The sequence below is a fragment of the Parapusillimonas granuli genome (assembly GCF_013416525.1).
In the GTDB taxonomy this organism is placed as follows: domain Bacteria; phylum Pseudomonadota; class Gammaproteobacteria; order Burkholderiales; family Burkholderiaceae_B; genus Parapusillimonas; species Parapusillimonas granuli.
The window spans coordinates 341897-398314 of record NZ_JACCEM010000001.1 but is presented as its reverse complement, the minus strand read 5'-3'; the positions used below and the strand labels follow the sequence as shown (position 1 = coordinate 398314).

At 62.1% G+C, this 56418-nt stretch carries 51 protein-coding genes and 4 tRNA genes (2 of these 55 only partly in view); 43 read left to right on the top strand and 12 right to left on the bottom strand.

The features are described 5' to 3' along the window. Window positions 1-1440 carry the 3' portion of a type I restriction endonuclease subunit R gene (locus H0A72_RS01875; RefSeq protein ID WP_180153281.1) on the top strand. Its footprint begins 1626 nt before the window's first position, so 1440 of the gene's 3066 nt are visible here — the last part of the coding sequence; the start codon falls outside the window, past its left edge; it ends in the stop codon at window positions 1438-1440. A gap of 85 nt (window positions 1441-1525) precedes the next feature. Next, window positions 1526-1711 carry a hypothetical protein gene (locus H0A72_RS22495; protein WP_425502533.1) on the top strand — a complete coding sequence of 62 codons (186 nt, stop codon included), beginning with the start codon at window positions 1526-1528 and terminating at the stop codon, window positions 1709-1711. Here H0A72_RS22495 and H0A72_RS01870 read toward each other — a convergent pair. The 3 genes from H0A72_RS01870 to H0A72_RS01860 form a co-directional block, all read right to left on the bottom strand. Next, the gene (locus H0A72_RS01870; RefSeq protein ID WP_180153279.1) at window positions 1696-2559 is read right to left on the bottom strand and encodes a phage integrase N-terminal domain-containing protein; all 864 of its coding nucleotides are present in this window, start codon (window positions 2557-2559) and stop codon (window positions 1696-1698) included. The two genes, H0A72_RS22495 and H0A72_RS01870, sit on opposite strands and share 16 nt — an antisense overlap. Before the next feature lie 584 nt (window positions 2560-3143). After that, entirely contained in the window at window positions 3144-4313 is a 1170-nt protein-coding gene (locus H0A72_RS01865) for an STY4528 family pathogenicity island replication protein (RefSeq protein WP_180153277.1), read from the bottom strand. A 666-nt stretch (window positions 4314-4979) separates the two neighbouring features. Continuing rightward, on the bottom strand, window positions 4980-5699 hold the full coding sequence (locus tag H0A72_RS01860; protein WP_180153275.1) for a glutamine amidotransferase: 720 nt from the start codon (window positions 5697-5699) through the stop codon (window positions 4980-4982). A gap of 419 nt (window positions 5700-6118) precedes the next feature. Here H0A72_RS01860 and H0A72_RS01855 point away from each other — a divergent pair, with 419 nt between their 5' ends. Continuing rightward, a complete protein-coding gene (locus H0A72_RS01855) occupies window positions 6119-6292 on the top strand; it encodes a hypothetical protein (RefSeq protein ID WP_180153273.1) in 174 nt (57 codons plus the stop codon). 30 nt (window positions 6293-6322) lie between these two features. Here H0A72_RS01855 and H0A72_RS01850 read toward each other — a convergent pair whose 3' ends face one another. Next, window positions 6323-6877 carry a Fic/DOC family protein gene (locus tag H0A72_RS01850; RefSeq protein ID WP_246436994.1) on the bottom strand — a complete coding sequence of 185 codons (555 nt, stop codon included), beginning with the start codon at window positions 6875-6877 and terminating at the stop codon, window positions 6323-6325. 477 nt (window positions 6878-7354) lie between these two features. Continuing rightward, window positions 7355-8524 (bottom strand): methionine aminotransferase, encoded by a 1170-nt coding sequence (locus H0A72_RS01845; RefSeq protein ID WP_180153271.1) that lies wholly within the window; start codon window positions 8522-8524, stop codon window positions 7355-7357. A 302-nt stretch (window positions 8525-8826) separates the two neighbouring features. Between H0A72_RS01845 and H0A72_RS01840 the strand changes: the two genes are divergently transcribed. From H0A72_RS01840 to H0A72_RS01750, 19 genes are all read left to right on the top strand, one after another. Next, window positions 8827-9033: a cold-shock protein gene (locus H0A72_RS01840; protein WP_180071569.1), complete on the top strand. Its 207-nt coding sequence runs from the start codon at window positions 8827-8829 to the stop codon at window positions 9031-9033. 2165 nt (window positions 9034-11198) lie between these two features. Next, window positions 11199-13115, top strand: coding sequence for a tRNA uridine-5-carboxymethylaminomethyl(34) synthesis enzyme MnmG (gene mnmG, locus H0A72_RS01835; RefSeq protein ID WP_180153269.1), 1917 nt, complete (start codon window positions 11199-11201; stop codon window positions 13113-13115). Continuing rightward, window positions 13115-13789 carry a 16S rRNA (guanine(527)-N(7))-methyltransferase RsmG gene (gene rsmG / locus H0A72_RS01830; RefSeq protein WP_180153267.1) on the top strand — a complete coding sequence of 225 codons (675 nt, stop codon included), beginning with the start codon at window positions 13115-13117 and terminating at the stop codon, window positions 13787-13789. Before mnmG ends, rsmG begins: the two co-directional genes overlap by 1 nt. Next, complete coding sequence (locus tag H0A72_RS01825; RefSeq protein ID WP_218953126.1) at window positions 13786-14619, top strand: ParA family protein; 834 nt, start codon at window positions 13786-13788, stop codon at window positions 14617-14619. The genes rsmG and H0A72_RS01825 overlap by 4 nt, the downstream gene beginning before the upstream one ends. 12 nt (window positions 14620-14631) lie before the next feature. Continuing rightward, window positions 14632-15552, top strand: a complete 921-nt coding sequence (locus tag H0A72_RS01820) for a ParB/RepB/Spo0J family partition protein (protein WP_180153266.1) — start codon at window positions 14632-14634, stop codon at window positions 15550-15552. Between the two features lie 135 nt (window positions 15553-15687). Beyond that, window positions 15688-15774, top strand: a tRNA-Tyr gene (locus H0A72_RS01815). Window positions 15775-15929: 155 nt separating this feature from the next. Next, window positions 15930-16003: transfer RNA gene (locus tag H0A72_RS01810), tRNA-Gly, on the top strand. Between the two features lie 51 nt (window positions 16004-16054). After that, window positions 16055-16129, top strand: a tRNA-Thr gene (locus H0A72_RS01805). 49 nt (window positions 16130-16178) lie between these two features. After that, on the top strand, window positions 16179-17372 hold the full coding sequence (gene tuf / locus H0A72_RS01800) for an elongation factor Tu (RefSeq protein WP_180153226.1): 1194 nt from the start codon (window positions 16179-16181) through the stop codon (window positions 17370-17372). A gap of 89 nt (window positions 17373-17461) precedes the next feature. Further along, window positions 17462-17537 (top strand) — tRNA-Trp (locus tag H0A72_RS01795). A 46-nt stretch (window positions 17538-17583) separates the two neighbouring features. Further along, a complete protein-coding gene (gene secE / locus H0A72_RS01790) occupies window positions 17584-17964 on the top strand; it encodes a preprotein translocase subunit SecE (RefSeq protein ID WP_180153264.1) in 381 nt (126 codons plus the stop codon). 9 nt (window positions 17965-17973) lie between these two features. After that, window positions 17974-18507, top strand: coding sequence for a transcription termination/antitermination protein NusG (gene nusG / locus H0A72_RS01785; protein ID WP_180153262.1), 534 nt, complete (start codon window positions 17974-17976; stop codon window positions 18505-18507). A gap of 67 nt (window positions 18508-18574) precedes the next feature. Next, window positions 18575-19006 carry a 50S ribosomal protein L11 gene (rplK, locus tag H0A72_RS01780; protein WP_180153260.1) on the top strand — a complete coding sequence of 144 codons (432 nt, stop codon included), beginning with the start codon at window positions 18575-18577 and terminating at the stop codon, window positions 19004-19006. Window positions 19007-19008: 2 nt separating this feature from the next. Next, a complete protein-coding gene (gene rplA / locus H0A72_RS01775; RefSeq protein ID WP_180153258.1) occupies window positions 19009-19704 on the top strand; it encodes a 50S ribosomal protein L1 in 696 nt (231 codons plus the stop codon). A 256-nt stretch (window positions 19705-19960) separates the two neighbouring features. Beyond that, window positions 19961-20485, top strand: coding sequence for a 50S ribosomal protein L10 (rplJ, locus tag H0A72_RS01770; protein WP_180153256.1), 525 nt, complete (start codon window positions 19961-19963; stop codon window positions 20483-20485). Between the two features lie 78 nt (window positions 20486-20563). Next, window positions 20564-20941 carry a 50S ribosomal protein L7/L12 gene (gene rplL, locus H0A72_RS01765; RefSeq protein WP_180153254.1) on the top strand — a complete coding sequence of 126 codons (378 nt, stop codon included), beginning with the start codon at window positions 20564-20566 and terminating at the stop codon, window positions 20939-20941. Between the two features lie 159 nt (window positions 20942-21100). Further along, entirely contained in the window at window positions 21101-25213 is a 4113-nt protein-coding gene (rpoB, locus tag H0A72_RS01760; RefSeq protein WP_180153252.1) for a DNA-directed RNA polymerase subunit beta, read from the top strand. Beyond that, window positions 25213-29463, top strand: a complete 4251-nt coding sequence (gene rpoC, locus H0A72_RS01755; protein ID WP_180153251.1) for a DNA-directed RNA polymerase subunit beta' — start codon at window positions 25213-25215, stop codon at window positions 29461-29463. The genes rpoB and rpoC overlap by 1 nt, the downstream gene beginning before the upstream one ends. Before the next feature lie 94 nt (window positions 29464-29557). Next, complete coding sequence (locus H0A72_RS01750) at window positions 29558-30931, top strand: GGDEF domain-containing protein (protein ID WP_180153249.1); 1374 nt, start codon at window positions 29558-29560, stop codon at window positions 30929-30931. A gap of 6 nt (window positions 30932-30937) precedes the next feature. Here the strand turns inward: H0A72_RS01750 and H0A72_RS01745 are convergent, their stop codons facing one another. Genes H0A72_RS01745 through H0A72_RS01735 form a run of 3 tightly spaced genes read right to left on the bottom strand, consistent with a single transcriptional unit; the run spans window position 30938 to window position 34752 of the window. After that, complete coding sequence (locus H0A72_RS01745) at window positions 30938-32923, bottom strand: CHASE2 domain-containing protein (RefSeq protein WP_180153247.1); 1986 nt, start codon at window positions 32921-32923, stop codon at window positions 30938-30940. A 6-nt stretch (window positions 32924-32929) separates the two neighbouring features. Further along, the gene (locus H0A72_RS01740; protein ID WP_246436993.1) at window positions 32930-34036 is read right to left on the bottom strand and encodes a FecR domain-containing protein; all 1107 of its coding nucleotides are present in this window, start codon (window positions 34034-34036) and stop codon (window positions 32930-32932) included. After that, on the bottom strand, window positions 34036-34752 hold the full coding sequence (locus tag H0A72_RS01735) for a response regulator transcription factor (RefSeq protein ID WP_180153245.1): 717 nt from the start codon (window positions 34750-34752) through the stop codon (window positions 34036-34038). Before H0A72_RS01735 ends, H0A72_RS01740 begins: the two co-directional genes overlap by 1 nt. 209 nt (window positions 34753-34961) lie before the next feature. Here H0A72_RS01735 and H0A72_RS01730 point away from each other — a divergent pair, with 209 nt between their 5' ends. The 5 genes from H0A72_RS01730 to H0A72_RS01710 are packed head-to-tail and all read left to right on the top strand — an operon-like array spanning window position 34962 to window position 40718. Further along, window positions 34962-35579 (top strand): glutathione S-transferase family protein, encoded by a 618-nt coding sequence (locus H0A72_RS01730; protein ID WP_180153243.1) that lies wholly within the window; start codon window positions 34962-34964, stop codon window positions 35577-35579. Between the two features lie 4 nt (window positions 35580-35583). Then, window positions 35584-36201, top strand: coding sequence for a carboxymuconolactone decarboxylase family protein (locus H0A72_RS01725; RefSeq protein WP_180153241.1), 618 nt, complete (start codon window positions 35584-35586; stop codon window positions 36199-36201). Continuing rightward, window positions 36198-37106, top strand: coding sequence for an amidohydrolase family protein (locus tag H0A72_RS01720; RefSeq protein WP_180153239.1), 909 nt, complete (start codon window positions 36198-36200; stop codon window positions 37104-37106). The genes H0A72_RS01725 and H0A72_RS01720 overlap by 4 nt, the downstream gene beginning before the upstream one ends. Before the next feature lie 2 nt (window positions 37107-37108). Beyond that, the gene (locus tag H0A72_RS01715) at window positions 37109-39463 is read left to right on the top strand and encodes an acyl-CoA dehydrogenase family protein (protein WP_180153238.1); all 2355 of its coding nucleotides are present in this window, start codon (window positions 37109-37111) and stop codon (window positions 39461-39463) included. A gap of 31 nt (window positions 39464-39494) precedes the next feature. Next, complete coding sequence (locus H0A72_RS01710; RefSeq protein WP_180153236.1) at window positions 39495-40718, top strand: CaiB/BaiF CoA transferase family protein; 1224 nt, start codon at window positions 39495-39497, stop codon at window positions 40716-40718. 9 nt (window positions 40719-40727) lie between these two features. Here H0A72_RS01710 and H0A72_RS01705 read toward each other — a convergent pair whose 3' ends face one another. Further along, on the bottom strand, window positions 40728-41480 hold the full coding sequence (locus H0A72_RS01705; RefSeq protein WP_180153234.1) for a GntR family transcriptional regulator: 753 nt from the start codon (window positions 41478-41480) through the stop codon (window positions 40728-40730). Window positions 41481-41716: 236 nt separating this feature from the next. Here H0A72_RS01705 and H0A72_RS01700 point away from each other — a divergent pair, with 236 nt between their 5' ends. The 6 genes from H0A72_RS01700 (at window position 41717) to rpsJ (ending at window position 47878) form a co-directional block, all read left to right on the top strand. Further along, window positions 41717-42757, top strand: a complete 1041-nt coding sequence (locus H0A72_RS01700; RefSeq protein WP_180153232.1) for a Bug family tripartite tricarboxylate transporter substrate binding protein — start codon at window positions 41717-41719, stop codon at window positions 42755-42757. Window positions 42758-43131: 374 nt separating this feature from the next. Next, complete coding sequence (gene rpsL / locus H0A72_RS01695; RefSeq protein ID WP_180071600.1) at window positions 43132-43509, top strand: 30S ribosomal protein S12; 378 nt, start codon at window positions 43132-43134, stop codon at window positions 43507-43509. Window positions 43510-43646: 137 nt separating this feature from the next. Next, the gene (rpsG, locus tag H0A72_RS01690; protein ID WP_180153230.1) at window positions 43647-44117 is read left to right on the top strand and encodes a 30S ribosomal protein S7; all 471 of its coding nucleotides are present in this window, start codon (window positions 43647-43649) and stop codon (window positions 44115-44117) included. A 15-nt stretch (window positions 44118-44132) separates the two neighbouring features. Then, on the top strand, window positions 44133-46235 hold the full coding sequence (gene fusA / locus H0A72_RS01685) for an elongation factor G (protein WP_180153228.1): 2103 nt from the start codon (window positions 44133-44135) through the stop codon (window positions 46233-46235). 74 nt (window positions 46236-46309) lie between these two features. Further along, window positions 46310-47503 (top strand): elongation factor Tu, encoded by a 1194-nt coding sequence (tuf, locus tag H0A72_RS01680; RefSeq protein ID WP_180153226.1) that lies wholly within the window; start codon window positions 46310-46312, stop codon window positions 47501-47503. A 63-nt stretch (window positions 47504-47566) separates the two neighbouring features. Beyond that, window positions 47567-47878, top strand: coding sequence for a 30S ribosomal protein S10 (rpsJ, locus tag H0A72_RS01675; protein ID WP_013743964.1), 312 nt, complete (start codon window positions 47567-47569; stop codon window positions 47876-47878). A 63-nt stretch (window positions 47879-47941) separates the two neighbouring features. On the opposite strand, the gene guaD is transcribed toward rpsJ, so the two are convergent. Continuing rightward, window positions 47942-49261 (bottom strand): guanine deaminase, encoded by a 1320-nt coding sequence (gene guaD, locus H0A72_RS01670; RefSeq protein ID WP_343060213.1) that lies wholly within the window; start codon window positions 49259-49261, stop codon window positions 47942-47944. A gap of 330 nt (window positions 49262-49591) precedes the next feature. On the opposite strand from guaD, the gene rplC reads away from it, so the two are divergent. The 10 genes from rplC to rpsQ are packed head-to-tail and all read left to right on the top strand — an operon-like array spanning window position 49592 to window position 54356. Further along, window positions 49592-50281, top strand: coding sequence for a 50S ribosomal protein L3 (rplC, locus tag H0A72_RS01665; RefSeq protein WP_180153222.1), 690 nt, complete (start codon window positions 49592-49594; stop codon window positions 50279-50281). Between the two features lie 2 nt (window positions 50282-50283). Then, on the top strand, window positions 50284-50904 hold the full coding sequence (gene rplD, locus H0A72_RS01660) for a 50S ribosomal protein L4 (protein ID WP_180153220.1): 621 nt from the start codon (window positions 50284-50286) through the stop codon (window positions 50902-50904). After that, complete coding sequence (rplW, locus tag H0A72_RS01655) at window positions 50901-51197, top strand: 50S ribosomal protein L23 (protein WP_180153218.1); 297 nt, start codon at window positions 50901-50903, stop codon at window positions 51195-51197. Before rplD ends, rplW begins: the two co-directional genes overlap by 4 nt. After that, window positions 51198-52025, top strand: a complete 828-nt coding sequence (gene rplB, locus H0A72_RS01650) for a 50S ribosomal protein L2 (protein WP_180153216.1) — start codon at window positions 51198-51200, stop codon at window positions 52023-52025. Window positions 52026-52037: 12 nt separating this feature from the next. Then, window positions 52038-52313 carry a 30S ribosomal protein S19 gene (gene rpsS, locus H0A72_RS01645; protein ID WP_180068444.1) on the top strand — a complete coding sequence of 92 codons (276 nt, stop codon included), beginning with the start codon at window positions 52038-52040 and terminating at the stop codon, window positions 52311-52313. A 3-nt stretch (window positions 52314-52316) separates the two neighbouring features. Further along, window positions 52317-52646 carry a 50S ribosomal protein L22 gene (gene rplV, locus H0A72_RS01640; protein ID WP_129969638.1) on the top strand — a complete coding sequence of 110 codons (330 nt, stop codon included), beginning with the start codon at window positions 52317-52319 and terminating at the stop codon, window positions 52644-52646. 9 nt (window positions 52647-52655) lie between these two features. Further along, window positions 52656-53453: a 30S ribosomal protein S3 gene (gene rpsC, locus H0A72_RS01635; RefSeq protein WP_180153214.1), complete on the top strand. Its 798-nt coding sequence runs from the start codon at window positions 52656-52658 to the stop codon at window positions 53451-53453. 2 nt (window positions 53454-53455) lie between these two features. Then, window positions 53456-53872 (top strand): 50S ribosomal protein L16, encoded by a 417-nt coding sequence (rplP, locus tag H0A72_RS01630; protein WP_180153212.1) that lies wholly within the window; start codon window positions 53456-53458, stop codon window positions 53870-53872. A gap of 9 nt (window positions 53873-53881) precedes the next feature. Next, a complete protein-coding gene (gene rpmC / locus H0A72_RS01625) occupies window positions 53882-54073 on the top strand; it encodes a 50S ribosomal protein L29 (protein ID WP_180153210.1) in 192 nt (63 codons plus the stop codon). Window position 54074: 1 nt separating this feature from the next. Next, complete coding sequence (gene rpsQ, locus H0A72_RS01620) at window positions 54075-54356, top strand: 30S ribosomal protein S17 (protein ID WP_180068454.1); 282 nt, start codon at window positions 54075-54077, stop codon at window positions 54354-54356. Window positions 54357-54479: 123 nt separating this feature from the next. On the opposite strand, the gene H0A72_RS01615 is transcribed toward rpsQ, so the two are convergent. Further along, entirely contained in the window at window positions 54480-56144 is a 1665-nt protein-coding gene (locus H0A72_RS01615; protein WP_180153208.1) for an AMP-binding protein, read from the bottom strand. A gap of 105 nt (window positions 56145-56249) precedes the next feature. After that, a protein-coding gene (locus H0A72_RS01610; protein ID WP_180153206.1) for an NAD-dependent succinate-semialdehyde dehydrogenase crosses the window boundary here: on the bottom strand, window positions 56250-56418 show its final stretch. It continues 1259 nt past the right edge of the window; only the last 169 of its 1428 coding nucleotides appear in the window; the start codon falls outside the window, past its right edge; the stop codon is at window positions 56250-56252.

The following is a 56418-nucleotide window of genomic DNA, read 5'->3' as shown; positions in this document are numbered from 1 at the left end:
GACAGCTTCTACCACGTCGCCAAGACCATCGAAGACGATCCGCAGGTGGACAAGCTGAAGGCGCTGAAGAAGATCCGGCGCTACGTCGAGTCGCACGACAAGGCCATTCGCCGCAAGGCGGAGATCATGGTCGATCACTTCACCGCGCAGGTGATCGGCGCGAAGAAGGTGGGCGGCAAGGCGCGGGCGATGATCGTTTGCAACGGTATTGCGCGCGCCATTGACTACTGGCGCGAGGTGTCGGACTACCTCGCCGAAATCAAAAGCCCTTACAAGGCCATCGTCGCATATTCGGGCGACTTCGAGATCGGCGGGTCGAAGAAGACCGAGGCCGACCTCAACGGCTTTCCGAGCAAGGACATTCCGGCCAAGCTCAAGCAAGACCCGTATCGCTTCCTGATCGTCGCCAACAAGTTCGTCACCGGCTTCGACGAACCGCTGCTGCACACCATGTATGTGGACAAACCACTGGCCGGCGTGCTGGCGGTGCAGACGCTGTCGCGCCTGAACCGAGCGCACCCGCAGAAGGCGGACACCTTCGTGCTCGACTTCGCTGACAACGCCGAAGCGGTGAAAGCGGCGTTTCAGGAGTATTACCGCGCCACGATTCAGGACGGCGAAACCGACCCGAACAAGCTGCACGACATCAAGGCCGAGTTGGACGCGCAGCAGGTTTACAGCGCCCAGCAGGTGGATGACTTGGTGGCGCTGTATCTGTCCGGTGCCGACCGCGACAAGCTCGATCCCATTCTTGATCTCTGCGTGGCCGAATACGCCAGCAAGCTCGGCGAGGACGATCAGGTCAAGTTCAAGGGCAAGGCCAAGGCGTTCGTGCGCAGCTATGGTTTCCTGTCGGCGATCCTGCCCTACGGCCATCCGGCGTGGGAGAAGCTGTCGATTTTCTTGAATTTCCTGATTCCGAAGCTCCCTGCTCCGAAAGAAGAAGACCTTTCCAAGGGCGTGCTGGAAGCCATCGACATGGACAGCTATCGCGCGCAGGCGCAGGCGGCGATGAAGATGGCGCTGGACGACACGGACGCCTTCGTCGAACCGCCGCCGCCCGGTGGCGGTGGCGGCGGTAGCGAGCCGGACCTGGACAGGCTCTCGAACGTCATCAAGCAGTTTAACGACCTGTTCGGCAACATCGAGTGGCACGACGCCGACAAGATCAAGCAGGTCATCATCGAAGAAATCCCCGCGCGCGTGGCGCAGGACAAGGCGTATCAGAACGCGCAGGCCAACTCCGGCAAGCAGAACGCGCGGCTGGAACACGACAAAGCGCTCAACCGCGTGGTGCTGGAACTGCTGGACGACCACACCGAACTGTTCAAGCAGTTCAGCGACAACGCTAACTTCAAACGCTGGCTGGCGGACATGGTGTTCGACTCCACCTATCACCCCGGCGCGACACCGCCCGCGCCGCCTCAGGCGGGCGCCTGAGAGACGGAAATGGGTGTCGGCGAAGACTTTTGCACTTTCTGCGGCAATCTGGCCGTGAAGAACCGCAGTTCGATACCGGATCGCTATGAGAGATGAGCTGCAATCACGACTCACCAATATCTACGCCACAGCGCCCAGAACCAATTCCAAGGCGTATGGCATTGCCAGTGACGGGTTGAAGGCGCAGGAGGAGATGACGTTCTCGGATGAGGAGATCGACAAGTTCCTTCCAGCCGCCCTGCATCGCCGGCATCCTCAGGCTCCTAGGTAGATTGATGTTACTTTCAGCCTTTCATGCCCTAGTTCGCGGCTGATCTGCTGCCGGGCGTGTTGGTCGCTCATTCGATAGTCTGCATTGAGTTGGGCTCTGCCAGGACCACCCGCCGCCGGTGCCTTCCACCCCGTCAGCGCCTCATACCGCATTTGCGCGTATCGATGCCGCAGACCGTGCATGTTGCTCAACCCCGCTGCCTTGCACTGGCCGTCGTAAACATGCCGCTGCTGGATGTAGGTCTTGTGCGCCGGGATCAGCGAACCTGGGCCGGCCAGCCGATGGGCCTCGTCCAGCACCGCACGCTGTTCCGGCGTCGTGACGGGTACCGTCCGCTCGCGTCCGCCTTTGGCCCACGATCCCTTGATGGCGATGTGGTCGCCGCGGTCGGCATAACGGGGCTGGAACTTGATGGATTCCTCTCGCCGCAGGCCGAAAGCCGCTTGCAGGCGCAGGCTCATGCGGACGTGGGGATCTGTGATCCTGTCCAGCCTATTATCCAGTTCCTTGGCCTTGTTTTCATGGGCCACGTGGTGCCGCTCAGGAATGCCTAGCTTGGTGTTGTCTGCCGGCAGAATGCCTGCCTTGCCAACCTTCTCGGCCCACCAGCGCAGGTGCGCCATGCGGTTCTTCAGCGTACCGGCCGACAGGCCTTCGGCTTGCCAGCGCTGCAACAGGGCTTCGACATGCTTGCCCTTGAGCGAGGTGGCCCGCATCTGGCGAAAGCCCGCCTCGCGCAGTTGGCGTGCGGCCAGACTCAGCGACCGTTGCCGGTCAGCCTGGGTGGCGTGGCTGCCGTCGCGGTTGCGCTGGCAAAGCTGGCGCAGGGTATAGGTCAGGTCGTCCATCGCGGTGTTGTTTCATCGGTTGTCGGGGCTGAGAAGCAAACGGTCAGTGTTTTTGCCAACTCGTCAAGGCGAGATCCCCGAGGGGCAAGGGCCAGGTGCTCAGTTCACCTGTGGCCTCTAATGAGGCGTCCGCCTTGCTTCCTGTGGGAAGGCCGGGCGGAAGAGTTGCAAGGGACAACAACGCGATGTGCTGGGATAGGTACCTCCTGTGGAGTGGTGGAAAACGAGGCAGCAGGCCGCGCGAGGACGGGCGACCAGCAACGAGTGCCCCGAGTGGTGGGCGTGTGTTGCGACGATGGCGAGACGAACCACGCCGAGGATGAGGATGGCTCTGCCCATGGGTAGGGCGGCACACCAAGCGAGCCTGGGTGTGCCTGGGATGGTTCCATCCGGCGAACCGGGTCGGCGCTTGCAGGAACCTGTGCCAGGGTTCCGGTGTTCATACCCACCGGTAGGTCGTTGTTGGGCCAGTGTGCCGGGGCATCGTCATGTGCGCAGCCATCAACGCGATACTGCGCCAACCCGCGTTGATGCTGCAGTTCGACGGGCCGTCACTGCGGTGGGCAGTGACGGCCCCATCTGTCTCATGCCGAGCCCAGTGGCCCCAACCTTGCAGCAGCGGGCGTGTTCCCCGGGGCTGTTGGCAGCATTCCGCTGTCAGCCATGCACCCGATGATCTGCCCGATGGGCAGCGATGGCGTCTTCAGCATGCGCCGGATCTGTTCCAGATGCCGTTGCGCCACCTCGCGCGACGCAGGCTTTGCGGCTTGGCTGCTGGACGATGGAGAAGGAACTGGCGGCGAGCCATGCAGGCTGTTGTTGATGGCCTGCATGGGTGTCTGCTGCGGAGTGGATTTGCGGGCGGCCCAGAGCTTGAAGACGCCTTCCACGGCCTTCTTGATCAAACCGTAGAGGTAGGCGATGGCGTTGTGCACACCACCTGATTCGCAGCGCACGTCCCACTCGGCCAGCACTGCAAGGCGCTTCTCCGGCGGCAAGCCCCTCAGACGCGCGGTGAGAACCCGTTGCTGATCCTGCGGCAGCTGCCGGAAGCGGGCTGGCACATCTGGCCCCAATGCTCGCACTTCGGGTTGTGAGCGGTGTGTACGTACTTCTTTTAATACTTCTTTTTCTACAGTACGTACTGCTGTCGCAGATGCCGGAACGGGTTTCGGAATGCCGCCGCTGGCTTCGGGCACGAGGGCATCGCGCGTAGTTGAGCCACCAGGACTGCCCGGGCCATGGTCGTCGCCACGGTGCTGTAGGCGCCTGATCCGCTCCTGCATCGTTGCGGGCAGCTTTTCCAACCTGTCCGGATGGCGCATGGCCTCATCGAGAATGGACTGCGCCAGTTGGCGGATCGTCACGCTGGAGTGGCCGAGCGCCCGTTCCAGCAGCGGCAGGTAGTCTTCGTCCTCCATGCAGGCGTCGTCGAACGCAAGGGGCTGAGTCCGCACCGCGTAGCGGCTGGCCATCGAGAAGCCAGTCATCGGGTTGCGGCGGTACTCGACCAAAGCGATCCAAGTGGACCGCCGCAAGCACAGCACGGCCCTGGATACGGTTTCAAGGGCAGCCCGCTTGCTGCCCGGTGCGCTGGGCAGGTACTTGCGCAGCGCGTCATAGCTGAGGACCACGGTGCCATCGCTGCTGGCCAGCGCACGGAAAGTTAGCCAGGCGTTGCGCTCCAGCGGCGCCAGCCGCTCATCGAGCAACAGGGCTTTCGGGGTGACGATGTCTGAAACTTGGTGTGACATGGTGAGGCTCCTATCGGTATTGGCCAACTGGCCAAAGGAGCCGTCATCTCACCCCGGCATCACCGCTGTCGCAGCCAACAATCCGAACTGCGCTCCTCCCGTTTTTTCGAGCTGAAGCAGGGCACAACATCCTTGGTCTTCCGGATCAGGAGGTGGGAAAATGAGCTCGTTGCAGCGTACTGGATCTTGGCGGACGTCGATGGCTGGGTTCACTGTCTCTGATCAGGTCGTCCGCTGACACATCACATCGGTAACGGGAGAGCGAGAAGCGTCCATGGAGGGCCATCAGCCGCTACCAAGGGATACGCTTGGTTTTTGGGTCCAAGAATAGGTCCAAATTCATTGAGTTGCCTCAAAAACTCCATTAAAAATCAATTGGATACAGAGGAAGCGCCGCTTCTGCATCGGGAAGTGAGGTGGGGCTCAAAGGAGGGTCCATGTCTCTCACAGATACCGCACTCAAGGCGCTCAAGCGCCGGGGAATGCTTTCGGACGCAGGGTGCTGCGCCTTCAACCATGCAGCGCAGTGCCGTTTTAATCCGGCCTCCCGTTTAACAACCTATTTACATCCATTTCATCCGGCCAGGCGACAAGGGATAGCCCACTACGCGCCCAGGAGGGCTAGCTCAAAGGATACGCCAATGTATTGGGAAGCCCAGGGGGACCTTACACCCGCATGCCCGCAAAACGCCGCAGCACGGCAAGCGCCTGCGGCGTCGGCCCCAATTGCGCCATCAAGCCTCTTACGTCGAAGCCTTCTTCCGCGTACCGGGCTGCCTGGGACTCGATGCAGGCGGCCATGATGGCCGGCGTGAATTCCGGATGGAACTGCACGGACCAGGCTTTCGGCCCATAGCGCAGGATCTGGTTTTCGTCGTGATCGGAGCGGGCCAGGACTTGTGCGCCCGTGGGCGGTACAAGAACCGCCTGCAGGTGGGAAAGATTGGCCTGGAAGTGCGCGGGCAGCCCTTTCAGCAATGGGTCGTGCACGGCATCCGGCAGCAATTCAATGGTTTTGATCCCGATTTCCCTGCCTTTCGGGTGGAAGCCCACCTCGCCGCCCAAAGCCCGGGCCATCAGCTGATGGCCATAGCACACTCCCAGTATCGGCGACTCTTGCTCGACGGCATCGGCCACCCATTCGGCGGTTCGCTCGCTCCATGGTTCTTGGTCGGTGACCATGGACCATGAACCGGTTATGACCGCCGCGCGAAATTGTGCCGGGGAGGGCAGGGGCTCGTCTTCGAATGGCCGGACGACCTGGATGGGGTGTTCCAGGCCTCGCAAAGCCGACAGGAACCAATCGTCTTGATTTCCCACACGGACGGATACATTGCGCGGGGGACGCCCCATGTGGACGATAAGAAATGGACGTGTATCACTCATATGCTACATCATACATCCGCGCTTCTTACAGTTTCCCCGCTGAGTCCCGGCGGGAAAGCCTGTGGACCGCCTGTGGACAATAAAGGCATAAGCCGGGTTGCGAAGGCGGCCGTGAAACTTATGCAGTTTCGGTCCACCGGTTCAGTGCATCTTATCCTTGGCGCAAAATGGTGAAAAAGCCCTGGGATTTCAATGCGAAGCACGAGTTTTGCCAGTTGTCCACAGACACCCATCATTACCAGTCTTTTTATATAAAGAAAAGAGTCTATAGAAAACCAGCATCGCACTCCCAGTGCCGCTGCGCCGAACTTTCTTTGTCGCTCTTTGTGATCACGCTTCCCGCTCGAGACGAGCCATTCCGCTTTTTGACGAAGACACAAAAGGTTATACTGGCGTAAGTTCTCATTTGCCGCGATTCAATGAAATCCACGCCCACACTTCTTGCTCCTCCAGCCCAAACGCGCATCATCCGTGCTGTAGCGAGCTCCACGGCAATCGAAACCGGCCAACCCATCAAAGAACTCGAGGCCTTGCTGAAAGCGCAAACCAGCAAGTACCAGCAGCTCAGCCTTGCCGCCGCCGCCGCGGCCTGACATCCTTGCCGGCCGGCATGGCGCCCGGCGTCAAGCCGTCTCAAGCACTTTTCCCACCCAGTATTTCATCGGCTCGTAGTCGTTTCCCAGCCCTTGCTGGATTGCCGTGATGTACTGCTGCTTGTTGCTTTCCCATAAGCTGTAGTCCAATGGCCCGTGCCCGGCCTGGACGGCCATGACGTCGGCGAGCAGCCGGGAGATCCGGCCGTTGCCCTCGCGAAATGGATGCATCAGAATGAATTCGACGTGAGTGACGGCGATGGCTTCGGTCAATTCCACCAGATCGAATCCCATGCAAGGGGTGTATCGGTGCAAATACAAGCGGTCGAAGTCCGCCATCAGCCGGGGGACCTGGGCGGCTGGCGCGAATGGAAACCCGCCCTTGCTCATGTTGACCGTTCTGGCCAGGCCCGCCCAGGGATAGACGTTTCCAAGCCAGCGTCGATGCCAAGTTTTTAGATGGTTGATTGAAATCCGGCCCGGCGGCAGATGGTCCCCGAGCACCGATTCGTAGAGCTTTTGCAGCAGCACCAGCTCGGCCTCGTCGATGTCCGCCTGTTTGGTGATGCCCAGCTTGTTCGCCAAGACCGCTCCATGAGAACCAGGTTCGGCCATTCCCTGGGCGCCCGTCACGTCGTATCGCGTCACCATGGTTCCTCTCACAGTTACCTTTCGTTTCAAAATAAACGGTCACGCCGGAGTTCGGCCGCCCCTGTGGATAACTACTAAGTCGAGATGGTGTGGATTGATTGTGGACCATGACGGAACAACATGCAATTTTTTTGCCCGATGAAAACTTGTCCAGTATTCGTCCTCTTTGAAAACAGCAGTTATGCCCATCGAGAATCCGTCATAACACCCTGATATTTAATAAAAATACCGACTTGTACAGCTTATCCACAGGGACCCATCATCAGTAATCGGTATATAAAAAGATAGGAACAAAAACCATGGAGCCAACGCCTTCTTGCCGCTTTTTTTCGTGGAGCTATACTTCTCCGTGTATTCAGTGCGCAAAAAAAAACCGCCTTGTACAAGGCGGCGGGTTCGGCAAAGCGAAGGCTAAACGGCGGCTAGTCTTTCCATCGCTGCATCCAGGGTTTCGTCCCTTTTTGCAAAGCAGAAGCGGGCAAGCCCATGGTTCGATTCCGCGGCGTGCGGGTTGCGGTAAAAGGCGGATACCGGGATCACGCCCACGCCGTGTTCCGTGGTCAGCCACCGTGCGAATTCCGCTTCGGGCAGGTCCGAGACCGCGCTGTAGTCGGCCAGCAAAAAGAAGGTACCTTGGCTGGGCATGGGCACCAAGCGGGTATTTTTAAGGCCCTCGAACAATCTGTCGCGCTTCTTCTGGTAAAAGGCCGACAAACCCAGATAAGGCGCCGGGTTTTGCATATAGGTCGCCAGGGCGACCTGCATGGGAGACGAAACGGTAAAAACGACGAATTGATGAACCTTACGGATTTCGCTGGACAGCGCCACGGGCGCGCAGCAATAGCCGATTTTCCATCCGGTGGCGCTATAGGTCTTGCCAAAAGACGAGATCACCACGGCATTGGCGGCTAGCGCGGGCCGGCGTGCCAGGCTTTGATGTTGATGCCCATCGAAAACGATGTGTTCATAGGCCTCGTCCGACAAAATCAGTATGCCGGTTTCATCGACGATGCGCTCCAGTTCGTCCAGGTCGCTTTCCCGCAAGTTGATGCCGGTCGGATTATGGGGAAAGTTGATGATGAGCATTCGGGTTTTGGAATTGATCGCGCCCCGTATGCGCTCCCAGTCGATCTGGTAGCAGGGCCGTTCCGCGGTAGGAGCTTGCAGCGGGACGGGCACAGGGATGCCTCCCGCCAGGTGAATGGCGGGAATGTATGAGTCATAGAACGGTTCGATCAGCACGACTTCATCGCCGCTGCGCACGAACGCCAGGATGCTGGCCATCAAGCCTTCTGTTGCGCCGCTGGTGACGGTGATTTCCGTATTGCTGTCGTAATGGTGGCCGTACAGGGCCTGGACCTTGCCGCTGATCGCTTCGCGCAGCGCGGGAACGCCGGCCATGGGCGGGTATTGGTTATGGCCTTGATGCATGGCGTTGGACACAAGGTCCAGAAGCTCGGTGTCCGGGTTGAAATCCGGGAAGCCTTGTCCAAGATTTATTGCTTTGTGGTCAGTTGCCAACTGACTCATTATCGTAAAGATCGTCGTGCCGACATCGGGCAGCTTGGACTGGAAATTCATTTCTCGGTATCCACGTAGGTCATGTGTAGTTGATGAAGCAGCTTAGCAATAAAGTATATGAATATGGCAGCAGCGCTTGCTGACGGAAAAATACCACATAGGGTTAACTATTATTTGATAAACGCTTGCGGCGTGGTTATGCTCACACCTGCGTTGTAATCAAGTAGTGCGCAAGTCTCGTGGTCGCGTAATCGGTAATGATCTGGGCATCAAGCTTTTGATCCTTTGCGTTGGTTAATCTGGGCTCGTGTCAACGTCCTTGGTTGCTTGCATTTTTGTTTATTTTAAGGACGCTACGCATCATGGCTCAAAAGGGCAAAGTCAAATGGTTTAACGCCGACAAGGGTTTCGGTTTCATTACCCCCGATGAAGGCGGTGCTGACGTTTTCGCGCATTTCTCCGCAATCGAAGGCCGCGGCTATCGCAGCCTGAACGAAGGCCAGGAAGTGGAATTTGAAGTCAAAGACGGCCCCAAAGGCCCGCAAGCAGCTGGAATTCGTCCTTTGTAATTCCCTCTGGAGCGTCTGCGCGATTCTTTCCGCAGCGATCAATTAAACGCCTGCATTCATTGATGTGGGCGTTTTTTTATGCCTGTCGTTTGCGGCTTATACACAGTTTGATTATGAGTTCATAAGCTGATGGTTGAATGAGCTGAGGCAACGGAATACTGCTGCGATGTTTTTATACTAGGCTGTGTGCATGCTTCGTACGTATAGAAAATTTTCGGGTCGTCGTGCCTAAAATTCCATTAAAACAAAGGCTTGCGGCGGAGGAGCGGAAGGGGTGTGCTGTTGTGGGATGCTGGGGGAGTTTTGTGGCGAGTGGTTGACAAGGAACAGCCGGCTTTGTCTGCATCTGGCTGACGAGCGTGTTTCAACAGCTTTTCAGTCCTGTTACCCACAAAGTTATCCACAAGTGCGTATGGGATTGTTGGGTATGGAAATATTATTTGAGAATTAGAGTGAGGTGGCATGGCGTGGTAGATTGTTCCACGTGAAACAGTGCGGCTTATGTTTTATGAAGACGGGTTGATAAGGTGGGTTTATTTGTTTGTTGCTGCGCTGTGTAGCTGTTGTGCTGGTGTCTGTCTTTGTTTCTTAATCGGTCTGTTTATTGTGATTGCTGCTCTGTTTTATGGCTTGTTAAGTGGCTTGGTTATGGTGTTGTCGCGCTGTTGTTTGAGTTCTTGACGCGGGCGGTTTATCGATTGTTGCGCCGTTATTGGTTTCTTGACGCGGCCTGCCAGGTGCTGCGCGGGTGCTCTTGCTCCCGTGACCCGGTCCTGCTGCGCAGGACTGCCCGGCCAAAGCACGCCTGTCGGGGCGGTCGCAGAACTCGCCCGCTCGGGCCAGTGGCCCGAAAGCGCGGGCTCAAACAGCTGCGCCCTTGCATCCCCGCCAGGCGTGCTTTGGCCGGCGGGCCCCGAAAGTCGCCCGAGCACCCGCGCAGCACCTGGCAGGCCTCATGCTAAGGAGAATTGGGGCGCTGCTTGCCTCAGTGGCGGGCTGGTTCTTGGCAAGAGGGTTTGGCCAGCAGCAGCGTGGCTCTGTGGCAGCCGTGGCATGGCGATGGAGGGGACATGATCACGGTGGCGGCAGTACGATGGCGGTACTGAGATGGCGGTACTGCGATGGCCGTGGTGTGGTGGCTATCGCGGCATGAAACGGGCCTCCAGCGTAATGGCACCGCCCCATCAGGCCCAACACCATCACGTCGAGACCAATACCATCACACCAGAACCAGCCCGCCCGGCATGCCGCTGCCATCATCGGTTCAATCACAATGGGCGCAGGGCTGATTGGCGTATCGGGGCAGCGGGCGATTATGCGCAGGCGCCGGTTTTGGCTTGGCTCCAGGGATGCAAGGGCGCGGCTGTTTGAGTGCGCGCTTTCGGGCCACTGGCCCGAGCGCACGAGTTCCGCGACCGCCCTGGAGACGAGCCAAAACCGGGGAGTTCTGGCCAACGGCCAGAACCGCCTTCGCCTAGCCCGATGCCCCGATACGCCAAGCAGACCGTGTTCCATAACCTGATGAACGACACGCCAATCAGACCGTGTTCCATGCCCTGATGAACGACACGCCAATCAGACCGTGTTCCATGACCTGATGAACAACAAACCAATCAGACTGCGTTCCGTGACACGAACGAGGGCAATACAAACTACGCGACAACGCAATCAGCCAATGTCAAATGACCCGATGAACAACACACCAAAAACATCGCCCGTTCAATGGCACAATTTAAATGACAATAGTCAATCAATAGGCCGTATTCCGCACACAGATGAATAACACACCAATCAAGCGATGTTCCATGACATGAACAGCGCAATCCGAATCACGCAACAAGCTGAGCAGCCGGTTTCAACCAAGACTCAACTATATATAAGTATCGCCAGTACACCATTCATAGAGCGGAGTAAACCACAAACCTCAACGGAGGCAACTAAAGAAATCCTAGACGTCACTCACCGATGAACTCCTAATGCTACCCACCGAACTTCCGCCCAAATAAGCAAAACAACCGCCAACGCATAACCAAACCCCAATCCCAACAATGTTCCACGTGAAACATAACCCAATCAGTTACACCGCTAACATGTTCCACGTGGAACACTCCAAGCCCCAAGCCTTATAATGCCCCTTTACACGCGCTTGCTTATCAAAGCAAAAGATGAATTATCCTGATGAATTCGACGTTATCGTCGTAGGCGGAGGCCATGCTGGAACGGAGGCGGCTCTTGCCGCCGCTCGCATGGGCGCTTCCACTCTGTTGCTTACTCATAACATGGAAACCCTGGGCCAGATGTCCTGCAATCCTTCTATCGGAGGAATAGGCAAGGGGCATTTGGTGAAGGAGGTCGACGCCTTGGGCGGCGCCATGGCTTATGCCACTGACCAGTCGGGCATTCAGTTTCGTATCTTGAATCGTTCCAAGGGTCCGGCAGTCCGAGCCACCCGTGCTCAGGCCGATCGTTCTCTTTATCGCAAGGCCATCCGGACCATTTTGCAGAACCAGCCGAACCTGATGATTTTTCAGCAGGCGGTGGACGATCTGATCGTCGAAGGCGACCGGGTGGTTGGCGCGGTGACGCAGATAGGTTTGCGTTTCAGAGGCAAGACGGTGGTGCTGACGGCGGGGACGTTTCTGAATGGTTTGGTGCACGTGGGGCTGGATCATTATTCGGCCGGGCGTGCGGGCGATCCGCCTTCGATTTCGCTGGGGCAGAGGCTCAAGGAAATGAAGCTGCCACAAGGCCGCTTGAAGACAGGAACGCCGCCTCGTGTGGACGCGCGTAGTATCGATTTCAGTAAAACCGAGGTTCAGCCTGGGGATAGCGACCCGATACCTGTATTCTCTTATATGGGCTCGGAGGACATGCACCCCGAGCAGTTGCCATGCTGGATCACGCATACCAATGAGCGGACTCACGACATCATCCGGTCGGGCCTGGATCGCTCGCCCATGTATAGCGACAGTGGAACCATAGAAGGCATAGGCCCGCGCTATTGCCCATCCATCGAGGACAAAATCCATCGTTTTGCCGACAAGGCCAGTCATCAGATTTTTCTGGAGCCTGAAGGGCTTTCGACGCGTGAAATCTACCCCAATGGTGTGTCCACCAGCCTGCCGTTCGATATTCAGCTGGCGATGCTGCGAACCTTGCCCGGGCTTGAGAATGCCGTCATCATGCGTCCGGGTTACGCTATAGAGTACGATTATTTTGATCCACGTGAACTGAGCCCGACGTTGGAAACCCGGGCTTTCCGTGGCTTGTTCTTCGCCGGCCAGATCAATGGCACCACGGGCTACGAGGAAGCGGCGGCCCAGGGGCTGCTGGCCGGCCTGAATGCGGCAAGGCAAGCCCGGGGCCTGGATGGCTGGTATCCAAAAAGAAATGAAGCCTATCTGGGCGTGCTGGTGGATGACCTGATCACGCGGGGGGTAACCGAGCCTTATCGCATGTTCACGTCCCGTGCCGAATACCGGTTGAGCTTACGAGAAGACAATGCCGACATGCGTTTGACCGAGATAGGGCGAAGCCTGGGCTTGGTGGACGATGCGCGGTGGGCGGCCTTCAATCGCAAGCGTGATGCGGTGGAAGCTGAAATCCAGCGCCTGCGCAATACCTGGGTGAACCCCAAAGTGGTGGCTTCCAATGCCTTGAACGAGCTGCTGGACAAGCCTTTGGAAAAAGAGCATTCCCTGCATGATTTGCTGAAGCGCCCGCAGGTGACGTATGCCGCCCTGATGGCGGTGGAAAACGGCGAAGCGGGCTTGCTGGCGGGCCCGGGCCTGGAAGATCCCGTCGCGGCCGAGCAGGTGGAGATCCAGATCAAGTACGCCGGCTACGTTGCAAAGCAGCAAGAAGATGTCCAGAAGCAGGCGGCGCAGGAGCAGCAGCCCATTCCTGAAGACATCGACTACGATGCCATCACCAGCTTGTCCATAGAGGTAAGGCAAAGATTGAAGGCGAGCCGCCCGGAGACGGTGGGGCAGGCGAGCCGGATATCGGGCATTACGCCGGCGGCCATTGCGCTGTTGCTGATCCATTTGAAACGCATGCAGCACAGGAAAAAAGTGGCGTAATGACGACGACGAACAGCTTCCAGGACCGCCTGCAGGCAGCCGCGGCGAGCTTGCATATTGGCCTGGATGAAGCCAAGGGCGCGGCCTTGCTGAAATACCTGGAGCAGCTGCAGCGTTGGAACAAGACCTATAACCTGACGGCCTTGCGCGACCCCGATAAAATGCTGGTTCAGCATGTATTCGACAGCCTCGCCATTTTGCCGGAAGTCGAACAGGAACTGTATAAAAACACAGTAAAAGAGCCTCTGATCGTCGACGTCGGTTCGGGTGCCGGGCTGCCGGGGGTGGTGCTGGCCATCATGCATCCCGAATGGCGCGTGCGCTGCGTCGACGCCGTCGAGAAAAAGATGGCCTTCGTACGCCAGGCGGCCGGGGTGCTTGGCCTGGGCAATCTCAAAGCCATGCACGGCCGCATCGAAACCCTGCCGCCGTTTGAAGCCGACCTCGTGGTTTCCCGGGCTTTTGCTTCTTTACTTGATTTTGCGACACTGGCTGGCCATCATGTCGCATCGGCCGGGCATCTGCTGGCAATGAAAGGCCAGAAACCCGACGATGAAATCGAAGCATTGCACTCGAACACGGAATGGCGGGTAGAACGCCTGGCGCCGCTGTCCGTGCCCGAACTGGATGCCCGGCGCTGCTTGATCTGGATGAGTCGTGAAGGAACCCCATGAGCCAAAATAGTCCGATAAAAAAGGTTTTCTGCATCGCGAACCAAAAGGGCGGCGTTGGCAAGACGACGACGGCGATCAATCTTGCCGCGGCGCTGGCCGCGCTGGGGAAAAGGGTGCTGCTCGTCGATCTGGATCCCCAAGGCAACGCCACCATGGGCAGCGGCATCGACAAGAACAAGGCGGAGCGCAACCTGTATCAAGTCCTGATCGGGGAAGCGACCATACAGGATGCCAGGCTGCGCTCGGAAGCCGGCGGCTACGACGTGCTGCCGTCGAACCGCGAACTTTCCGGCGCCGAAATCGACCTGGTCCAGATGGACGACCGCGAGCAGCAGTTGAAGCAGGCCATCAGCCAGATCGAGCACGAGTACGATTTCATACTGATCGACTGCCCGCCCACCTTGTCCTTGCTGACCTTGAACGGCCTGGCATCGGCGCATGGGGTGATCATTCCCATGCAATGCGAATATTTCGCGCTGGAAGGGCTTTCCGACCTCGTCAACACCATCAAGCGCGTGCATCGCAACATCAACCCCGGCCTGCAGCTCATCGGCCTGCTGCGGGTCATGTTCGACGCGCGAGTCACCCTGCAGCAACAAGTGTCGGCACAGATCGAGGCGCACTTCGGCGACAAGGTCTTCGATTCCATCGTTCCGCGCAACGTACGCCTGGCCGAGGCTCCCAGCCATGGCTTGCCTGGAATCGTGTACGACAGGAATTCCCGCGGCGCGAAAGCCTATATCGAATTTGGCGATGAGCTGATCAAGCGGGTCAAGAAGGACGCGCTGCGCGACCAGGCGCGTCCTCCCGTTGAACGTCGGCAGTCTTAAGGAATACACATCATGGCAACGAGAAAACCAAAAGGCCTGGGCCGTGGACTGGATGCGCTTCTGGGCGCGGACGGCCCCGCCATCGAGGCCCTGGGCAAGTCCACGGACGCGGACGCCTTGCCGTCCGTGCTCAAGGTGGACGCCTTGCGCGCGGGCCAGTACCAGCCTCGCACCCGGATGGACGAGGGCGCGCTGAATGAACTGGCCGATTCGATCCGGTCCCAGGGCATCATGCAGCCCATATTGGTCCGCCCGCTGGCGGGCAAGGACGCGGGAAAATACGAAATCATCGCCGGCGAGCGCCGATACCGCGCCGCCCGCATCGCGGGCCTGACCGAAGTGCCCGTGCTGGTGCGCGAGGTCCCCAACGAAAGCGCCGCCGTCATGGCGCTGATCGAAAACATCCAGCGCGAGGACCTGAACCCGCTCGAAGAAGCGCATGGGGTGCGCCGCCTGCTGGACGAATTCGGCCTGACGCATGAACAGGCCGCCCAGGCCATCGGGCGGTCCCGCTCGGCAACGAGCAATCTGCTGCGCCTGCTGAACCTGGCGGAGCCCGTCCAGACCATGCTGCTGGCCGGAGACATCGACATGGGCCACGCCCGCGCGCTGCTGTCGCTGGATGCCGCCAACCAGATCCTGCTGGCCAACGAGGTCATCGCCAAGCGCTTGTCCGTGCGCGAGACCGAAAAGCTCGTCAGCCGGGCGCTCGACGAGGCGGAGGGCAAGCCGGCCCGCACGCAACGCAGGCCGGTGGCGCTGTCGGGCGATGCGAAACGCCTGGAAGAAGCGCTTTCCGACCACCTGGGCACCCGGGTCAGCCTGAAGCTCGGCGCCAAGAACAAGGGCCAGCTGATGATCGATTTCCATGGCTGGGACCACCTGAATTCGCTGCTGGAACGGCAAGGGCTGTCGGGGCTGATCGAAAATTGAATCCCCGGCTCAGGCCCGCTGCAGGATTCGGCCCCTCTGCTATAATCCCGTCTCCAAATTGCAGCGCAAGCTTGGGGCTTGCTTGTAGTATTTGACAAGCCTGAAAAAACTCTGCATAATTCGGAGTTCGCTTTTGGTGGGATGCCCGAGTGGTTAAAGGGGGCAGACTGTAAATCTGTTGGCCTTGCGCCTACGTTGGTTCGAATCCAACTCCCACCACCAGAAGCCTCAAGGGTTTTAGGCCCCAAGGGTTTTAGCCCGAAGAATTTCAGCAGTCGTGGCTGCGGCTCGGTTTGGAAAACTGTTTGCGAAGCGCGGTTTGCAAAAGCGGTAAGCAAAAATGCCCGCCATGGCTTTCGCGGTTGAAGTGAACCTTCGCGGGTGTAGCTCAATGGTAGAGCAACAGCCTTCCAAGCTGATGATGAGGGTTCGATTCCCTTCACCCGCTCCAGTAAAGTTTTTTTGAATTTCGCCGCGCAAGCGGCGGGAAGCAACAAAAGTTGCCCATGTGGCTCAGTGGTAGAGCACTCCCTTGGTAAGGGAGAGGTCACGCGTTCGATCCGCGTCATGGGCACCAAAAATTTATTCGATTACATACAGCTCAATTCCATCGTCAGGAGTCAGCCATGGCAAAAGGTAAGTTTGAACGGACCAAACCGCACGTCAACGTAGGCACGATCGGTCACGTTGACCACGGCAAGACGACCCTGACGGCGGCGATCACGACGGTGCTGGCCAAGGCGTTCGGTTCGGGCGAAGCCAAGGGCTACGACCAGATCGACGCGGCGCCCGAAGAGAAGGCGCGCGGCATCACGATCAACACCTCGCACGTCGAGTACGAAACGCAGGCGCGCCACTACGCGCACGTGGACTGCCCGGGCCACGCGGACTACGTCAAGAACATGATCACGGGCGCGGCGCAAATGGACGGCGCGATCCTGGTGGTGTCGGCCGCCGACGGCCCGATGCCGCAAACGCGCGAGCACATACTGCTGTCGCGCCAGGTGGGCGTGCCGTACATCATCGTGTTCCTGAACAAGGCCGACATGGTCGACGATGAAGAGCTGCTCGAGCTGGTGGAAATGGAAGTGCGCGAGCTGCTGTCCAAGTACGACTTTCCGGGCGACGACACGCCGATCATCAAGGGCTCGGCCAAGCTGGCGCTCGAGGGCGACGAAGGTCCGCTGGGCAAGGAAGCGATCCTGAAGCTGGCCGAGGCGCTGGACTCGTACATCCCCACGCCCGAGCGTGCGGTCGACGGTACGTTCCTGATGCCGGTGGAAGACGTGTTCTCGATCTCGGGCCGCGGCACGGTGGTGACGGGCCGTATCGAGCGCGGCGTGATCAAGGTCGGCGAGGAAATCGAGATCGTGGGGATCAAGGACACGGTCAAGACCACGTGCACGGGTGTGGAAATGTTCCGCAAGCTGCTCGATCAGGGCGAGGCGGGCGATAACGTGGGTATTTTGCTGCGCGGCACCAAGCGCGAAGACGTCGAGCGCGGCCAGGTGCTGGCCAAGCCCGGCTCGATCAAGCCGCACACGGACTTCACGGCCGAGGTGTACATTCTGTCCAAGGACGAGGGCGGGCGCCACACGCCGTTCTTCCAGGGCTATCGTCCGCAGTTCTACTTCCGCACGACGGACGTGACCGGCACGATCGAGCTGCCGGCGGACAAGGAAATGGTGCTGCCTGGCGATAACGTGTCGATGAAGGTGAGCCTGATCGCGCCGATCGCCATGGAAGAGGGCCTGCGCTTTGCCATCCGCGAAGGCGGCCGTACCGTGGGCGCGGGCGTCGTCGCCAGCATCACGAAGTAAAATAAGCAGTACGGCGAAAGGGAGGCGCCACCCTTTCGCCCCGGTTGTAAAAAAAGCAGCTGTCCGCAAGGGGGCTGCTTTCAGGGTCTAGGGGTATAGCTCAATTGGCAGAGCGTCGGTCTCCAAAACCGAAGGTTGTAGGTTCGATTCCTACTGCCCCTGCCACACTCAGTCTCATCAGCGTCGCGCACGCGGCGCCAATTGCCGGAATATGTCTAACAGCAACGTAGAAACCGTTACCAGTAGCACAGATCGCATCAAGCTGGGTCTGGCGGTGCTTGTTATCGTGGCCGGCATAGTGGCTTATTCCATGCTCGAAGGCCAGCCGACCGCCTTGCGCGTCGGCATTTTCGTGGGCAGCCTGGTGCTTGCCGCCATCATCGCCTGGTTCAGCGAACCCGGGCGCCGCACGCTCAGCTTCGGTCGCGACTCCTACAACGAAGTCAAGCGTGTCGTATGGCCTACGCGCAAGGAAACCACGCAAATGACGGGCATCGTCTTTGCGTTCGTCGTCGTGATGGGCATCTTGTTGTGGGTCGTTGATAAAGCTCTTGAATGGGTCATTTATGGCCTGTTGCTCGGCTGGAAATAAAGGACACACATGAGCAAGCGTTGGTATGTCGTACACGTTTATTCCGGAATGGAAAAAAGCGTGCACAAGGCTCTTCTCGAGCGTATCGAGCGCGCGGGACTCCAGTCTTCCTTCGGACGCATCCTGGTTCCCTCTGAAGAAGTCATCGAAGTCAAAGGCGGTAAAAAGTCGATCACCGAGCGGCGCATTTTCCCGGGTTACGTGCTGGTCGAAATGGACCTCACCGACGAAACCTGGCACTTGGTAAAGAACACGAATCGGGTCACCGGTTTTCTGGGCGGCTCGGGCAACCGTCCCGCTCCCATCTCCGACCGCGAAGTCGAGAAAATCCTTTCGCAAATGGAAGAAGGCGTCGAGAAACCCAGGCCCAAGATCCTCTTTGAAGTGGGCGAAATGGTCCGCGTCAAAGAAGGTCCTTTCGCGGACTTCAACGGCAATGTTGAAGACGTCAACTACGAGAAAAGCAAGGTGCGCGTATCGGTCACGATCTTCGGCCGCGCGACACCCGTGGAACTCGATTTCGGTCAGGTCGAAAAGACCTGAAACCTCAACCCCGGGGAGCCCCTGACGCATTGCCGTCATCGGCGTTTGAACCCGCAAGGAGCTAAGCATGGCGAAGAAAATCGTCGGCTTCATCAAGCTGCAAGTGCCAGCTGGTAAAGCCAATCCGTCACCCCCCATCGGCCCGGCCCTCGGTCAGCGCGGCCTGAACATCATGGAATTCTGCAAGGCGTTCAACGCCAAGACGCAGGGCATGGAGCCCGGTCTGCCGATCCCCGTGGTGATCACCGCCTACGCGGACAAGAGCTTCACCTTCATCATGAAGACGCCGCCGGCCACCATTCTGATCAAGAAGGCCAGCGGTGTGCAGAAGGGTTCGGCCAAGCCCAACCTGGACAAGGTCGGCACGCTGACGCGCGCCCAGGCCGAGGAAATCGCCAAGACCAAGACGCCGGATCTCACCGCCGCGGATCTGGATGCCGCCGTGCGCACCATCGCCGGCAGCGCGCGCAGCATGGGCATTACGGTTGAAGGGGTATAAGCATGGCTAAGTTGTCCAAGCGCGCGGCCGCAATTGCCGCCAAGATCGATCGCAGCAAGTTCTACCCGGTTGCGGAAGCCCTGGCCCTGGTCAAGGAAACCGCCACCGCGAAATTCGACGAATCCATCGACGTCGCGGTTCAGCTCGGCATCGATCCCAAGAAGTCCGACCAGCTCGTGCGCGGTTCGGTGGTGTTGCCCGCCGGCACCGGCAAGAGCGTGCGCGTCGCCGTCTTCGCCCAGGGCGAGAAGGCGGAAGCGGCCAAGGCCGCCGGCGCCGACATCGTCGGCATGGAAGACCTGGCCGAAACCATCAAGGGCGGCCAGATCGACTTCGACATCCTGATCGCATCCCCCGACACGATGCGCATCGTCGGCGCCCTGGGCCAGGTGCTCGGTCCCCGCGGCCTGATGCCCAATCCCAAGGTCGGCACGGTCACCCCCGACGTCGCCACGGCCGTCAAGAACGCCAAGGCCGGTCAAGTCCAGTACCGCACCGACAAGGCGGGCATCATTCATGCCACCATCGGCCGCGCGTCGTTCAACGTCGAACAATTGCAAACCAACCTGGCTGCGCTGGTCGAAGCCCTGAACAAGGCGCGCCCCGCTGCCGCCAAGGGCATCTACCTGCGCAAACTGGCCGTTTCGTCCACCATGGGCGGCGGCGCGCGCGTTGAGATTGCATCCCTGCAGGCCTGATCAGGCCTGAGTAGTAAAGAACTTTGGGCCGTGCCTGGAATTTCCCAGGCGCTGCTGTCAAAGACCGCTGGAGCTCCATTCCGACAACGGTTCAATTGTTTCGGAACAGGGCTTAATTTCAAGCCTGCGAAGACTTGATTCCAGCGCAGACGGCGCCCATGGAAGAATTCTTGTTGTCTAAGAACTCGACCAGGTGCGCCGCATTCGGTTGACGCAAGGGAGCCTCCCGAGCGTCGTTTGATGGAGTGTTCAAACCGTGAGTCTCAATCGTCAAGAGAAAGCGGTAGTCATCGAGGAAGTCGCCGCGGAAGTCGCAAAGGCCCAATCGATCATTATCGCCGAGTACCGTGGTCTGGACGTCGCCTCCGCTACCGTATTGCGCAAAACTGCGCGTGAGTCGGGCGTGTATCTGCGTGTTCTCAAGAACACGCTGGTTCGCCGCGCTGTGTCGGGAACTCCCTACGAGGAGCTCGCCGCTCAGCTGACCGGTCCGCTGATCTATGGCATCAGCGCCGATCCGGTCTCGGCAGCCAAAGTACTTGCCGGTTTCGCAAAGACCAACGACAAGCTGGTAATCAAGGGTGGGGCATTGCCCAACAGCATCCTGGGTACCGAAGGCGTCCAGGCCCTGGCCACGATGCCTTCCCGCGAAGAGTTGCTCTCGAAACTGATGGGTACCATGCAAGCACCCGTCACGCAATTTGTGCGTACGCTCAACGAAGTTCCGACCAAGTTCGTTCGCGGCCTTGCTGCCGTTCGCGATCAAAAGGAAGCCGCATAAGCGGTTCGCCTTCGAGGCTTCGTCGTATCGAGCGACACCCAACCCTGGCATTTATACATATATCTGGAGTTCTTAAAAATGGCATTAAGCAAAGCTGAAATCCTTGACGCGATCGCCGGCATGACCGTGCTCGAGCTGTCCGAACTGATCAAGGAAATGGAAGACAAATTCGGTGTGTCGGCTGCCGCCGCCGCCGTGGCCGTCGCGGCTCCCGCCGCTGCCGCCGCCGCTGCAGTCGAAGAGCAAACCGAGTTCACCGTTGTCCTGGCCGAAGTCGGCGCCAACAAGGTCAGCGTGATCAAGGCGGTTCGCGAAATCACCGGCCTGGGCCTGAAAGAAGCCAAGGACCTGGTGGACGGCGCACCGAAGCCCGTCAAGGAAGGCCTGGCCAAGGCTGACGCCGAAGCCGCTCAGAAGAAGCTTGAAGAAGCCGGCGCTAAAGTCGAACTCAAGTAAGACTTTTTCTGCCTGCCCGGGGAGGTTTCGGCCTTCCCGGGCTTTTGCGTTTCCAGAAAACCCGCTATTTGCGCCGCAGAGCCGCCGCGAGTCGGGTTTTCTGGAGTCGTAAACCAGGGCCGTGGTTGACGGCCCATGTAACCTCGAGTCGGAGTGCTCATGCCTTATTCGTATACCGAAAAAAAGCGCATACGCAAGAGCTTCGCCAAGCGTGAAGACGTCCAGGACGTCCCTTACCTTTTGGCGACTCAACTGCAATCATTCAAAACATTTCTGCAGGCGGATACTACACCTTCCAAACGCAAAGAAGAAGGCCTGCAAGCGGCCTTCACTTCGGTTTTCCCCATTGTCAGCCACAACCAGATGGCTCGCCTCGAGTTTGTCAGCTACGTGCTCGGCGACCCTGTGTTCGACGTCAAGGAATGTCAACTGCGCGGCTTGACCTACGCTTCGCCCCTGCGCGCCAAGGTGCGCCTGGTGCTGATGGACCGCGAGGTCAGCAAGCCTACCGTCAAGGAAGTGAAAGAGCAGGAAGTCTACATGGGCGAAATTCCGCTCATGACCGAAACGGGTTCCTTCGTCATCAATGGTACCGAGCGTGTGATCGTTTCGCAACTGCATCGCTCGCCCGGTGTGTTTTTTGAGCACGATCGCGGCAAGACGCACAGTTCGGGCAAGCTGCTGTTCTCGGCTCGCGTGATTCCCTACCGCGGCTCCTGGCTCGACTTCGAATTCGACCCCAAAGACGTGCTGTTTTTCCGGGTGGACCGCCGCCGCAAGATGCCGGTCACCATCCTGCTCAAGGCCATCGGCATGACGCCCGAGGCCATCCTGGCCTATTTCTTCGAGTTCGACAACTTCGAGATCCTCAACGAAGGCGGGATGCTGGAATTCGTTCCCGAGCGCTGGAAGGGCGAGGTCGCCCATTTCGACATCACCGACCGCGACGGCAAGGTCATCGTCGAAAAGGACAAGCGCATCAACGCCAAGCATTTGCGTGATCTGGCCGCCGCCAAGATCGAGCACGTGTCCGTGCCCGAAGACTTCATGATCGGCCGCGTGCTGGCCAAGACCGTGGTGAATCCCGAAACCGGCGAAATCATCGCCAATGCCAACGACGAGATCACGGAAGGCCTGCTGGCCGACATGCGCGTCGCCAACATCCGCGAAATCCAGACGCTCTACATCAACGAGCTGGATCGCGGCGGCTATATTTCGCAAACGCTGCGCACCGACGAGACCGTGGACCAGATGGCCGCGCGCGTCGCCATCTACCGCATGATGCGTCCCGGCGAGCCGCCCACCGAAGACGCCGTCGAAGCCCTGTTCCAGCGCCTGTTCTACAGCGACGAAACCTACGATCTGTCGCGCGTGGGCCGCATGAAGGTCAACAGCCGCCTGGGCCGGGGTGAAGACATCACCGGGCCCATGACGCTCACCAACGAAGACATCCTTGAAACCATCAAGGTGCTGGTCGAGCTGCGCAACGGCCGCGGCCAGATCGACGACATCGATCACCTGGGCAACCGGCGCGTGCGCTGCGTGGGCGAGCTGGCCGAGAACCAGTTCCGCGCCGGCCTGGTGCGCGTCGAGCGCGCCGTCAAGGAACGCCTGGGCCAGGCCGAAACCGAAAACCTGATGCCGCACGACCTGATCAACTCCAAGCCGATTTCCGCGGCCATCAAGGAGTTCTTCGGTTCCAGCCAGCTGTCGCAGTTCATGGACCAGACCAACCCGCTGTCCGAGATCACGCACAAGCGCCGCGTCTCGGCCCTGGGCCCGGGCGGCCTGACGCGTGAACGCGCCGGCTTCGAGGTCCGCGACGTGCACCCGACCCACTACGGCCGCGTTTGCCCCATCGAGACCCCGGAAGGCCCGAACATCGGCCTGATCAACTCGATGGCCTTGTACGCGCAGCTGAACGAATACGGCTTCCTGGAAACTCCGTACCGCAAGATCATCGACGGCAAGGTCAGCGACCAGATCGACTACCTGTCCGCCATCGAGGAAGGCAACTACGTGATCGCCCAGGCCAACGCCGCGCTCGACGAATCCGGCCGCTTCATCGACGACCTGGTGGCCTGCCGCCAGGCCGGCGAAACCATGCTGACCGCGCCCAGCAACGTGCACTACATGGACGTCGCGCCGTCGCAGATCGTGTCGGTGGCCGCATCGCTCATTCCCTTCCTCGAACACGACGACGCGAACCGGGCCCTCATGGGCGCCAACATGCAGCGCCAGGCGGTGCCTTGCCTGCGTCCTGAAAAGCCGCTGGTCGGCACCGGCATCGAGCGCACGGTGGCCGTGGACTCGGGCACGACCGTGCAGGCGCGCCGGGGCGGCGTGGTTGACCACGTCGACGCCGAGCGCGTCGTGATCCGCGTCAACGACGACGAAAACGTCGCGGGCGAGGTCGGCGTCGACATCTACAACCTCATCAAGTACACCCGTTCCAACCAGAACACCAACATCAACCAGCGGCCCATCGTGAAGCGCGGCGACCGCGTCGCCCGCGGCGACGTGCTGGCCGACGGCGCATCGACCGACCTGGGCGAACTCGCCCTGGGCCAGAACATGCTGATCGCGTTCATGCCCTGGAACGGCTACAACTTCGAGGACTCCATCCTCATCTCCGAAAAAATCGTCGCCGACGACCGCTACACCTCGGTGCACATCGAGGAGCTCACCGTCGTCGCGCGCGACACCAAGCTTGGCGCGGAAGAAATCACGCGCGACATCAGCAACCTGGCCGAAACCCAGCTGAACCGCCTGGACGATTCGGGCATCGTCTACATCGGCGCGGAAGTCCGCGCCGACGACGTGCTGGTCGGCAAGGTCACGCCCAAGGGCGAAACCCAGCTGACGCCCGAAGAAAAGCTGCTGCGCGCAATCTTCGGCGAGAAAGCCTCCGACGTCAAAGACACCTCGCTGCGCGTGCCCTCGGGCATGGTCGGCACGGTGATCGACGTGCAGGTGTTCACCCGCGAAGGCATCGAGCGCGACAAGCGCGCGCAGTCCATCATCGATGACGAACTGCGCCGCTACCGCCAGGACCTGAACGACCAGCTGCGCATCGTCGAAGACGACACCTTCGACCGCATCGGCAAGTTCCTGGTCGGCAAGACGGTGAACGGCGGCCCGCGCAAGCTGGCCAAGGGCTCGACCATCGCGCGCGACTACCTGGACGACATGGACCGCTGGCAGTGGTTCGACATCCGCCTGGCGGACGAAGCCCACGCCATCGTCCTTGAACAAGCCAAGGAATCGCTCGAGCACAAGCGCCATCAGTTCGACCTGGCCTTCGAGGAGAAGCGCAAGAAGCTGACCCAGGGCGACGAACTGCCCCCCGGCGTGCTCAAGATGATCAAGGTCTACCTGGCCGTCAAGCGGCGCCTGCAGCCCGGCGACAAGATGGCTGGCCGCCACGGCAACAAGGGCGTGGTTTCCCGCATCACGCCGGTGGAAGACATGCCGCACATGGCCGACGGCACGCCGGCCGACATCGTCCTGAACCCGCTGGGCGTGCCTTCGCGGATGAACGTGGGCCAGGTGCTGGAAGTCCACCTGGGCTGGGCCGCCAAGGGCGTGGGCAATCGCATCGCCGAGATGCTCGACGAAGAAAAGCAGGCGCAGGTCAAGGAAGTGCGCGCCTACCTCGAGAAAGTCTACAACACCACCGGCAGCGGTGCGCGCATCGACGGGCTCACCGATGACGAGGTCATCGAAATGGCTCACAACCTGAAGAACGGCCTGCCCGTCGCCACCCCGGTGTTCGACGGCGCGACGGAAGAGGAAATCGGGCAACTGCTCGAACTCGCCTATCCCGACGAGATCGCCAAGCGCCTGAACCTGACCGAGAACCGCACGCAGGCCTGGCTGTTCGACGGCCGCACCGGCGAGCAGTTCGAGCGCCCCGTCACCATCGGTTACATGCACTACCTCAAGTTGCACCATCTGGTTGACGACAAGATGCATGCGCGTTCTACTGGTCCGTATTCCCTGGTCACTCAGCAGCCGCTGGGCGGCAAGGCGCAGTTCGGCGGACAGCGCTTCGGCGAGATGGAAGTCTGGGCGCTCGAAGCCTACGGCGCGTCGTACACGCTGCAGGAAATGCTTACCGTCAAGTCCGACGACATTTCCGGCCGGACCAAGGTATACGAGAACATCGTCAAGGGCGACCACGTCATCGACGCCGGCATGCCCGAGTCGTTCAACGTTCTGGTGAAAGAAATTAGGTCCCTGTCCCTGGACATGGATTTGGAGCGTAAATAATGAAAGCGCTACTCGATCTATTCAAGCAAGTCTCGCAAGACGAACAATTCGATGCCATCAAGATCGGCATCGCCTCGCCCGAGAAAGTGCGGTCGTGGTCCTACGGCGAAGTGCGCAAGCCCGAGACCATCAACTACCGCACCTTCAAGCCCGAGCGCGACGGCTTGTTCTGCGCGAAGATCTTCGGCCCCATCAAAGACTACGAATGCCTTTGCGGCAAATACAAGCGCCTGAAGCACCGCGGCGTCATTTGCGAGAAGTGCGGCGTCGAAGTCACGGTGGCCAAGGTGCGCCGCGAGCGCATGGGCCACATTGAACTGGCCAGCCCCGTCGCGCACATCTGGTTCCTGAAGAGCCTGCCGTCCCGCCTGGGCATGGTGCTCGACATGACCTTGCGCGACATCGAACGCGTGCTGTACTTCGAGGCATGGTGCGTGATCGAACCGGGCATGACGCCGCTCAAGCGCGGCCAGATCATGTCCGACGACGACTACCTGACCAAGACCGAAGAGTACGGCGACGACTTCCACGCGCTCATGGGCGCGGAAGCCGTGCGCGAACTGCTGCGCACCATCGACATCGACCGCGACGTCGAGGCCTTGCGCGCCGAACTCAAGGCGACGGCCTCCGACGCCAAGATCAAGAAGATCTCCAAGCGCCTCAAGGTGCTGGAAGGCTTCCAGAAGTCGGGCATCAAGCCCGAGTGGATGGTCATGGAAGTGCTGCCCGTGCTGCCGCCGGACCTGCGTCCGCTGGTGCCGCTGGACGGCGGCCGCTTCGCCACCTCCGACCTCAACGATCTGTATCGCCGCGTCATCAACCGCAACAATCGACTCAAGCGCCTGCTCGAGCTGAAAGCGCCCGACATCATCCTGCGCAACGAAAAGCGCATGCTGCAAGAATCGGTGGATTCGCTGCTCGACAACGGCCGCCGCGGCAAGGCCATGACGGGCGCCAACAAGCGTCAGCTGAAGTCGCTGGCCGACATGATCAAGGGCAAGAGCGGCCGCTTCCGCCAGAACCTGCTGGGCAAGCGCGTCGACTACTCCGGCCGTTCGGTCATTGTGGTGGGTCCGCAGCTCAAGCTGCATCAGTGCGGCCTGCCCAAGCTGATGGCGCTCGAACTCTTCAAGCCCTTCATTTTCAATCGCCTGGAAATGATGGGCCTGGCCACCACCATCAAGGCGGCCAAGAAGCTGGTCGAAAGCCAGGAACCGGTGGTCTGGGACATTCTCGAAGAAGTCATCCGCGAGCACCCGGTGATGCTGAACCGGGCGCCCACGCTGCACCGCCTGGGCATCCAGGCGTTCGAGCCCGTGCTGATCGAAGGCAAGGCCATCCAGCTGCATCCCCTCGTTTGCGCGGCGTTCAACGCCGACTTCGACGGCGACCAGATGGCCGTGCACGTCCCGCTGTCGCTGGAAGCGCAGCTGGAGGCCCGCACCCTCATGCTGGCGTCCAACAACGTGCTGTTCCCGGCCAACGGCGAACCGTCCATCGTGCCGTCCCAGGACATCGTGCTGGGCCTGTACTACACGACGCGCGAGCGCATCAACGGCAAGGGTGAAGGCCTGTTCTTCACCGACGTGGCGGAAGTCCAGCGCGCCTACGACAACGGCGAAGTCGAGCTGCAGACCCGCATCACCGTGCGCCTGAACGAATACGAGAAGGACGAGCACGGCGAATGGCGCGCGCAGATCAAGCGCTTCGAGACCACGGTCGGCCGCGCCCTGCTTTCGGAAATCCTGCCCAAGGGGCTGCCGTTTTCCGTGCTGAACCGCCCGCTGAAGAAGAAAGAGATCTCCCGCCTGATCAACCAGTCGTTCCGCCGCTGCGGCCTGCGCGCCACGGTGATCTTCGCCGACAAGCTGATGCAGTCGGGCTTCCGCCTCGCCACGCGCGGCGGAATCTCCATCGCCATGAGCGACATGCTGATCCCGACGGTGAAGGACGACATCCTCGCCCAGGCCAGCAAGGAAGTCAAAGAGATCGACAAGCAGTATTCGTCCGGTCTGGTGACGGCGCAGGAACGCTACAACAACGTGGTGGACATCTGGGGCAAGGCCGGCGACAAGGTCGGCAAGGCCATGATGGAACAGCTCGCCACCGAGCCCGTCATCAATCGCCATGGCGAGGAAGTGCGCCAGGAATCCTTCAACTCCATCTACATGATGGCCGACTCCGGCGCGCGCGGTTCCGCCGCCCAGATCCGCCAGCTGGCCGGCATGCGCGGCCTGATGGCCAAGCCCGACGGCTCCATCATCGAGACGCCCATTACCGCGAACTTCCGTGAAGGGCTGAACGTACTGCAGTACTTCATTTCCACGCACGGCGCGCGCAAGGGCCTGGCCGACACGGCGCTGAAGACGGCGAACTCGGGCTACCTGACCCGCCGCCTGGTCGACGTGACCCAGGACCTAGTCATCACGGAGCAAGACTGCGGCACGACGCGCGGCTATTCCATGAAGGCGCTGGTCGAAGGCGGCGAGGTCATCGAGCCTCTGCGCGACCGCATTCTCGGCCGCGTCACCGCCGTCGACATCGTCAACCCCGACACCCAGGAAACCGCGGTGCCCGGCGGCACGCTGCTGGACGAGGACCTGGTCGAACTCATCGACAGCATCGGCGTCGACGAGGTCAAGATCCGCACGCCGCTCACCTGCGAAACGCGCCACGGCCTGTGCGCCCACTGCTATGGCCGCGACCTGGGCCGCGGCACGCTGGTCAACCGCGGCGAGGCCGTGGGCGTGATCGCCGCCCAGTCCATCGGCGAGCCCGGCACGCAGCTGACGATGCGCACCTTCCACATCGGGGGGGCCGCGTCGCGCGCCGCCATGGCCAGCTCGGTCGAGACCAAGTCGGCCGGCACCATCGGCTTCGCCATCGGCCTGCGCTACGTCACGAACGCCAAGGGCGAACGCATCGCAATCTCCCGCTCGGGTGAAATCGTCATCTTCGACGACAACCGCCGCGAACGCGAGCGCCACAAGATCCCCTACGGCGCCACCATCGCCGTGGGCGACGGCGACGTCGTCAAGGCCGGCCAGCGCCTGGCAAGCTGGGATCCGCTCACCCGGCCCATCGTGTCCGAGTACGCCGGCCAGGTCCGCTTCGAGAACATCGAGGAAGGCGTCACCGTCGCCAAGCAGGTCGACGAAATCACCGGCCTGTCGACCCTGGTGGTGATCACGCCCAAGTCGCGCAGCGGCAAGACCATGATGCGCCCCCAGATCAAGCTGGTGAACGAAGCCGGCGAAGAGGTCAAGATCGCGGGCACGGATCACTCGGTGAACATCTCCTTCCCCGTCGGCGCGCTGATCACCGTGCGCGACGGCCAGCAGGTGTCGGTCGGCGAGATTCTCGCGCGCATTCCGCAAGAATCGCAAAAGACCCGCGACATCACCGGGGGTCTGCCGCGCGTGGCCGAGCTCTTCGAGGCCCGCTCGCCCAAGGACGCCGGCATGCTGGCCGACGTCACCGGCACGGTGTCCTTCGGCAAGGACACCAAGGGCAAGCAGCGCCTGGTCATCACCGACATGGACGGCATCAGCCACGAATTCCTGATTCCCAAGGAAAAGCAGGTGCTGGTGCATGACGGCCAGGTGGTGAACAAGGGCGAAATGATCGTCGACGGGCCGGCCGATCCGCACGACATCCTGCGCCTGCAGGGCATCGAGCGGCTGGCCAGCTACGTGGTCAACGAAGTCCAGGACGTTTACCGCCTGCAGGGCGTGAAGATCAACGACAAGCACATCGAAGTGATCGTGCGCCAGATGCTGCGCCGCGTGAACATCGTCGATCCGGGCGACACCAGCTTCATTACCGGTGAACAGGTGGAGCGCTCCGAGCTGCTCAACGAAAACGACCGCATGGAAGCCGAAGGCAAGATACCGGCCACGTACGAGAACGTGCTGCTGGGCATCACCAAGGCGTCCTTGTCGACCGATTCGTTCATCTCGGCGGCGTCCTTCCAGGAAACCACCCGCGTGCTGACGGAAGCCGCCATCATGGGCAAACGCGACGACTTGCGCGGCCTGAAGGAAAACGTGATCGTCGGGCGCCTGATTCCCGCCGGGACGGGCATGTCCTACCACATGGCCCGCAAGGAGAAGGAAGCCCACGAGGCGGCCGAGCGCCAGGCGGCGCGCGCCATGGCCAATCCGTTCGAGGACACTCCGTCCGCCGAACCTGCGGCCGAGGCGCACGAAGTCCCCGCTGCCGGCAACGGGAACGACGTTTCGGCTGACTGATCCGCAAGAGCGGCCAAGAAAACGCCAGGCGTGAGCCTGGCGTTTTTCACATCGGGACGCGGAAGCGCACATCACCAACGGAAGGAAGAGAGCAATGGACCAACTCCTGACGGATGCCGTACCGGCCGAGTGGGAGCAGTTGTCGTCGAGGTATTCGGCGGCGCTGCGCGAGAAGGTCTCCAGGCTGGCGCAGACGCACAAGCGCGAGCTCGCCGATTTCTTTTATGGCGAAATGATGCGGGACAAGCTTGCCGCGCAATTCCTTTCGCACGAGCAGGTGAAGACTCGCCTGCACGCCTCCATGCAGGACTGGATATGCGACCTGTTCCATCACGGCGAAGACAGGGACTGGCGGGCGGTGATGGCCTACCAGTCGCGGGTCGGCGACATCCACGCCCGCGTCGACGTCCCCATGCACGTGGTCCTGCACGGCGCGCGCAAGCTGAAGGCGGGAATGGCCGCGGTCATCGCGCGCGACGGCGGCCTGGCCGATGCGGAGCGCTACGAAGCCCAGTCCCTGGTCAATGCAATGATGGACCTGGCCATGGAAAGCATGAGCGCGGCCTATGCCTCGTCTCATGACCGCAATTCCAGGGCCGAGGAATCCTACCGGCTGTTTTCCGTGGCGCAGAACGTGGCCGCGGAAAAAGAGCGCCAGCGCGCCGCTTTGCTGGACTGGGAAAACCAGCTCATGTTCGAGCAGGCGATGGGGCACAGCGCCAGCCAGCTGCCAAAGATAGGCGCATCGGAATTCGGCCTGTGGTTCCGCCATAAAGGCTCGCACGCATTCGGCGGCGCGCCGGAAACCGCGTCCATCCAGAACGCCATGCAGCATATCGACGAGGTGCTCCTGCCCCTGGGCAGCGCGGCGCCCATGCAGGACGGCGCGGCCCGGCTGCAGCATCTGCGCGCCCTGCGCGAGCAGGCTAAAACCATCGGCTTCCATCTGGAACGGCTGTTCGAGCAGCACAGCGAACTGGAATCCGGCCGCGACGCCCTGACCCGCTTGCTGAGCCGCAAGTTCCTGTCCGTGGTCATGGCGAAGGAAGTCGCCTATGCCCGCCGCAGCAACACGCGCTTTGCGGTGCTGGCCATCGACATCGACCACTTCAAGTCCATCAACGACCAATACGGCCACGAGGCGGGCGACCTCGTCCTGCAGCAGTTCGCCGCCCTGATCAACAACCTGATACGCGCGGGCGACTACGCCTTCCGGCTGGGCGGCGAAGAATTCCTGCTGCTGATGGTGGACACCACGGAGGAGGCGGCGCTGCGCGTGGCGGAAAAGCTGCGCAAGGCGGTCGAGCGGGAAGGGTTCCGCTTGCCGCAGGAGCGCAGCTTGCGGGTCACCGTGAGCATCGGCATGGCCATGCATGACGGCCACCCCGACTACATGCGTACGCTGCGCAAGGCGGACGATGCGCTCTACCTGGCCAAGAGCGACGGCCGCAACCGGGTGTCGGGCTGAGCCGGCTTAAGCCGACGCCGGGGCGGCCGGGCCTTCCGGGGCGTCTGGATCCCCGGGCAGCGTAATGGTGAACAGCGTGCCGCCGCCGGCGGCCGCGGCCACGGCGATGGCGCCCTCGTGCCGTTCTATGACGGTCTTGACGAAGGCCAGGCCCAGCCCGGCTCCGGCCGGATTGCCGGCGCTGTCCTCGTCGAACCGGATGAACGGCCGAAACAGCGCCTGGCGCTGCGCGTCGGTCATGCCGCGACCGTGGTCCCGGATGCTGAGCTCCCACGACGCGCCCTTCGCCCGTATGCCGCAGTGTATGGCCGTGTCCGGCGGACTGTATTTCAAGGCGTTGTCCAGCAGGTTGTCCCAGGCTCTTTGCAGCAGCACGCCGTCGCCGCGCGTCCATGCTTCGTCCGGCGTGTCGTGGAACTCGATCGAAATGTTCTTGTTCCTGGCGGACGCCCAATAGCTTTCGCAGCTCTGGGTCACCAGCTCGACCAGGTTGACGGGGTGCCGGCTCATCGACGCGGCTTCCGCCCGCGCAAGCTGCACGAAGCCGTCGACCAGGATGAGCGTCTTGTGGGCGCAGCTGTTGATGCGCCGCAGCAGCTCGTCCTGAGGCAAGGCGCTGTCGGGATGCGATTGCAGCTCGGTGAGGGCGAGTATGGAGTTTTGCGGCGCCCGCATGTCGTGCGAAAGAAAGCGCAGGGTTTCCTCGCGGTTGCTGCGGGCCCGGCGCAATTGCGCGACCGTGTCGTGCAGCAGGCTGATGCGCGCCGACAAGGTGCGGCCGTAACGCTTGGACCGCGCCGGCAAGCCGCCGTCCAGGCGTCTGCGCTCTTGATTCAAGGCGTTGAGTTCACGGTCGATGTGCTGCAGGGCGGCTTCCTGGCTGCGCCAGCCCCAAACGGGGTAGGCCAGCGCGACGCCGACCAGGCTGGCGGTGAAAGGCACCCACAATTGGCCGAAACGCAGGGCCAGCCAGCTGCCGGTGAAGATCAGCAGCAGCACCGCCAGCGAAGCCAGGAAGGCCTTGCTGGGCGAAAGCCGGCGCAGGGCCGCGCAGGCGAGCAGCACCGGAAGGCAGGCCAGTATCGCCGCCTGCCAGCGCGCGGGCTCGGCGATCCAGCTGTCGTTCATGGCGGCTTGCAGGCCGTTGGCCAGTATCTCCACACCGGACATCGCCTCGCCGTCATGCGACAAGGGCGTGGGAAAGGCGTCGCCCAGGCCGGAGGCCCAGGACCCCACGATGACGTGCTTGTCCCGGAATACTTCTTCGGGGATGGCGCCGGACAGCACTTCCGAATACGGGTACAGGCGAAAATGCCCCGGCGCGCCCGCGTATGGAATCAGGCGCCGGTCGCCCGCCCGTTTGCCGTATTCCACGGGCTGCCCGGCGACGGCGAGCATGGCCGGCACGAAATGGTCGACCGGCGTGCCGTCGGCCAAGGCCTGGCGCAGCGTCAGTGAACGGATCACGCCGTCTTCATCGGGATAGACATTGATGTAGCCCTTGGCTGCCGCCGCGCGCGACAGCGGCGGCAGCGGCGGGGCCGCCGTTTTCCTGGGCCCGTCCACGACCAGCGGCAGGACGACCCGGCCGTGCCGCGCGATGGCTCGCGCCAGAAGATCGTCATCGTCGGGGTAGGAGGGATTGAGATCGCTGAACACGATATCCAGCCCCACCACCCGGGCATGCCGCAGCCGGTCCAGCAGGCGCGCGTGCAGCGCGCGCCGCCAGGGCCAATAGCCCAGCTTCTCGATGCTGCCGTCGTCGATGGCGACGATGACGATGCGGTCGTCATGCACGCCGCGCACCGACGCGGCGAGGGTTTTGTCGTAAAAGGCGTGGTCCAGCCTGGCCAGCCCCAGGGGCGCGCCATACCAGGCCAGCGCGAAGGTCAGGGACAGCAGGGCCAGCGTGACGAGCAGCCATTCGGCCTGGATGCGGCGATCCAGGTTGCCCCAGAAGTCGGCGCCGGGCTCGTGGCTGGTCGGCGTCATGCGGCGTCAGTACTCCGCCAGGCGCACCTGCCCGCCGTAGCCCGTGGAAACCGGCGAGCCGTCGCCGCTCTTCAGCAGAGCATGCCCCTCGAAGGCCAGGCCGGCGTCCCGCCCCATGACGCCGTCGGCGTCGATGGCGCGGACCAGGACGTGGTAGGTGCCGGCTCCGGGCGCGCTGAAGGTGATGTCGGGGGTGGTGAACCGGCGGCTGGAATGCGGCCGGGTGCCGGCCGCGTCGGACGCGACACGCACCAGGTATGCCGCGGCGCCCGGCACGGGCGGGAAAGACAGCACCCAGCCTTCGCCGCCGCGCGCCATGGCGCCGAGTTCGGGCGCCGGCAGCAGCGGGCGCACGCCGAGCATCCGGCCGCCGGCATCGACGGCGGCGCCCTGGCCGGGGCGCAGGCCGGCCGTCTGGCCCCCGCCCGTGGCCAGGCGCGCGGCGCCTTCCAGCACTTCGCTTTGCGAGCCTTGCGCCTGGGCGTGCACGCGCAGCCGGGTGCCGCGCACGCCCGTGATGCTGACCGGCGTGCGGATCTCGAATCGGCCCACGCCGGTATTCCCGGGCGCCACGCTCGATTCAAGCGAGCCTTCGCGCATCGTGAAAATGGTGTCGGTCAGGCCGGCGCCCTTGAATACGCGCAGGCGATCGAGGCGCATCGAGGACGATGCGGGGACGGTGAGCGTGCTGCCGTCCGATAGGACGAGGGTGGCGTAGCCGTCCGGGCCGGTGGTCACGGTGTCGCCTTCCGACACGGCATCGCCGACGGCCAGGCGCCGCCCGCCGTCGAGCGCGGCCTGCCCCGCGACGTGGCTGACGGTGGCCTGCGCGGGCAGGACGGGAATCATGGAGAACGGGATGCGGAGTTCCAGGCCGATGGGAAGCCGTGTGGGATCGCCGATGGCGTTCAGGCTTTGCAGCCTGCCCCAGTTGCCCGCCGCATCGGTATAGCGCTGCGCCAGTTCGATGAGCGTGTCGTCTTTGACGATGCGATAAATGAAATCGTCGCCGACGGCGCCCGCGGGCTGCGCCAGCGCCGCCATGGGGAGGAAGGCGGCGGCCAGCAAGGAAACGGCGGCGGACCGCAAGAGGAGGAGAAGCGGAAATTTCATTATTGTTCTGATGCCGGGGTTGAGTCGGCGTCGACCAGTTCCAGGCGGTAGCCGAGGGCATACGAGGAATTGAGCCGCACGCCGTGTTCGGGGCGCAACTGCAGCTTGCGGCGTATGTTCGACAAGTGCGTGTCCAGGGTGCGCGAGGTGGCGGGAATTTCCCGGTTCCAGACGCTGTTGCTCAGGACGTCGCGGGAAAACAGCCTGCCCGGATTCCGGAACAGCAGCAGGGCAAGCTCGTATTCCTTGGGCGCCAGTTCCACCTTGTGCCCGCCCAGCCGGATGGCTTCGGCGGCCGGGTCGATTTCATAGGCGCCACAGGCAAAGGGCGCCTCGACCGCGGGCACGGGCTTGTTGCGGCGCAACAATGCATGGACGCGCGCCACCAGCTCGCCTTTGCGTATGGGCTTGATCATGTAGTCGTCGGCGCCGGCCTGCAGGCCGGTCACCAGTTCTTCTTCCAGCGTGCGGCTGGTCAGCATCATGACCGGCAAGGCATGCCCGAGATTCGCGCGCACCCAGCGCAGGACGTCCAGGCCGCTAAGGTCGGGGACTTCCCAATCGAGCAGCAGCAGGTCGTAATCGTTGCCCCGCGAAAGCGCGGCGAGCATTTCCCGTCCCGCTGAATAAATGGTGCATTGATGGCCGGCCTCGGACAATATCTGTTGTATAAGGCGCGCCTGGACGCTCTCATCTTCAAGGGACGCTATGTTCATAAAGCGTGAAATGCCTTCATAAATCAGGGGTGTGGCGGTAATGTTACGATACAGATCCCGGGGTGTCGAGCGCGTTGCCGCCCTTTGGGCTTTCTTCGAGCAAAGGTTAGTGTTATATTCTATATAGGCCATAAGTATGACATTAGTGCCTATGAATGCCGCCGTCGCCCCTTGGCGCTCGGCGGTTTTTGCAACGAATGAGTCCAATTATGAAACTACACTGGTCGCCTCGCTCGCCCTTCGTCCGCAAGGTCATGATCGTATTGCACGAGACTGGCCAGGCCGGCACGGTCGAGCTGGTGCGCACGCCTGTCGCGATGGACACGCCCAATCTGGCGCTGATTCCCGATAACCCGCTCATCAAGCTGCCCACCCTGGTATTGGACGACGGCTACGCCTTGTACGACTCGCGGGTGATTTGCGAATATTTCTCCGAGCGCGCCAAGAGCCGGCTGTTTCCGTCGGAGCCGGGGCTGCGGATCAAGGCCTTGCGCCAGCAAGCGCTGGGCGACGGCTTCATGGACGTCCTGCTGCTCTTCAGGCAGGAACGCAACAAGCCGGCCGAACGGCGGACGCCCGCCTGGCTGGACGCCTTCGCGGCCAAGGTCGACGCCGTTCTTGCACACCTGGAAGCGCAGCAAGCGAAAGATCCCCAGCCGCCTTTCGACATTGGCGCCATCAGCATAGGCTGCGCGCTGTCCTATATGGATTACCGTTTTCCCGATATCGACTGGCGTGCGAAGGCGCCGATGCTGGCCGACTGGCACGGCAATGTCTTCGTGCGCCGTCCATCCGTCCTGGCGACCGAGCCGAACGAAAGCCCCTGACACCATGAGCCGTATTCCCCTACCCACGCCTGAAAGCATGAGCGCAGCGCAGCGTCAGGTATATGAAAACATCATCAGCGGCCCGCGCGGCCGGCTGGTCGGGCCGCTCCGGGCGGCGATCCACAATCCGGAGCTGGCGGAACGCTGGCAGAAGCTGGGCGAGATCCTGCGGTTCGGCACGTCCTTGCCGCCCAAGCTGAACGAGCTGGCCATCATCGTGACCGCCCGCCGCTGGAATAGCCAGATCGAATGGCACATCCACGCGGACGCCGCGCTCAAGGCGGGGCTCGGCCCGAAGGCGATCGAGGCGTTGAAAGCCGCCCAGGAGCCGCCCTTCGAGGAAGAAGCGGAATTCGTCGTGTACGAGTACGCGCGGCAGCTGCAGCAGCATGGCGCGGTCGAGCCCGGCGTCTATGCGCGCGCGGTGGAGCTTTGGGGCGCTGCGGGCGTGGTGGAGCTGACCGCGGTGGTGGGCTACTACACCATGGTGTCGATGACCCTGAATGCGCACGAGATCCCCATGCCCGATGATCAGCCGCCGCCGCTGGACACGCCCATGCATGACGGCATGCCCGCGCTGACAGCGATGAGCCGGGCCGGAAAATGGGAGCCCGCACTATGAAAGAACAAGGAATCGTCCCTGGCGCGCTCGAGCCGCCGCGCATGCCGTCGGCGCCGGCCGCGGCCTTGCCGACGCACAGCTGCGACACCCATTGCCACGTATTCGGGCCGTATGACCGCTATCCCTTGAGGAATCCGCCCAATTATCCGCGGCCGGACGCTCCGGCGGAGCGCTATCTAGCGATGCTGGACACGGTGGGCATGGAAAGAGGCGTGCTGGTGCAGCCGGCGCCCTATGGCACGGATGCCTCCGCGCTGATCGGCGCCATCGCCCTGCGCAGGGATCGTCTGCGCGGCGTGGCGGTGGCCGCGGCCGATGCGACCCGGGACGAACTGGAGCGGCTCCATGCAAATGGCGTAAGGGGGCTGCGCTTCGTCGAGGCGCGCGATCCCGCCGGCAAGCTGTTCGCCGGCAGCGTCGGGTTCGACTCCATCGAAGCCTTGGCGCCCGCCATGAAGCACGCGGGGCTGCACGCGCAGGTATGGGGCCCATACGACAGCTACCGCCAAAAGCTCGATTCCTTGGCCGACCTCGATATTCCCGTGGTGATCGACCACATGGCCAGCGTGGCGGTCGAGCGCGGCCTGGACGATCCGGTGTTCCAGGCCGTGCTGCGCCTGCTCAGGCGCGGGAAGGCGTGGATCAAGCTGTCGGTGTGCCGCGTTTCGAAGCAAGCGCCGCTGTATGCGGACTTGCGGCCGTTTCACGATGCCCTGCTGGCCGCGAACGAGGACCGGGTGCTGTGGGGATCGGATTGGCCGTATGTCCGGATGGGCGATGCCGCGCCCGACGTCGGGCGGCTGATCGACCTGGCCCATGAATGGTTCGGAGACGATGCGACGCGTGAAAAAGTGTGGGTGCGCAACCCGGCGGAGCTGTATGGCTTCGAAGAGACGAGAGGTTGAGGATGACCGTTGATGTGAGCGAAATGCAGGCATTCAGGGACAGCGCCAGGGATTTCCTGGCGCGGGATGACCATGGGGAACGCATACGGGCGCTGATCGCCGGAGACGGCGGCGTGGACCGGGACTTCTGGCGGCGGATCGCCGACGCCGGGTGGCCGGCCCTGCTGGTGCCCGAAGAACAGGGCGGCCTCGGACTGGGGCTGGCGGAAGCGGTCGCCATTGCCGAGGAAATCGGCAGGTCATATATTGCGGAACCCGTGTTGCCCGTGGCGGTGCAGGCGGTCAGCCTGCTTCGGCGCCTGCCCGGCGGCGCCCTGCGCGACGAACTCCTGGGCGGCATTGCCGACGGTTCGCGCCTGGTCGGCATGGCGTGGCAGCGGCGGCCGGGCCAGATCCGTGCCGAGGCGGCCGCCAGCGCGCGCGCGGACGGCGATGCATGGGTGCTGGCGGCCGAATACATGGGCGTTGCGCCTCTCCGGTCGGCGGACGGATGGCTGGCGCTGGCGAACGATGGCGGCGCGCCGATGCTGGTGTGGCTGCCGGCGGGGCAGGCGGGGATCTCGATCCAGCCTCAGCGCCGGCTGGACGGTGCCGAGGCGGGCACGCTCGTCCTGTCTTCCTGCAGGATAGCCGCGGCGCAAGTGCTCGCGCGCGGCGGCGAGGTGCTGGAATGGCTCGACGCCGCGCTGGACACCACGCGCATCGCGCAGGCGGCCCAGCTGCTGGGCGTGGCGCGCCGGGCTTTCGATGCCACCCTGGAATACATGAATGTCCGGGTGCAGTTCGGAAAGCCCATAGGCAGTTTCCAAAGCCTGCAGCATCGCATGGTCGACGCTTACATCCAGATCCAGCTGCTCGAATACGCCATTGCGCAAGCCCTGGCGCTGGTTGCGCAGTCGCCCGGCAGCCTGCCGATGCAGGCCAGCCGCCTGAAGGTGCGCGCGGAACAGGCGGCGAGCCTGGTCACGCGTCTTGCCGTGCAGATCCACGGCGGCATGGGATATTCCGACGAATCGGATATCGGCCTCGCCTTGAAGCGCGCCATCGCCCTGTCCAGTGAGCTGGGCAATGCCAGGGCGCACAGGAAGCGTTATGCCGGCGAGCTGTCCCGGTCCCTGCGGTCGGCTCAGGAAGCGGGGCAGGCGAAGCCGGATGACGATGCGCCTGGCGAATGGACGAGCTTTCCCAAGGATGCGGACTGGGACGCCATGCCCGAACAGGAGTTCCGCCGGATGCTGCGCGCCTTCTTCGCTCGCCATTATCCCGAACACCTGCGCCATAAGGCTTCCCGGCTGCACTGGCACCAGATCGAAGGCTGGTACAAGACGTTGTCGGCGCAAGGCTGGATCGCTCCCGCCTGGCCCAAAGAGTATGGCGGCATGGCCTTGCCTCCGGACAAGATGATTGCCTACATCGAAGAGCAGGAGCGCTACGGTGTGGGACGCCCGCCGGACCAGGGGCTGGTCATGCTCGGGCCCATTCTTTTCCGTTTCGGCACGCCCGGGCAGAAGGCCAGGTACCTGCCGCCCATACTGTCGGGCGAGCACGTCTGGGCGCAGGGGTATTCCGAGCCCAACGCCGGCTCCGACCTGGCGTCCCTGCGTTGCGAGGCCGTGCTGGACGGCGACCATTTCGTCGTCAATGGCCAGAAGACATGGTCCACGCTCGCGCAGGACGCCACCCATATGTTCATGCTGGTCCGCACCGACAAGACCGTCAAGAAGCAGGCCGGCATCAGCTTTCTCATGGTCGATCTGTCGTCGCCGGGGGTGCTGGTGCGCCCCATCAAGACGATTGCCGGCGATGAGGAATATTGCGAAGTGTTCTTCGACAACGTCAGGGTGCCGAAAGAAAACCTGGTGGGCGAAATGAACCAGGGGTGGGCGATATCCAAGGCGCTGCTGGGCTTCGAGCGCCTGTTCAGCGGCAGCCCCAAGCATACGCAGAACACCATGGGCATGATAGAGAAGGTCGCTTTGCGCAACGGCTTGTTCGACGACGGCGCCTTCGAGGCCGATTACGCCCAGCTGCATATCGACGTCGCCGATTTGTCCGCCGCCTATGCCGCCTTCTCTGAAATCGTGCGGCGCAATGAACCGCTGCCGGCCAATGTGTCGCTGCTCAAGATCTGGGCCACGGAAACCCACGAACGCACCGCCATGTTGCTCCTGGATGCCGCGCAGGAACACGCCGCGTCCGCGGGCCGCGTCGCCTTCGCAGGGCAAGAGGGGTCGGAAGTGGCGCTGGAGGGGGTGCAGCTTCCCCTGTTCAATGCGGCGGCAGCCAAGATCTTCAGCGGCACGAACGAAATCCAGCGCAATATCCTGGCGAAGACGGTCCTGAATCTGCCGACCTGAAGCCACAGCATGTAAGAGGAGTAAACGATAAATGGCGGAATGCCTTTCCCATATCCGTGTCCTGGACCTGAGCCGGGTGTTTTCGGGACCCTGGGCCGCCCAGATGCTGGCCGACCTGGGCGCCGATGTAATCAAGGTCGAACGGCCGGGGCGCGGCGACGACGTTCGCCAGCAAGGCTATCGGGCCAAGAATGCCGAAGGGCTGGAAACCCCCGAAACCTCTTCCTTCCTGGCGATGAACCGGGGCAAGCGTTCCATTTCGATCAATATGGCCGCGCCCGAAGGCCAAGAGCTGATCAGGAAGCTGGCTCGACATTGCGACGTGCTGATCGAAAACTTCAAGGCGGGCGATCTTGCGCGCTACGGGCTGGACTACGAGTCGCTGAAGGAAATCAATCCGCGCCTGGTCTATTGCTCCATCACGGGTTTCGGGCAGTCGGGCCCATACAGCCACCGGCCGGGCTACGATCCGATCTTCCAGTCCATGACCGGCCTGATGAGCCTGACGGGCAATCCGCCCGACGAACCCGGCGGCGGGCCGCAGAAAGTGGGTTACGCCGTGTCGGACATCAATGCGGGCTTGTATGCCGTCATCGGCATCCTCTCGGCGCTCAATCACCGGGACGCCGTATCGGGCCGGGGCCAGCACATCGACATCGCCCTGTTCGACGCGCAGTTGGCGTCGCTGTCGCACATGGCGATGAATTACCTGATATCGGGCGAAGTCCCGCAGCGCATGGGCACGGCGTCCGCCATCACCTGCCCGTACCAGGCCTTCGAGTGCAGCGACGGGCATCTGATGATCGCGGTGGGCAACGACTCGCAGTTCCGCCAGCTGTGCGAGATTCTGGGCATGCCCGAACTGGGCGGCGACCCACGCTTCGAATTGAATCGGCTGCGCGCCCGCAACCAGAAGGTGCTGGTGCCCATGCTGGCCGACGTATTCCGCGGCCGCAGCGTCAAGTACTGGCAGGAGCGGCTGGACGCCGCAAATGTGCCCTGCGGGCCCATCAACGACCTCAGCCAGGTTTTCGAGGACCCGCAGATCCAGCACCGCGAAATGCTGATCCGGATGGACCATTCGACCGTCGGCACGATTCCCCAGATCGCGAACCCCTTGAAGCTGTCGGAAACGCCCGTCAGCTATCGGCGTCCGCCGCCCACGCTCAGCCAGCACACCGACGAGGTCCTGTCCGATATGCTGGGCCTGGACGCGGCGGCGCTCGCGGAGCTGAAAGAAAGGCGGGTGATCTGAGGGCGCCGCCTACTTGAGCTTGATGTCCAGGCGAACGACGTCGCCCCGGTAGATGCCGTCGCCCACGAAGACAATGGTGCCGTCCTTGTCGATCGCGACGCGATGGACATGGGCGACGGGCGCGTTCAAGGGCAGCTGCAGCAATTCCGCGATTTCGGGATCCGCCGAACCCAGGGTGAGGGTTTGATGCGCCTCGGCGATCTCCAGGCCGGGCACTTCGCGCAGGATGCGCATGGACGTCTTGGTCTTGAAGGCTTTCGGGGGAATGCGCTTGCAGATCTGCTCGTCTATATAGGCTTCGCCCAGGTAATAGGGCTGGTCATTGCGCCAATGGCGGCGCTTCCAGTACTGGTAGCTGTCGGCGATGCGCCCGATGTTCGGGCCGACGGTGGTGGGAACGCGCTTTTCGCCGGCGGACAGGATTTCGATGCTCACGCCCTTGGGCGCCAGGAGCTGGCCGTCCCAGTTGGAGGCGACCTCGCACCAGAACTGCTCTTGAGGCTTGCCGATGACGAAAGTGCCTTTCGCCCGGTAGCGGGCGATCAGTTTTTCGGCTTCCAGCAGGTCGAGCGCCTGCCTGACCGTCGCGCGCGCGACATTGCATTCCTCGGCAAGCTCGTCCACGGTGGGGATTTGCCGCCCCACGGGCCATTGCCCCGATTCGACGCGACGGCGGAACAGGCTTGCCAGCTGCACATAACGGGCCGCCGCGCTGCGGCTGAAGTCGATGACTGTGTTCGATTTGCTTTGCTTGGTAGCCATTGTGACGTTCTGATATTCGCGGAAAACTCGTTCGTACCCTGGACGGCCTCAGCGCCGATTGTACTCATCCCGTGTGATCGGGTATATGCTTTGCGGCCTGTATAGTCCATAAGTGTAACCTATATAGGTTAATAACACGCCCTATTGACTTTAAGGGTGAATTGCCCTAGCATCGCTACCGGAACTCACCGCAAGCGCAGGCGCGCCGAGTCGCAGATTCGTTGTCATGAAAAGGGATGCCACATATGGGACAGCAATACAGTAAGGAAGCGGACAGCTCGAAGATCAACAAAAACAGGCGTTGTTTCCTGGGCGCGCTCGCCGGGGCGATGTCCATGGCGCTGACCATGCAGGCGCCCGCCATGGCCGCGGCGTACCCGGACAAGCCCATCAGGCTGATCGTGCCGTTTCCGGCCGGAGGCTCCACCGATACGGTGGCGCGCATCATCGCCAAGGGCCTGCAAGACGCCATGTCGGCCAGCTTCGTGGTGGAAAACCGCGCCGGCGCGGGAGGCACGGTGGGCATGGCGGCGGCGCTCCGCTCCGCGCCCGACGGCTACACCCTGGGCGTGGGCCCGGTCGGAGCCACCATCATCGCAAAGCTCATCGGCATGCAGGTGCCCTATGATCCCGTAAAAGACATCGTCCCCATCGCCAACATGGGTTCGCTTCCCCTGGTGTTCGCCGTGAAAAGCGATCTTCCGGTCAAGAGCCTGGGCGAGCTCGTTGCGCTGGCGAAATCCAAGCCGGGGGCGCTGTCCTACGGCACGTCGGGCGCGGGCACGCCCGGCCACCTCGCGTTCGAATACCTCAAGAAGCTTGCCGGGCTCGATATCGTGCACGTGCCTTACAAGGGCGATGCGCCGCTGACCACCGATCTTCAGGGCGGCCAGCTGGAAATCGGCATACTCACCGGCCCGGCGGCGGTGGCCCAGGCAAAGAGCGACAAGCTGAAGTACCTGGCCGTCACCAGCGGCGTCCGCTACCCGCAATTGCCCGACGTCCCCACCGTGGCCGAAGCAGGCTACAAGGACTACAACATCACCATCTGGAACGTGCTGGTGGCCCCCGCCGGGACCGACCCGGCCGTCATCGCCACCCTGAATGGCGCCATGAACAAAGTGTTTGCGCTGGAATCCACCAAAGAAACCCTGAAGGCGCAAGGTTTTCTGCCTTCCGTCTTCATGAGCCCCGAGGCCGCCGCCGCTTTCGTGGCGAGCGAACGGAAAGCCTGGGAAACCATCGTCGGCACCACGGGCGTCACCCTCTCCAACTGAGCCGGCCGCCTGCCGGCCCCGAACACGCGCCCGCGCCGTTTCCCCGGAAACGCCGCGGGCGTTTTCATGGGCGGGCGCCCGGGCGGGGCCGCGCAAACCCCTGCACCAATTTTTTGATTGACTCGCACCCGGTAGCCGTGCTAGCATTGCGAGCTTACTTTAGAGTGCCTTGCCAGCATTTTAGAGTCAGACAGCTCGCTTTGCAGCAAGATCACAGCAAGACCCAAGTCGCTCTTTACGTATTCGGTTCTGGCGGCTTCTTGCGCAAACGCAGCGCGAAACCGCAGCAAAGCGCCTTAAACACCAGGCGTTCAATTAAATACGTATACCAGTGCGCGCATGCGCCTGGTCAAGTCACAGGATGCGTAAAGGTCATGCCAACCATTAGCCAACTCGTGCGCAAGCCGCGCGAAGTAAGTCGCGCGAACAGCAAGAGCCCCGCGCTCGAAAACTGCCCTCAGCGCCGCGGTGTCTGCACTCGCGTGTACACCACCACCCCCAAGAAGCCGAACTCGGCTTTGCGTAAAGTCGCCAAGGTGCGCCTCACCAACGGATTCGAAGTCATTTCGTACATCGGCGGCGAAGGCCACAACCTGCAGGAGCACTCGGTCGTGCTGGTGCGTGGCGGCCGCGTGAAGGACTTGCCCGGCGTGCGCTACCACATCGTGCGCGGTTCCCTCGACCTGCAAGGCGTCAAGGATCGCAAGCAAGCTCGCTCCAAGTACGGCGCGAAACGCCCGAAGAAAGCCTAATCATTTTTCCGGTCCAGTAAATCTGGTCGTATATCAGTGCAGCCATGGGCGGGCGCCCATAGCATGTAAGTGGCCATTTCGATGAATGGCCGTGGCCGCGGTAGCGGTTCAACTGAACTGTCACAAGGAAGTTAAAAATGCCTCGTCGTCGCGAAGTTCCCAAGCGTGAGATTCTCCCCGACCCCAAATTCGGCAGCGTAGAGCTCGCCAAATTCATGAACGTTGTTATGTTGTCTGGCAAGAAAGCCGTTGCCGAACGTATTGTTTACGGCGCTTTCGACCAGATCCAGGCTAAAACTGGCAAAGAGCCTATTGAAGTGTTCAACACTGCAATCAACAACATCAAGCCTATCGTCGAAGTAAAGAGCCGCCGTGTAGGTGGCGCGAACTATCAAGTGCCGGTTGAAGTGCGTCCTGTGCGCCGCCTGGCCCTTGCCATGCGCTGGCTGCGCGAAGCGGCCAAGAAGCGCGGCGAGAAATCGATGGAACTGCGCCTGGCCGGTGAACTGCTCGATGCCTCCGAAGGCCGCGGCGGGGCAATGAAGAAGCGTGAGGACACGCACAAGATGGCCGAGGCCAACAAGGCATTCAGCCATTTCCGCTGGTAATCTAAGGACACTATCATGGCCCGCAAAACCCCAATCGAGCGCTATCGCAACATTGGCATCTCTGCCCACATCGACGCAGGGAAAACCACGACAACAGAGCGTATCCTGTTCTACACCGGCGTCAACCACAAGATTGGCGAAACCCATGAAGGCTCGGCCACCATGGACTGGATGGAGCAGGAGCAAGAGCGCGGCATCACGATTACCTCGGCCGCCACGACGGCATTCTGGCGCGGCATGGCCGGCGATCGCCCCGAGCACCGCATCAACATCATCGACACCCCGGGACACGTCGACTTCACCATCGAAGTCGAGCGCTCCATGCGCGTCCTGGACGGCGCCTGCATGGTGTATTGCGCGGTGGGCGGCGTGCAGCCACAGTCGGAAACCGTTTGGCGCCAGGCCAACAAGTACGGCGTTCCCCGCCTTGCGTTCATCAACAAAATGGACCGCACCGGCGCGAACTTCTTCAAGGTCTACGACCAGCTCAAGCTGCGCCTGAAAGCCAACCCCGTGCCCATCGTCATCCCCATCGGCGCCGAAGACTCCTTCAAGGGCGTGGTCGACCTGATCCGCATGAAGGGCATCATCTGGGACGAAGCCAGCCAGGGCACCAAGTTCGAATACGTCGACATCCCGGCCGAACTGGTCGACCAGGCCAATGAATGGCGCGAGAAGCTCGTCGAGGCGGCCGCCGAGTCGTCCGAAGAGCTCATGGACAAGTACCTTGAATCGGGCGAGCTGACCGAGGAAGAAATCAACAAGGGCCTGCGCACGCGCACCATCGCCGGCGAAATCCAGCCCATGCTGTGCGGTACCGCCTTCAAGAACAAGGGCGTGCAGCGCATGCTCGACGCCGTGCTCGATTACCTGCCCTCGCCCGTGGACATCCCCCCGGTCGAAGGCGTCGACGACGACGGCAATCCCATCAGCCTGCCCGCCTCCGACGACGCCAAGTTCTCGGCGCTGGCGTTCAAGCTCATGAGCGACCCCTTCGTCGGCCAGCTGACCTTCGTGCGCGTGTACTCCGGCGTCCTGAATGCCGGCGAAACCGTCTACAACCCGGTCAAGGGCAAGAAAGAGCGCATCGGCCGCATCCTGCAGATGCACGCGAACAACCGTGCGGAAATCAAGGAAGTTCTGGCGGGCGACATCGCCGCCGTGGTGGGCCTGAAAGACGTGACCACGGGTGAAACCCTGTGCGACGTCGGCCAGCACATCCTGCTCGAACGCATGGAATTCCCCGAGCCCGTCATTTCCCAGGCGGTCGAGCCCAAGACCAAGGCCGACCAGGAAAAAATGGGTATTGCGCTGTCGCGCCTGGCCCAGGAAGATCCTTCCTTCCGCGTTCGCAGCGACGAAGAATCCGGCCAGACCATCATTTCGGGCATGGGCGAGCTCCACCTCGAAGTCCTGGTCGACCGCATGCGCCGCGAATTCGGCGTCGAGGCCAACGTCGGCAAGCCGCAAGTGGCTTACCGCGAGACCATCCGCAAGACCTGCGAAGAAGTCGAAGGCAAGTTCGTCAAGCAGTCCGGCGGTCGCGGCCAGTACGGCCACGTCGTGCTCAAGCTCGAGCCCCTGCCTCCCGGCGGCGGCTACGAGTTCGTCGACGCGATCAAGGGCGGCGTGGTGCCGCGCGAATACATCCCGGCCGTCGACAAGGGCATCCAGGAAACCCTGCCCGCGGGCGTGGTGGCCGGCTATCCGGTGGTAGACGTCAAGGTCACGTTGTTCTTCGGTTCGTACCACGACGTGGACTCGAACGAAAACGCGTTCCGCATGGCGGCTTCCATGGCGTTCAAGGACGGCATGCGCAAGGCCAGTCCCGTGCTGCTCGAGCCCATGATGGCCGTCGAGGTCGAAACGCCGGAAGACTACGCCGGCACGGTGATGGGTGATCTTTCCTCTCGTCGCGGCATGGTCCAGGGCATGGACGATATCGTCGGCGGCGGCAAGATCATCAAGGCCGAGGTCCCCCTGGCCGAAATGTTCGGTTACTCGACCAGCCTGCGTTCGCAAACGCAAGGTCGCGCGACCTACACGATGGAGTTCAAGCACTATGCCGAGGCTCCCAAGAACGTTGCTGATGAAGTCATCAGCGCGCGCAGCAAGTAATTAACCAATATTCCCGTCCGCGCATGCGGGCGGGACACTTTTTTGTTTCCTTGAAAACATTGATGGGATAAATCATGGCAAAAGGTAAGTTTGAACGGACCAAACCGCACGTCAACGTAGGCACGATCGGTCACGTTGACCACGGCAAGACGACCCTGACGGCGGCGATCACGACGGTGCTGGCCAAGGCGTTCGGTTCGGGCGAAGCCAAGGGCTACGACCAGATCGACGCGGCGCCCGAAGAGAAGGCGCGCGGCATCACGATCAACACCTCGCACGTCGAGTACGAAACGCAGGCGCGCCACTACGCGCACGTGGACTGCCCGGGCCACGCGGACTACGTCAAGAACATGATCACGGGCGCGGCGCAAATGGACGGCGCGATCCTGGTGGTGTCGGCCGCCGACGGCCCGATGCCGCAAACGCGCGAGCACATACTGCTGTCGCGCCAGGTGGGCGTGCCGTACATCATCGTGTTCCTGAACAAGGCCGACATGGTCGACGATGAAGAGCTGCTCGAGCTGGTGGAAATGGAAGTGCGCGAGCTGCTGTCCAAGTACGACTTTCCGGGCGACGACACGCCGATCATCAAGGGCTCGGCCAAGCTGGCGCTCGAGGGCGACGAAGGTCCGCTGGGCAAGGAAGCGATCCTGAAGCTGGCCGAGGCGCTGGACTCGTACATCCCCACGCCCGAGCGTGCGGTCGACGGTACGTTCCTGATGCCGGTGGAAGACGTGTTCTCGATCTCGGGCCGCGGCACGGTGGTGACGGGCCGTATCGAGCGCGGCGTGATCAAGGTCGGCGAGGAAATCGAGATCGTGGGGATCAAGGACACGGTCAAGACCACGTGCACGGGTGTGGAAATGTTCCGCAAGCTGCTCGATCAGGGCGAGGCGGGCGATAACGTGGGTATTTTGCTGCGCGGCACCAAGCGCGAAGACGTCGAGCGCGGCCAGGTGCTGGCCAAGCCCGGCTCGATCAAGCCGCACACGGACTTCACGGCCGAGGTGTACATTCTGTCCAAGGACGAGGGCGGGCGCCACACGCCGTTCTTCCAGGGCTATCGTCCGCAGTTCTACTTCCGCACGACGGACGTGACCGGCACGATCGAGCTGCCGGCGGACAAGGAAATGGTGCTGCCTGGCGATAACGTGTCGATGAAGGTGAGCCTGATCGCGCCGATCGCCATGGAAGAGGGCCTGCGCTTTGCCATCCGCGAAGGCGGCCGTACCGTGGGCGCGGGCGTCGTCGCCAGCATCACGAAGTAATCAGCACATGCTGCCCGACGGGGGGCGACCGCTCCCCGTCACTTTCGTTCTTTAGGAATTTCCATGAAAAACCAGAAAATCCGCATCCGTTTGAAAGCGTTTGACTACAAGCTGATCGACCAGTCCGCCGCTGAAATCGTTGAAACAGCCAAACGTACGGGCGCGGTCGTGCGCGGTCCCGTACCTCTGCCGACTCGTATTCGTCGCTACGACGTGCTGCGTTCCCCGCACGTCAACAAAACGTCGCGTGACCAGTTCGAAATGCGCACCCACCAGCGTCTCATGGACATCGTGGACCCGACAGACAAGACTGTCGACGCCCTGATGCGCCTGGACCTGCCCGCGGGCGTGGACGTCGAGATCGCACTGCAGTAAGATCCAGAAGCAAAAAACGCCGGGCCAGCGCCCGGCGTTTTTCATTGGAGCGGGGGCGCGGCGCTAGGCCGCGGCCTCATAGGCCGGCTCGCCGGCGATGTATACCGCCAGCGTCGCCCGGTCATCGGCCATGGTCATTTGTATGAAAAGCGCTTCCTCGATGCCGCGGCAATGCCGCATGCGGAACTCGATGAGCGGGGTGGACGCAAGGTTCAGCACCACCAGGTCCGCCTCCATGCCCGGCGCGATGCTGCCTATGTGCTCGTCCAGGCACAGCGCCCGCGCGGCGCCGCGCGTCGCCAGGTAGAAGGCGCGGGGCGCCGAAAGCGAGTAGTCGCCAAGCTGGGCCACTTTGTAGGCGGCGCCCATGGTCTGCAGCATGGAAAGCGAGGTGCCCGCGCCGATGTCGCTGCCCAGCCCGACCCGGACGGCCCCCGGCCGCTGGAAGGCCCGTTGATAATCGAACAGGCCGCTGCCCAGGAACGTATTGGACGTGGGGCAGTGCGCAATGGCCGAGCCGCTCTCCGTCAAGTGCCGCCATTCGGGCTCGGCCAGATGGACGGCGTGGCCGAAGACCGACCGGGGCCCCGTCAGGCCGTAGTGCCGGTAGACGTCCAGGTAGTGCGCGTGTTCAGGAAACAGCCGGCGCACCCAGTCCACTTCGTGCCGGTTCTCGGAAATATGGGTTTGCAGGTGCGTGCCCGGGTAGCGCTTCCACAAGGCGCCGGCCGCCTCCAGCTGCGCCGGGGTGCAGGAAGGGGCGAAGCGCGGCGTAATGGCATAGGACAGCCGGCCGCGCCCATGCCATTTGCGGATCAGCGCTTCGGACTCGTCGTAGGCCGAGCGCGCGTCGTCGCACAGCGCGCCCGGGGCATTGCGGTCCATGAGGACTTTGCCGGCGATCATGCGCATGTTGCGGGCCTGTGCGGCATCGAAGAAGGCATCGACCGATGCCGGGTGGACCGTGCAGTACACCGACGCCGTGGTCGTGCCGGCGCGCAGGCATTGATCCAGAAAAAAATCGGACACCCGCCGCGCGTGCGCCGCGTCGCCAAACTGCTGCTCGACCTCGAAGGTGTATTGGTTCAGCCAATCGAGCAGCTGCTTGCCGTAGGCGCCCATCATTTGCAGCTGGGGGTAATGCGCGTGCATGTCGATGAAGCCGGGCAGGATGAGCGCGTCGCCGTAGTGTTTCAGCTCATGCCCGTCGAGCCGCGCGCGCAGCCGATCGTAGCTGCCGAAGCCGGTGATCCTGCCGTTTTCCACCAGGGTCAGGCCGTCGGTTTCGTAGTGCATGGCGGCGGCGTCTCCGGCTTCGAAGGGGTCGGCGCGGAAGGTCAGCGTGGGGCCGCGCAAGGCGAGGCGGTTGGGGCGGGCTTGCACTGGCGGGTACTCCGGTAGGCTTGGATGCGCGGGCCGTGGCGTGCGCGGCATGAGGGCGGCGGGATTGCGCCGCTTCCTTCAATTTTGCACGTTTCTGCTTCGCCCTGCATGCGCCGCAAACTTGCGTTTGCCTTACCATGCCGAAACGTGTTAAATTGCTAAGCTTCGCCGAAAAATCATTTGGCGAAGGGTTTTTAGCTTCCTAGCCAGGATTTGCAGCGGAATCGCTAGCAAGAGTCTATTGCGGGAAACTTGTAGAAAACGGCGCGTGCGGTTTCATGGCACGCGGTTATTAGCCCCGACCAATCGCAGTCGGGAATGGAGAAAACGATGTCGAACTCGACACCTACGCCCGCCGCCTACCGGCTGGGGCTTGTGGGGCGTAAAGTCGGCATGACCCGTATTTTCACGGAAGATGGCGAGTCCATCCCCGTGACCGTGCTGGACGTGTCGAACAACCGCATCACGCAAGTCAAGTCGCCGGAAGTGGATGGTTATGCGGCTGTGCAAGTTGCCTACGGCACACGTCGTGCAACCCGCGTCACCAAGCCCCAGGCTGGGCACTATGCAAAGGCCGGCGTTGAAGCCGGCAGCATCCTGAAGGAATTCCGCCTCGATCCCGCCAAAGCCGCTGAATTCACAGCCGGCTCCGTCGTGGCCGTCGAAAGCGTGTTCGAAGCAGGACAGAAGGTTGATGTCACCGGCACCACGATCGGTAAAGGCTTTGCCGGCACCATCAAGCGCCACCACTTCGGCGCGCAGCGCGCCTCGCATGGCAACTCGCGCTCGCACCGCGTGCCCGGCTCCATCGGCCAGGCGCAGGATCCCGGCCGTATTTTCCCCGGTAAGAAGATGTCCGGCCATCTGGGCGACGTCACCCGTACCGTTCAAAACCTCGACATCGTGCGTGTCGATGCAGAGCGCGGTCTGCTGCTGGTCAAGGGCGCCGTCCCCGGCCACAAGAATGCAGACGTCGTCGTGCGTCCCGCCATCAAGATGTCGGCCAAGAAAGGAGCCTAATTATGGAACTCAAGCTCCTGAATGACCAGGGTCAGTCCGCGTCCACCTACGCCGCTCCCGATACGATTTTCGGCCGCGACTTCAACGAAGCGCTGGTTCACCAGATCGTCGTGGCGTTCCAGGCCAATGCGCGCAGCGGCAACCGCGCCCAGAAGGGCCGCGACACCGTCAAGCACAGCACCAAGAAGCCGTGGCGCCAGAAAGGCACCGGCCGCGCCCGTTCGGGCATGACGTCCTCGCCCATCTGGCGTGGAGGCGGCCGCGCGTTCCCCAGCTCGCCCGACGAGAACTTCACGCAGAAGGTCAACAAGAAAATGTATCGTGCCGGTATCCGCGCGATCCTTTCCCAGTTGGCCCGCGAAGACCGCATCGCCGTCGTCGATACGTTCGCCCTGGACGCCCCCAAGACCAAACTTGCGGCCGACAAGCTCAAGAACATGGGTCTGGAATCGGTGCTCATCATCACCGACGTGCTCGACGAAAACGTTTATCTCGCTACGCGCAACCTTCCGCACGTTGCCGTGGTTGAACCGCGTTATGCCGATCCGCTCTCTCTGATCCACTACAAGAAAGTGCTGATCACCAAGCCGGCTATCGCTCAACTCGAGGAGATGTTGGGATGAACGCCGAACGCCTAATGCAAGTTATCCTGGCTCCCGTCGTGACCGAAAAGGCCACGTTCGTTGCCGAAAAAAATCAGCAAATCGCTTTCCGTGTCGTGGCCGACGCCACCAAGCCTGAAATCAAGGCCGCCGTCGAACTGCTGTTCAAGGTTGAGGTCGAGTCGGTGCAGGTCCTGAACCGCAAAGGCAAGGAAAAGCGTTTTGGCCGTTTCATGGGTCGCCGCCGTAACGAGCGCAAAGCATATGTGTCGCTCAAAGACGGTCAGGAACTCGACTTTACGGAGGTGAACTAAATGGCACTCGTAAAAGTCAAGCCGACTTCGGCCGGTCGCCGCGGCATGATCAAGGTCGTCAGCCCTGATCTGTACAAGGGCGAACCGTTCGCAGCTCTGCTCGAAAAGAAAAAGCGTGGCTCGGGCCGTAACAACAACGGCCACGTCACGGTTCGTCATCGTGGCGGCGGCCACAAGCAGCACTATCGCATCGTCGATTTCCGCCGCAACAAAGACGGTATTCCCGCCAAGGTCGAGCGCCTTGAATACGACCCCAACCGTACCGCGCACATTGCATTGCTGTGCTACGCGGACGGCGAGCGCCGTTACATCATCGCTCCCCGCGGCCTGGAAGTCGGCGCCACGCTGATGTCCGGCCTGGATGCTCCCATCCGCGCCGGCAACACGCTGCCCATCCGCAACATCCCGGTCGGCGCGACCATCCATTGCATCGAAATGCTTCCGGGCAAGGGTGCGCAAATGGCTCGCTCGGCAGGCGCTTCGGCCGTGCTGCTGGCTCGTGAAGGCGTCTACGCCCAGGTGCGCCTGCGCTCGGGCGAAGTCCGCCGCGTGCACATCGACTGCCGCGCCACCATAGGCGAAGTCGGCAACGAAGAGCACAGCCTGCGCCAGATCGGCAAGGCCGGCGCCATGCGCTGGCGCGGTGTCCGCCCGACGGTCCGTGGCGTTGCCATGAACCCGGTCGATCACCCGCACGGTGGTGGCGAAGGGCGTACCGGCGAAGGCCGCGAACCGGTCAGCCCATGGGGCACGCCGGCCAAGGGCTACAGAACCCGTCGTAACAAGCGCACAGACAATATGATTGTCTCGCGCCGCAAGCGCAAGTAAGGGGCGAACAACATGTCACGTTCGATCAAAAAAGGCCCATTCGTCGACGCGCATCTGATCAAGAAGGTCGATGCGGCCGTCGAAGGCAAAGAGAAAAAGCCGATCAAAACCTGGTCGCGCCGTTCAACCATCCTGCCCGAGTTCATTGGGCTGACGATTGCTGTGCACAATGGCCGCCAGCACGTTCCCGTTTACATCAACGAGAACATGGTCGGTCACAAGCTCGGCGAGTTCGCGCTGACCCGTACGTTCAAGGGTCACGCCGCGGACAAGAAGTCCAAGAGGTAAGTGATGGAAACTACTGCAATTATCCGTGGAGTCCATATCTCGGCCCAGAAAACCCGTCTCGTTGCGGATCTCATCCGCGGCAAGTCGGTTGCCCAGGCCCTGAATATCCTGACTTTCACACCCAAGAAGGCCGCGGGCATCCTCAAGAAGGCTCTTGAGTCCGCGATCGCCAACGCCGAGCACAACGACGGCGCCGACATCGATGAACTCAAGGTCACCACCATCTATGTGGACAAGGGCCAGTCGATGAAGCGTTTCTCCGCGCGTGCAAAAGGTCGTGGTAACCGTATCGAGAAGCAGACCTGCCACATCGTGGTCAAGGTCGGCGCGTAAGGAGTCACAATGGGACAGAAAATTCACCCGATTGGGTTCCGCCTCTCGGTAAGCCGCAACTGGAGTTCGCGCTGGTTCGCTGACGACAAGGCATTCGGCGGCATGCTCGCCGAAGACATCCGCGTGCGCGAGTACCTGAAGAAGAAGCTCAAGAGCGCTTCCGTCGGCCGCGTCGTCATCGAGCGTCCCGCCAAGAACGCCCGCATCACGGTCTACTCGGCTCGTCCGGGTGTCGTGATCGGCAAGCGCGGCGAAGACATCGAAAGCCTGAAGTCCGATCTGCAGCGCCTGATGGGCGTGCCCGTGCACGTCAACATCGAGGAAATCCGCAAGCCCGAGACCGACGCCCAGCTGATCGCCGACTCGATCGCCCAGCAGCTCGAAAAACGCATCATGTTCCGCCGCGCCATGAAGCGCGCCATGCAGAACGCGATGCGCCTTGGTGCCCAGGGCATCAAGATCATGAGCTCGGGCCGCTTGAACGGCATCGAAATCGCCCGCACGGAATGGTATCGCGAAGGCCGCGTGCCCCTGCATACCCTGCGTGCCAACATCGATTACGGTACTTCCGAAGCGCAAACGACTTACGGCATCATCGGTATCAAAGTCTGGGTCTACAAGGGCGACATGCTGCCCAACGGCGAAATGCCCCCCGAGACCGCCGCTCCTCGCGACGAAGAGCGCCGTCCGCGCCGTTCGCCCCGTGGCGAACGCCCCGACGGCCGTCGTCCCGGCGGGCGCGGCCGTGGTGGCCCTCGCAAAGACGCCGCGCAAGCCAACGCTGCGCCGGCGCCTGAAGGAGAATAAACATGCTGCAACCGTCACGCAGAAAATACCGCAAAGAGCACAAGGGCCGCAATACCGGCCTGGCTACGCGCGGTGCACAAGTCTCGTTCGGCGAGTTCGGTCTGAAGGCCACGGGCCGTGGCCGCCTGACCGCTCGCCAGATCGAATCCGCTCGTCGCGCGATCAACCGCCACATCAAACGTGGCGGCCGTATCTGGATACGCATCTTCCCCGACAAGCCCATTTCGCAGAAGCCTGCCGAAGTTCGTATGGGTAACGGCAAGGGCAATCCGGAATACTGGGTCGCGGAAATTCAACCCGGCAAGGTGCTCTATGAAATGGAAGGCGTGAGCGAAGAGCTCGCGCGCGAAGCTTTCCGCCTGGCCGCCGCTAAGTTGCCGATTGCCACGACCTTCGTGTCGCGCCACATTGGTGCTTAAGGAGACCTCATGAAAGCCAGCGAACTCCGTTCCAAGAACGCCACCGAGCTCCAGACCGAGCTCGAGAGCCTGCTGAAGGCACAATTCAACCTGCGCATGCAGCGTGCCACCCAGCAGCTTTCCAACACCAGCCAGATCGGCAAGGTCCGCCGCGACATCGCGCGCATCCGCACCATCATGACTGAGAACGCAGGAAAGTAAAATGAGCGAAACTCAAAACACTCAACCGGCAAAGCGCCAGCGTACTCTGATTGGCCAGGTTGTGAGCAACAAAATGGACAAGACTGTCGTGGTCCGCGTCGAGCGCCGCGTCAAGCATCCCATTTTCGGCAAGATCATCGTGCGCTCCAACAAGTACAAGGCGCATGACGAGAACAACCAGTACAACGAAGGCGACACGGTCGAAATCGCGGAGGGTCGTCCGATCTCCCGCGACAAGGCGTGGACCGTCGTGCGCTTGCTGGAAGCCGCTCGCGTGATCTGATCGCGCCATGGGTCCAGGCCTCGCGGGGCCTGGGCTGGTGTGGAAAACTGGGGCCAGGCCTGTAAAAGGGCGCTGGCCCCAGTGCCGTTCGGGCTTGCCGTCATGGGGCCCCGCCCCTGGGTTTCATCCTTCCTTCAGCGCCCGGCGCAGCACCTTGCCCACGTTGCTGCGCGGCAGGTCCTTGCGGAACTCCACGTGGCGCGGCACTTTGTAGCCGGTGAGCTTGCCGCGGCAGAAGTCGATGAGCTCTTTCTCGGTCACGCGGTCGTTCTTGCGGATGACGAACAGCTTCACGACTTCGCCCGAGTGCTCGTCGGGTATGCCGATGGCGGCGGCTTCCAGGACGTCGGGGTGCTGCACCGCCACGGCCTCGACTTCGTTGGGGTACACGTTGAAGCCCGATACCAGGATCATGTCCTTCTTGCGGTCGCGTATGTACAGGTAGCCTTCCTCGTCCACGCAGCCGATGTCGCCCGTTCGAAGAAAGCCGTCGGCGCCGAGCACGGCCTGGGTTTCGTCGGGCCGCTTCCAATAGCCCCGCGTGACCTGGGGGCCGCGCACGCAGATCTCGCCGTTTTCGCCCAGCGGCACCTCGCGGCCTTCGTGGTCGCGTATGGAGATGTCAGTGGAAGGCACCGGCAGGCCGATGGAGCCCGTGAAGCTGCGCTTGTCCAGCGGGTTGATGCAGACGGCGGGAGAGGTCTCCGTCAGGCCGTAGGCCTGCGCCAGCGGTGTGCCGGTGACCTCCAGCCAGCGTTGCGCCACAGTTTCCTGCACCGCCATCCCGCCGCCCAGGGAGATGTGCAGGGCGCTGAAGTCCAGCTTCGCGAAACCGGGATGGTGCAGCAAGGCGTTGAACAGCGTGTTGACGCCGGTGATCGCCGTGAAGCGCGTCTGCGACATGCTCTTGACCAGGCCGGGGATGTCACGCGCGTTCAAGATCAGCAGATTGCGCGCGCCCAGCCTGAAGAAGGCCAGGCAGTTGGCCGTGAGCGCGAAGATGTGGTACAGCGGCAGGGCGGTGACGATGCATTCCTGCTCGCCGTTTACATAGGGCTGCAGCCAGGCGTAAGCCTGGCACAGGTTGGACACCATGTTGCCGTGCGACAGCATGGCGGCTTTCGATACGCCGGTGGTGCCGCCAGTGTATTGCAGCAGCGCAAGATCGTCGTGCTCCATGCGCGGCCGGGTGTAGCCGGCGTCGCGGCCCAGCGACAGGGCTTGCCTGAGCCGCAGGGCGCCGGGCAGCTCGTATGCCGGCACCAGCTTCTTGACACGTCTGACCACCAGGTCGATGACGGCGCCCTTGACGGAGCCGAGCATGTCGCCGACGCTGGTGACGACGATGTGCCGGAGCGACAGTTCCGGCAGCGCCTTCTGCAAGGTGTGGGCGAAGTTCTCGGCGATGACGATGGTTTCGGCGCCCGAATCCGCCAGCTGGTGTTGGAGCTCGCTGGCCGTGAACAGCGGGTTGATGCCCACCGCCGCCGCGCCGGCGCGCAGGACGCCGAACAGGCATATGGGGTACTGCAGCAGATTGGGCATCATGATGGCGACGCGGTCGCCCTTGCCGACGCCGACCGACTGCAGCCAGGCCGCGAACCTGCGGGAATGGGCGTCGACCTCGGCGTAGGTCAGTTCCGAGCCCATGCTGATGTAGGCGACATTCCGCGCGTATCGCTGGCAGCTTTCCTCGACCACGGCCAGCAGGGAATCATAGCCGGCCGCGTCTTCGGTGATGTCGGCGGGCACGCCAGGCGGGTATTGATCGAGCCAGATGCGCTCCATGGTCGTCGTCTCCTGTGAGCCTGTGTCTACCGCCCCATCGTAGCATTCGCCCGGCATGAACGCGCCGGGGGCCGGGCGTGCCCGGCCCCCGCAAGCGCCACGCGCTCAGATATGCGTGACGAACTTGGTGACGAGGTAGCCGTCGAAGGTCTCCATGCCGCCTTCGCTGCCGATGCCGCTGTCCTTGATGCCGCCGAACGGGGTTTCGGGCAGGGCGCTGCCGAAGTGGTTGATGTTGACCATGCCGGCCTCGATGCCGTTGGACACCTTCGTT

Excerpts from the sequence above, each read along its gene's own strand:
- H0A72_RS22495 (WP_425502533.1), top strand. The coding sequence starts at position 1,526 with ATGAGAGATGAGCTGCAATCACGACTCACCAATATCTACGCCACAGCG.
- H0A72_RS01870 (WP_180153279.1), bottom strand. The coding sequence starts at position 2,559 with ATGGACGACCTGACCTATACCCTGCGCCAGCTTTGCCAGCGCAACCGC.
- H0A72_RS01865 (WP_180153277.1), bottom strand. The coding sequence starts at position 4,313 with ATGTCACACCAAGTTTCAGACATCGTCACCCCGAAAGCCCTGTTGCTC.
- H0A72_RS01860 (WP_180153275.1), bottom strand. The coding sequence starts at position 5,699 with ATGAGTGATACACGTCCATTTCTTATCGTCCACATGGGGCGTCCCCCG.
- H0A72_RS01855 (WP_180153273.1), top strand. The coding sequence starts at position 6,119 with ATGAAATCCACGCCCACACTTCTTGCTCCTCCAGCCCAAACGCGCATC.
- H0A72_RS01845 (WP_180153271.1), bottom strand. The coding sequence starts at position 8,524 with ATGAATTTCCAGTCCAAGCTGCCCGATGTCGGCACGACGATCTTTACG.
- H0A72_RS01840 (WP_180071569.1), top strand. The coding sequence starts at position 8,827 with ATGGCTCAAAAGGGCAAAGTCAAATGGTTTAACGCCGACAAGGGTTTC.
- mnmG (WP_180153269.1), top strand. The coding sequence starts at position 11,199 with ATGAATTATCCTGATGAATTCGACGTTATCGTCGTAGGCGGAGGCCAT.
- rsmG (WP_180153267.1), top strand. The coding sequence starts at position 13,115 with ATGACGACGACGAACAGCTTCCAGGACCGCCTGCAGGCAGCCGCGGCG.
- H0A72_RS01825 (WP_218953126.1), top strand. The coding sequence starts at position 13,786 with ATGAGCCAAAATAGTCCGATAAAAAAGGTTTTCTGCATCGCGAACCAA.
- H0A72_RS01820 (WP_180153266.1), top strand. The coding sequence starts at position 14,632 with ATGGCAACGAGAAAACCAAAAGGCCTGGGCCGTGGACTGGATGCGCTT.
- tuf (WP_180153226.1), top strand. The coding sequence starts at position 16,179 with ATGGCAAAAGGTAAGTTTGAACGGACCAAACCGCACGTCAACGTAGGC.
- secE (WP_180153264.1), top strand. The coding sequence starts at position 17,584 with ATGTCTAACAGCAACGTAGAAACCGTTACCAGTAGCACAGATCGCATC.
- nusG (WP_180153262.1), top strand. The coding sequence starts at position 17,974 with ATGAGCAAGCGTTGGTATGTCGTACACGTTTATTCCGGAATGGAAAAA.
- rplK (WP_180153260.1), top strand. The coding sequence starts at position 18,575 with ATGGCGAAGAAAATCGTCGGCTTCATCAAGCTGCAAGTGCCAGCTGGT.
- rplA (WP_180153258.1), top strand. The coding sequence starts at position 19,009 with ATGGCTAAGTTGTCCAAGCGCGCGGCCGCAATTGCCGCCAAGATCGAT.
- rplL (WP_180153254.1), top strand. The coding sequence starts at position 20,564 with ATGGCATTAAGCAAAGCTGAAATCCTTGACGCGATCGCCGGCATGACC.
- rpoB (WP_180153252.1), top strand. The coding sequence starts at position 21,101 with ATGCCTTATTCGTATACCGAAAAAAAGCGCATACGCAAGAGCTTCGCC.
- rpoC (WP_180153251.1), top strand. The coding sequence starts at position 25,213 with ATGAAAGCGCTACTCGATCTATTCAAGCAAGTCTCGCAAGACGAACAA.
- H0A72_RS01750 (WP_180153249.1), top strand. The coding sequence starts at position 29,558 with ATGGACCAACTCCTGACGGATGCCGTACCGGCCGAGTGGGAGCAGTTG.
- H0A72_RS01745 (WP_180153247.1), bottom strand. The coding sequence starts at position 32,923 with ATGACGCCGACCAGCCACGAGCCCGGCGCCGACTTCTGGGGCAACCTG.
- H0A72_RS01740 (WP_246436993.1), bottom strand. The coding sequence starts at position 34,036 with ATGAAATTTCCGCTTCTCCTCCTCTTGCGGTCCGCCGCCGTTTCCTTG.
- H0A72_RS01735 (WP_180153245.1), bottom strand. The coding sequence starts at position 34,752 with ATGAACATAGCGTCCCTTGAAGATGAGAGCGTCCAGGCGCGCCTTATA.
- H0A72_RS01730 (WP_180153243.1), top strand. The coding sequence starts at position 34,962 with ATGAAACTACACTGGTCGCCTCGCTCGCCCTTCGTCCGCAAGGTCATG.
- H0A72_RS01725 (WP_180153241.1), top strand. The coding sequence starts at position 35,584 with ATGAGCCGTATTCCCCTACCCACGCCTGAAAGCATGAGCGCAGCGCAG.
- H0A72_RS01720 (WP_180153239.1), top strand. The coding sequence starts at position 36,198 with ATGAAAGAACAAGGAATCGTCCCTGGCGCGCTCGAGCCGCCGCGCATG.
- H0A72_RS01715 (WP_180153238.1), top strand. The coding sequence starts at position 37,109 with ATGACCGTTGATGTGAGCGAAATGCAGGCATTCAGGGACAGCGCCAGG.
- H0A72_RS01710 (WP_180153236.1), top strand. The coding sequence starts at position 39,495 with ATGGCGGAATGCCTTTCCCATATCCGTGTCCTGGACCTGAGCCGGGTG.
- H0A72_RS01705 (WP_180153234.1), bottom strand. The coding sequence starts at position 41,480 with ATGGCTACCAAGCAAAGCAAATCGAACACAGTCATCGACTTCAGCCGC.
- H0A72_RS01700 (WP_180153232.1), top strand. The coding sequence starts at position 41,717 with ATGCCACATATGGGACAGCAATACAGTAAGGAAGCGGACAGCTCGAAG.
- rpsL (WP_180071600.1), top strand. The coding sequence starts at position 43,132 with ATGCCAACCATTAGCCAACTCGTGCGCAAGCCGCGCGAAGTAAGTCGC.
- rpsG (WP_180153230.1), top strand. The coding sequence starts at position 43,647 with ATGCCTCGTCGTCGCGAAGTTCCCAAGCGTGAGATTCTCCCCGACCCC.
- fusA (WP_180153228.1), top strand. The coding sequence starts at position 44,133 with ATGGCCCGCAAAACCCCAATCGAGCGCTATCGCAACATTGGCATCTCT.
- tuf (WP_180153226.1), top strand. The coding sequence starts at position 46,310 with ATGGCAAAAGGTAAGTTTGAACGGACCAAACCGCACGTCAACGTAGGC.
- rpsJ (WP_013743964.1), top strand. The coding sequence starts at position 47,567 with ATGAAAAACCAGAAAATCCGCATCCGTTTGAAAGCGTTTGACTACAAG.
- rplC (WP_180153222.1), top strand. The coding sequence starts at position 49,592 with ATGTCGAACTCGACACCTACGCCCGCCGCCTACCGGCTGGGGCTTGTG.
- rplD (WP_180153220.1), top strand. The coding sequence starts at position 50,284 with ATGGAACTCAAGCTCCTGAATGACCAGGGTCAGTCCGCGTCCACCTAC.
- rplW (WP_180153218.1), top strand. The coding sequence starts at position 50,901 with ATGAACGCCGAACGCCTAATGCAAGTTATCCTGGCTCCCGTCGTGACC.
- rplB (WP_180153216.1), top strand. The coding sequence starts at position 51,198 with ATGGCACTCGTAAAAGTCAAGCCGACTTCGGCCGGTCGCCGCGGCATG.
- rpsS (WP_180068444.1), top strand. The coding sequence starts at position 52,038 with ATGTCACGTTCGATCAAAAAAGGCCCATTCGTCGACGCGCATCTGATC.
- rplV (WP_129969638.1), top strand. The coding sequence starts at position 52,317 with ATGGAAACTACTGCAATTATCCGTGGAGTCCATATCTCGGCCCAGAAA.
- rpsC (WP_180153214.1), top strand. The coding sequence starts at position 52,656 with ATGGGACAGAAAATTCACCCGATTGGGTTCCGCCTCTCGGTAAGCCGC.
- rplP (WP_180153212.1), top strand. The coding sequence starts at position 53,456 with ATGCTGCAACCGTCACGCAGAAAATACCGCAAAGAGCACAAGGGCCGC.
- rpmC (WP_180153210.1), top strand. The coding sequence starts at position 53,882 with ATGAAAGCCAGCGAACTCCGTTCCAAGAACGCCACCGAGCTCCAGACC.
- rpsQ (WP_180068454.1), top strand. The coding sequence starts at position 54,075 with ATGAGCGAAACTCAAAACACTCAACCGGCAAAGCGCCAGCGTACTCTG.
- H0A72_RS01615 (WP_180153208.1), bottom strand. The coding sequence starts at position 56,144 with ATGGAGCGCATCTGGCTCGATCAATACCCGCCTGGCGTGCCCGCCGAC.